At 70.6% G+C, this 42,925-nt stretch carries 45 protein-coding genes and 2 pseudogenes; 16 read left to right on the top strand and 31 right to left on the bottom strand.

The window, feature by feature from the left end; all coding sequences use genetic code 11:
- On the bottom strand, positions 1-578 hold a 578-nt coding region (locus tag IEY82_RS37395), incomplete at its 3' end, for an RNA-guided endonuclease InsQ/TnpB family protein (RefSeq protein ID WP_189129023.1).
- Positions 579-600: 22 nt separating this feature from the next.
- Between IEY82_RS37395 and tnpA the strand changes: the two genes are divergently transcribed.
- Together tnpA and IEY82_RS37385 are read left to right on the top strand one after the other, a co-directional pair.
- Positions 601-1,017, top strand: coding sequence for an IS200/IS605 family transposase (gene tnpA, locus IEY82_RS37390; protein WP_189129022.1), 417 nt, complete (start codon positions 601-603; stop codon positions 1,015-1,017).
- Between the two features lie 48 nt (positions 1,018-1,065).
- Positions 1,066-1,341 (top strand): hypothetical protein, encoded by a 276-nt coding sequence (locus IEY82_RS37385; protein ID WP_189129021.1) that lies wholly within the window; start codon positions 1,066-1,068, stop codon positions 1,339-1,341.
- Here IEY82_RS37385 and IEY82_RS37380 read toward each other — a convergent pair.
- A complete protein-coding gene (locus IEY82_RS37380) occupies positions 1,307-1,939 on the bottom strand; it encodes a TetR/AcrR family transcriptional regulator (RefSeq protein WP_225264353.1) in 633 nt (210 codons plus the stop codon). The two genes, IEY82_RS37385 and IEY82_RS37380, sit on opposite strands and share 35 nt — an antisense overlap.
- A gap of 45 nt (positions 1,940-1,984) precedes the next feature.
- On the opposite strand from IEY82_RS37380, the gene IEY82_RS37375 reads away from it, so the two are divergent.
- A complete protein-coding gene (locus IEY82_RS37375; protein ID WP_189129020.1) occupies positions 1,985-2,812 on the top strand; it encodes a class I SAM-dependent methyltransferase in 828 nt (275 codons plus the stop codon).
- A 193-nt stretch (positions 2,813-3,005) separates the two neighbouring features.
- Here the strand turns inward: IEY82_RS37375 and IEY82_RS37370 are convergent, their stop codons facing one another.
- The 3 genes from IEY82_RS37370 to IEY82_RS37360 form a co-directional block, all read right to left on the bottom strand.
- Entirely contained in the window at positions 3,006-3,401 is a 396-nt protein-coding gene (locus IEY82_RS37370; RefSeq protein ID WP_189129019.1) for a VOC family protein, read from the bottom strand.
- Positions 3,398-4,177: an arsenate reductase/protein-tyrosine-phosphatase family protein gene (locus IEY82_RS37365; RefSeq protein ID WP_189129018.1), complete on the bottom strand. Its 780-nt coding sequence runs from the start codon at positions 4,175-4,177 to the stop codon at positions 3,398-3,400. Before IEY82_RS37365 ends, IEY82_RS37370 begins: the two co-directional genes overlap by 4 nt.
- Before the next feature lie 86 nt (positions 4,178-4,263).
- Positions 4,264-4,638 (bottom strand): DoxX family protein, encoded by a 375-nt coding sequence (locus tag IEY82_RS37360; RefSeq protein ID WP_189129017.1) that lies wholly within the window; start codon positions 4,636-4,638, stop codon positions 4,264-4,266.
- A gap of 115 nt (positions 4,639-4,753) precedes the next feature.
- On the opposite strand from IEY82_RS37360, the gene IEY82_RS37355 reads away from it, so the two are divergent.
- The gene (locus IEY82_RS37355) at positions 4,754-5,245 is read left to right on the top strand and encodes a MarR family winged helix-turn-helix transcriptional regulator (RefSeq protein WP_189129016.1); all 492 of its coding nucleotides are present in this window, start codon (positions 4,754-4,756) and stop codon (positions 5,243-5,245) included.
- 124 nt (positions 5,246-5,369) lie between these two features.
- Here IEY82_RS37355 and IEY82_RS40205 read toward each other — a convergent pair whose 3' ends face one another.
- The gene (locus IEY82_RS40205; protein WP_308016026.1) at positions 5,370-5,531 is read right to left on the bottom strand and encodes a hypothetical protein; all 162 of its coding nucleotides are present in this window, start codon (positions 5,529-5,531) and stop codon (positions 5,370-5,372) included.
- Positions 5,512-6,156, bottom strand: a complete 645-nt coding sequence (locus tag IEY82_RS37350; RefSeq protein WP_308016025.1) for an epoxide hydrolase family protein — start codon at positions 6,154-6,156, stop codon at positions 5,512-5,514. The genes IEY82_RS40205 and IEY82_RS37350 overlap by 20 nt, the downstream gene beginning before the upstream one ends.
- Before the next feature lie 63 nt (positions 6,157-6,219).
- Here IEY82_RS37350 and IEY82_RS37345 point away from each other — a divergent pair.
- Positions 6,220-7,033, top strand: a pseudogene (locus tag IEY82_RS37345) (helix-turn-helix transcriptional regulator).
- A 38-nt stretch (positions 7,034-7,071) separates the two neighbouring features.
- A complete protein-coding gene (locus tag IEY82_RS37340; protein ID WP_189129015.1) occupies positions 7,072-7,884 on the top strand; it encodes an arginase family protein in 813 nt (270 codons plus the stop codon).
- Between the two features lie 69 nt (positions 7,885-7,953).
- Here the strand turns inward: IEY82_RS37340 and IEY82_RS37335 are convergent, their stop codons facing one another.
- Positions 7,954-10,347 (bottom strand): ATP-binding cassette domain-containing protein, encoded by a 2,394-nt coding sequence (locus tag IEY82_RS37335; RefSeq protein ID WP_189129014.1) that lies wholly within the window; start codon positions 10,345-10,347, stop codon positions 7,954-7,956.
- Between the two features lie 296 nt (positions 10,348-10,643).
- A complete protein-coding gene (locus IEY82_RS37330) occupies positions 10,644-10,994 on the bottom strand; it encodes a PRC-barrel domain-containing protein (RefSeq protein ID WP_189129013.1) in 351 nt (116 codons plus the stop codon).
- A gap of 208 nt (positions 10,995-11,202) precedes the next feature.
- Between IEY82_RS37330 and IEY82_RS37325 the strand changes: the two genes are divergently transcribed.
- Genes IEY82_RS37325 through IEY82_RS40490 form a run of 6 tightly spaced genes read left to right on the top strand, consistent with a single transcriptional unit; the run spans position 11,203 to position 17,097 of the window.
- A complete protein-coding gene (locus tag IEY82_RS37325; protein WP_225264350.1) occupies positions 11,203-12,066 on the top strand; it encodes an STAS domain-containing protein in 864 nt (287 codons plus the stop codon).
- Entirely contained in the window at positions 12,066-12,446 is a 381-nt protein-coding gene (locus IEY82_RS37320) for an STAS domain-containing protein (protein WP_225264348.1), read from the top strand. The genes IEY82_RS37325 and IEY82_RS37320 overlap by 1 nt, the downstream gene beginning before the upstream one ends.
- On the top strand, positions 12,443-12,844 hold the full coding sequence (locus tag IEY82_RS37315) for an anti-sigma regulatory factor (protein WP_189129012.1): 402 nt from the start codon (positions 12,443-12,445) through the stop codon (positions 12,842-12,844). The genes IEY82_RS37320 and IEY82_RS37315 overlap by 4 nt, the downstream gene beginning before the upstream one ends.
- Complete coding sequence (locus tag IEY82_RS37310; RefSeq protein WP_225264346.1) at positions 12,841-13,842, top strand: ATP-binding SpoIIE family protein phosphatase; 1,002 nt, start codon at positions 12,841-12,843, stop codon at positions 13,840-13,842. The genes IEY82_RS37315 and IEY82_RS37310 overlap by 4 nt, the downstream gene beginning before the upstream one ends.
- A complete protein-coding gene (locus IEY82_RS37305) occupies positions 13,839-15,518 on the top strand; it encodes an ATP-binding protein (protein ID WP_189129010.1) in 1,680 nt (559 codons plus the stop codon). The genes IEY82_RS37310 and IEY82_RS37305 overlap by 4 nt, the downstream gene beginning before the upstream one ends.
- Positions 15,511-17,097, top strand: a complete 1,587-nt coding sequence (locus IEY82_RS40490; RefSeq protein ID WP_189129009.1) for a fused response regulator/phosphatase — start codon at positions 15,511-15,513, stop codon at positions 17,095-17,097. Before IEY82_RS37305 ends, IEY82_RS40490 begins: the two co-directional genes overlap by 8 nt.
- A gap of 45 nt (positions 17,098-17,142) precedes the next feature.
- Here IEY82_RS40490 and IEY82_RS37295 read toward each other — a convergent pair whose 3' ends face one another.
- Positions 17,143-18,255 carry a sensor histidine kinase gene (locus IEY82_RS37295; RefSeq protein WP_189129008.1) on the bottom strand — a complete coding sequence of 371 codons (1,113 nt, stop codon included), beginning with the start codon at positions 18,253-18,255 and terminating at the stop codon, positions 17,143-17,145.
- Complete coding sequence (locus tag IEY82_RS37290; RefSeq protein WP_189129007.1) at positions 18,252-18,914, bottom strand: response regulator transcription factor; 663 nt, start codon at positions 18,912-18,914, stop codon at positions 18,252-18,254. Before IEY82_RS37290 ends, IEY82_RS37295 begins: the two co-directional genes overlap by 4 nt.
- Before the next feature lie 151 nt (positions 18,915-19,065).
- Between IEY82_RS37290 and IEY82_RS37285 the strand changes: the two genes are divergently transcribed.
- Positions 19,066-20,607 (top strand): DUF1349 domain-containing protein, encoded by a 1,542-nt coding sequence (locus IEY82_RS37285; RefSeq protein ID WP_189129006.1) that lies wholly within the window; start codon positions 19,066-19,068, stop codon positions 20,605-20,607.
- Between the two features lie 13 nt (positions 20,608-20,620).
- On the opposite strand, the gene IEY82_RS37280 is transcribed toward IEY82_RS37285, so the two are convergent.
- The 13 genes from IEY82_RS37280 to IEY82_RS37220 form a co-directional block, all read right to left on the bottom strand.
- The gene (locus tag IEY82_RS37280) at positions 20,621-21,076 is read right to left on the bottom strand and encodes a MerR family transcriptional regulator (protein ID WP_225264344.1); all 456 of its coding nucleotides are present in this window, start codon (positions 21,074-21,076) and stop codon (positions 20,621-20,623) included.
- Positions 21,073-21,429: a hypothetical protein gene (locus IEY82_RS37275; protein WP_189129005.1), complete on the bottom strand. Its 357-nt coding sequence runs from the start codon at positions 21,427-21,429 to the stop codon at positions 21,073-21,075. The genes IEY82_RS37280 and IEY82_RS37275 overlap by 4 nt, the downstream gene beginning before the upstream one ends.
- Before the next feature lie 78 nt (positions 21,430-21,507).
- Positions 21,508-22,083, bottom strand: coding sequence for an HPP family protein (locus IEY82_RS37270; protein ID WP_189129004.1), 576 nt, complete (start codon positions 22,081-22,083; stop codon positions 21,508-21,510).
- Complete coding sequence (narI, locus tag IEY82_RS37265) at positions 22,080-22,814, bottom strand: respiratory nitrate reductase subunit gamma (protein ID WP_189129029.1); 735 nt, start codon at positions 22,812-22,814, stop codon at positions 22,080-22,082. The genes IEY82_RS37270 and narI overlap by 4 nt, the downstream gene beginning before the upstream one ends.
- A 60-nt stretch (positions 22,815-22,874) precedes the next feature.
- Entirely contained in the window at positions 22,875-23,555 is a 681-nt protein-coding gene (gene narJ / locus IEY82_RS37260) for a nitrate reductase molybdenum cofactor assembly chaperone (RefSeq protein ID WP_189129003.1), read from the bottom strand.
- Entirely contained in the window at positions 23,555-25,318 is a 1,764-nt protein-coding gene (narH, locus tag IEY82_RS37255; protein WP_189129002.1) for a nitrate reductase subunit beta, read from the bottom strand. The genes narJ and narH overlap by 1 nt, the downstream gene beginning before the upstream one ends.
- On the bottom strand, positions 25,318-29,028 hold the full coding sequence (locus tag IEY82_RS37250) for a nitrate reductase subunit alpha (RefSeq protein ID WP_189129001.1): 3,711 nt from the start codon (positions 29,026-29,028) through the stop codon (positions 25,318-25,320). The genes narH and IEY82_RS37250 overlap by 1 nt, the downstream gene beginning before the upstream one ends.
- 268 nt (positions 29,029-29,296) lie before the next feature.
- Positions 29,297-29,755, bottom strand: coding sequence for an NUDIX hydrolase (locus IEY82_RS37245; protein ID WP_189129000.1), 459 nt, complete (start codon positions 29,753-29,755; stop codon positions 29,297-29,299).
- A gap of 19 nt (positions 29,756-29,774) precedes the next feature.
- Positions 29,775-30,389 carry a dTMP kinase gene (gene tmk / locus IEY82_RS37240; protein ID WP_189128999.1) on the bottom strand — a complete coding sequence of 205 codons (615 nt, stop codon included), beginning with the start codon at positions 30,387-30,389 and terminating at the stop codon, positions 29,775-29,777.
- Complete coding sequence (locus tag IEY82_RS37235) at positions 30,389-31,858, bottom strand: B12-binding domain-containing radical SAM protein (RefSeq protein ID WP_189128998.1); 1,470 nt, start codon at positions 31,856-31,858, stop codon at positions 30,389-30,391. Before IEY82_RS37235 ends, tmk begins: the two co-directional genes overlap by 1 nt.
- The gene (locus IEY82_RS37230; protein WP_225264342.1) at positions 31,818-32,612 is read right to left on the bottom strand and encodes a DNA-3-methyladenine glycosylase family protein; all 795 of its coding nucleotides are present in this window, start codon (positions 32,610-32,612) and stop codon (positions 31,818-31,820) included. The genes IEY82_RS37235 and IEY82_RS37230 overlap by 41 nt, the downstream gene beginning before the upstream one ends.
- A 133-nt stretch (positions 32,613-32,745) precedes the next feature.
- Positions 32,746-33,012 carry a hypothetical protein gene (locus tag IEY82_RS37225; protein ID WP_189128997.1) on the bottom strand — a complete coding sequence of 89 codons (267 nt, stop codon included), beginning with the start codon at positions 33,010-33,012 and terminating at the stop codon, positions 32,746-32,748.
- A gap of 50 nt (positions 33,013-33,062) precedes the next feature.
- Positions 33,063-34,265, bottom strand: a complete 1,203-nt coding sequence (locus IEY82_RS37220; RefSeq protein WP_189128996.1) for a helix-turn-helix domain-containing protein — start codon at positions 34,263-34,265, stop codon at positions 33,063-33,065.
- 165 nt (positions 34,266-34,430) lie between these two features.
- Between IEY82_RS37220 and IEY82_RS39705 the strand changes: the two are divergent.
- A pseudogene (locus IEY82_RS39705) lies at positions 34,431-34,532 on the top strand (type I methionyl aminopeptidase); the annotation flags it as partial.
- 83 nt (positions 34,533-34,615) lie between these two features.
- Here IEY82_RS39705 and IEY82_RS37215 read toward each other — a convergent pair.
- The gene (locus IEY82_RS37215) at positions 34,616-35,452 is read right to left on the bottom strand and encodes a MarR family winged helix-turn-helix transcriptional regulator (RefSeq protein ID WP_225264340.1); all 837 of its coding nucleotides are present in this window, start codon (positions 35,450-35,452) and stop codon (positions 34,616-34,618) included.
- A gap of 188 nt (positions 35,453-35,640) precedes the next feature.
- On the opposite strand from IEY82_RS37215, the gene IEY82_RS37210 reads away from it, so the two are divergent.
- Complete coding sequence (locus IEY82_RS37210) at positions 35,641-36,267, top strand: hemerythrin domain-containing protein (RefSeq protein WP_189128995.1); 627 nt, start codon at positions 35,641-35,643, stop codon at positions 36,265-36,267.
- Positions 36,268-36,302: 35 nt separating this feature from the next.
- Complete coding sequence (locus tag IEY82_RS37205) at positions 36,303-37,766, top strand: MFS transporter (RefSeq protein WP_189128994.1); 1,464 nt, start codon at positions 36,303-36,305, stop codon at positions 37,764-37,766.
- Between the two features lie 7 nt (positions 37,767-37,773).
- Here the strand turns inward: IEY82_RS37205 and IEY82_RS37200 are convergent, their stop codons facing one another.
- The 6 genes from IEY82_RS37200 to IEY82_RS37175 all read right to left on the bottom strand — a co-directional run bounded on the left by IEY82_RS37200 (position 37,774) and on the right by IEY82_RS37175 (position 42,611).
- Positions 37,774-38,463: a response regulator gene (locus tag IEY82_RS37200; protein WP_189129026.1), complete on the bottom strand. Its 690-nt coding sequence runs from the start codon at positions 38,461-38,463 to the stop codon at positions 37,774-37,776.
- A gap of 5 nt (positions 38,464-38,468) precedes the next feature.
- Positions 38,469-39,488, bottom strand: a complete 1,020-nt coding sequence (locus IEY82_RS37195) for a HAMP domain-containing sensor histidine kinase (protein ID WP_189128993.1) — start codon at positions 39,486-39,488, stop codon at positions 38,469-38,471.
- A 183-nt stretch (positions 39,489-39,671) separates the two neighbouring features.
- Positions 39,672-40,187, bottom strand: coding sequence for a DinB family protein (locus IEY82_RS37190; protein ID WP_189128992.1), 516 nt, complete (start codon positions 40,185-40,187; stop codon positions 39,672-39,674).
- A 53-nt stretch (positions 40,188-40,240) separates the two neighbouring features.
- Positions 40,241-41,515, bottom strand: a complete 1,275-nt coding sequence (locus tag IEY82_RS37185; protein WP_225264338.1) for an RNA polymerase sigma factor — start codon at positions 41,513-41,515, stop codon at positions 40,241-40,243.
- Positions 41,516-41,538: 23 nt separating this feature from the next.
- Positions 41,539-41,889, bottom strand: a complete 351-nt coding sequence (locus IEY82_RS37180; protein WP_189129024.1) for a YciI family protein — start codon at positions 41,887-41,889, stop codon at positions 41,539-41,541.
- Positions 41,889-42,611 (bottom strand): SRPBCC domain-containing protein, encoded by a 723-nt coding sequence (locus tag IEY82_RS37175; RefSeq protein ID WP_189128991.1) that lies wholly within the window; start codon positions 42,609-42,611, stop codon positions 41,889-41,891. Before IEY82_RS37175 ends, IEY82_RS37180 begins: the two co-directional genes overlap by 1 nt.
- Between the last annotated feature and the right edge of the window lie 314 nt (positions 42,612-42,925).

Below are 42,925 nucleotides of genomic sequence, written 5' to 3'. Positions count from 1 at the left end.
AGATCGATGCCGGTGGCGGCCGCTACCTTCGGCAACGCCGTCTCGGTGACCTGGACGACGAATGAGGCGAAATACCGCCCGGCGGCGTCTTTGATCACGGTGACACTGGACGGCTCGGAGGGAAGGTCCCGCGACCAGCGGACCGCGATGTCGCCGATCTTCGGCAGGGACAGTTTCCCGCCCTCGGTGATCTTGAATCGGGCGTTCTTGGTGAAGCGGATCGCCTGCCGGTTGTCCTTCTTCGACCGGTATCGGGGCGGGGCGATCTTCGGGCCTTTCCGTTTGCCGGAGACTGAGGAGAAGAAGTTGCGGAACGCCGTGGTGCAGTCGGCCAATGCCTGCTGCAACACGACGGCCGAAACCTCGCAAAGCCATGCCCGCTCCGGGCGCTTCTTCGCCTCGGTGATCACTGCGGCCGATAGATCGGCGTCGGTCACGAACGGCAGCCCGTTGTGCTGCGCGTCGTTGCGCATCCGCAATGCGTCGTTGAACACCACCCGCGCGCACCCGAATGCCCGTGCCAGCGCGAGGCGCTGACCCGGCGTCGGGTCGATCCGGTAGGAGTATCGCAACCGCACCCGCTCAGCATACGGTTGGTTTATGGCCGAGTACGGTGACATCAGAACCGGAAGACACTGCCTTTTCGTGCTACACGCACATTTGGTTTTTGTGACGAAGTTCCGGCATCGGGTGTTCACCGACGCCCACCTGTCACGGATGGAGGAGATCATGCGGGACGTGTGCACCGACTTCGAGACCGACCTGGCCGAGTTCAACGGCGAAACCAATCACGTCCACCTGCTGGTGAACTTCCCGCCCAAGGTCGCTCTGTCCAAACTGGTCAACTCCCTCAAGGGCGTGTCCTCCCGCCGGATGCGCCAGGAATTCCCCGAACTCGCCGCGCACTACTACCGGGCGACCAAGCTCTGGTCCGGTTCCTACTTCGCCGGGTCGGTGGGCGGTGCTCCGATCACAGTCCTGCGTCAGTACATCAAGCAGCAGAACCGGCCCGTCTGAGCCGGCAGACGCCGGCGGCGGCCACACCACGGGGGAGGGGTGCTCCCGGTGGCCCTTCACGATGCGGTGGAGCGTGCCGACGACGACAGCGGCGAGGTCGCGCGGCAGGTCGTCGGGCATGGTGCTGCGGGCCAGACCGACGACGACCAGGACGCCGCCAGGGACGCGCGGCACGGTCTGCTGGAGTTCGCGGGCGAGCATGCCCTCTCCGCAGCCGACATCGAGGGCGTGCCGGGCGTCATTCGGGACCGCGCGCAGGATGCGAGGGTGGTAGTGGATGTTGTGGCTCCTACAGCAGCCGTCTTTGCAGGACGTCGGCGATGACCGTGGTCACGACCTTGTCGACGGCTCCGGTCTCCGGGGGAGTGCCTTCGCGGCCGGCGAACAGCAGGTGCCCGGCGCCGATCAGTGAGAGCGCGAGCGTGTCGACGTCGGCGTCGGCTGCGATGCGGCCCATCGCGCACTCCTCGCCGAGGTAGGAGGCGAGCATGACCGCGGCCTCCGCAAGGACCGGGATGCCATGGCCTGGCCTGCCGTGACGCAGCCGGGCGCGCAGCTCGTCGCGGAAGATGACGAGACTGACGATCGCCGTCGCGACCGGGTCGAACAGATCCGTCAGCGCGCCGGTGAGGTTGCCGGCGACGGTGCCGGTGCCGGCGGATCGGCGCAGGGCGGCGGCCTGGTCGTCGATCCGGGCGATGCGGTCCCGCACGAGCTCGGCGAGGAAGGCGTCGAAGTCGGCGAAGTGCCGGTGCAGGACGCCCTTGGCGACGCCCGCCTCGGTGGCGACGGCGCGGCTGGTCAGCGCGGTCGGCCCGTCCCGGAGCAGGACGCGCTCGGCGGCGTCGAACAGTTGGCGTCGCGCGTCGCGGATGTGCACCCCGGTCGGCACCGCGTGCTCCTCCTTACGCTCACCGCTCATTGCTGGCCGGTTGTCGAGTGGGCGGTCGCCCACTATGGTGGGCGCATGCCCACTATACCACAGGAGCGATCACGCCCCTCCGAGAATGAGCCTCACCGGGCCCGGCAGATCGCGGAGTCGTTCGGGGTGGACGCCGAACGCTACGACCGGGCCCGCCCTCGCTACCCCGACGCCCTGGTGGAGCGGATCGTCGCCGCCAGTCCCGGGCCCGACGTCCTCGACGTCGGGTGCGGCACCGGCATCGAGGCCCGGCAGTTCCGGGCGGCCGGCTGCACGGTGCTGGGCGTCGACCCGGACCCGCGGATGGCCGAGTTCGCGCGGCGCGGCGGGGTCGAGGTCGAGGTGGCGGCGTTCGAGACCTGGGATCCGGCCGGCCGAGCGTTCGACGCGGTCATCGCGGGCCAGGCCTGGCACTGGGTGGACCCGGTCGCGGGCGCGGCCAAGGCGGCCCAGGTGCTGCGGCCCGGCGGGCGGCTGGCGGTGTTCGCGCATGTATTCGATCCTCCGCCCGCCGTCGCGGACGCCTTCACTGCGGTCTATCGGCGGGTGGTGCCCGACTCGCCGCTCAATGACCAGCCGCCGGGGCAGGCTTCGGCCATCTACCAGGCGATGTTCACCACGTTCGCTGACGGGATCCGACAGGTGGATGGGTTCGGTGACCCGGAGCAGTGGCGATTCGACTGGGAGCACTCCTACACCCGCGACGAGTGGCTGGATCTGCTGCCCACGACCGGCGGCCTCACCCGGCTCCCGGCGGACAGGCTGGCCGAGGTGCTGGCAGGCGTCGGGGCCGCCATCGATGAGATCGGGGGCGGCTTCACCATGCCCTACACCACGCTGGCGGCCACCGCGGCGCGAACCAACGCCATCTGATCCGGACGCACCTGAGGGGCTGACATCCGGCACGCCGCCACCCGGTCAGGAACACCGTCGACCGGGACCTTCTCGCTCGGCCGCGCGACCAGCACGTCCCCGGGCAGCACCCTTGATGCCGATCTCGCTACCGTCGCTGCGGACGCGGGCCCGCAGGTCACGACTGTCGATGCTGGTTGCGGGATCGTGGTGATCAGGGCCCGGCTGACGCGGAGGCGGGCTGGAACAGTTCGATGAGGTTGCCCGCAGGGTCGGCAAGCAGAATCTGGCGTCCGCCGGGGCCGGCGACCACGTCGCTGGAGAAGGACGACAGTCCGGCGCTGCGGAGCCGGTCGATCTCGGCGTCGAGGTCGCCGACGATGAGGTGGATGCGGTTGCGGCCGGCGGTGAGGCCGGTGGGAGTGGCGCGGGCGCCGGAACTGGCCGGTCCGGACAGCAGCAGCCTCAGCGGTCCGCGTACCACGTCGGCGAAGGCGGGCGCGGCGTTGAGATGCAGGGCGAAGCCCAGATGAGTGGTGTAGAAGTCAACGGCGGCGGCCACATCATCGACGAGGTAGCGGACGCCGGCGAGCTGTTCAGGTGCGGTCATGACGAGACCTCCTGTGGCGTGAGGACTGGCAGCAGGTAGCGGATGCGGGTGTCGATCTCTTCCATGGTGCGGGCGAACGCGGGGGAGCCGGCCCCCTCGGTGCGGCTGGGCGTGGCGGGGTCGGGGATGCTCCAGTGCAGGCGCCGGGGATGGCCGCCGATGTCGGGGCAGACCTCGCGGACCTTGTCGCACAGACTGATCACGTAGTCGAAGCGGCGACCGGCCATGGTGTCCACATGCCGGGGACGCTGGTCGATCAGATCGATGCCGTGGCGCTCGCGCAGGAGATGCACGGCATAGGGGTGCAGTCGCGGCCGTGGGTGACTGCCTGCGCTGGTCACCTCGACACGGCCGCCGGCGTGGTGGCGCAGCAGGGCCTCGGCGATCGGTGAGCGGGCGCTGTTGCCGGTGCAGGTGAACAGCACGACGGGTCGGCCCGCATGTGCCGCTGAGGACGGTGGCGACGGCGGGGCCGGATCGAGGCGGAGTGCGGGATGCAGGACAGCGCCGGTGTCGGCCAGCTCCTGGGCACAGCGTTCCAGGTCCAGGTGGTAGTAGCTGTCACGGGCGTCGAAGGTGCTGCGGCGGGCGGTGACCAGCCCACCGCCGCGCAGGAGCCGTAGATGGTAGGAGACCAGGTTCTGTGGTTGACCGACCAGTTCCACGAGCTCCCGGACCCGGTGGTCGCCGGCGGCCAGCAGGGTCAGCAGCCGCCATCGCACGGGATGCGCGGCCAGCTGGACGAAGGCCGGGGCGGCTTGAAGCGAACTCGCCATACGGCGACAATACATCAAAGTAATTTGATGTATAGCTGGTGGATCTTGTCAAGGGATATGGCGGTGCAGGGGAATCGCGGGGTGGGTCAGAAGGCGTAGGGGCCGAAACGGCCCCAGGCCACGAACGCCGCCAGGACGAGCAGCACCACGTTGACGGCGATCGCCGAGGTCTCCTTGCGGCGGGCGTGGGTGACGGCAGCGCCGATCATGACCAGGACCAGGCCGGCGGCGGCCAGCGGGGTGAGGATCGACACGACGCCGAGCGCCGCCGGCAGGACCAGCCCGAGCGCGGCCAGCAGCTCCAGGGCGCCGATCGCCTTCACGGCGCCACCGGAGAAGTCCTCGGTCCAGGTCAGGCCGGAAGTGGCGAGCTTGTCCTTGGGCTGGGTGAGCTTCATCGCACCGGCGGCCAGGAAGACGAGAGCGAGCAGGCCGGCGACGATCCACAGGGCGACGTCCATGGGGGGTCCTCACGCGAGTCACTTGAGATTTCATGCTCAACGTAGGGGGAAATGAGTTGAAGCGTCAAGTGATCGAGGCAAGCTCGCACTTGATGCTTCAAGATAAAGTGGAGCCATGTGCACCCAGGAGCCCCGATGGCTGACCGAGGAGGAAATGTCGGCCTGGCTGGGACTGGCCAGCGCGATGATCAGACTGCCGGCGGCCCTGGACGCCCAGCTGCAGCGCGATGCGGGCATCAGCCATTTCGAGTACCAGGTGCTGGCCGGCCTGTCGATGAGTCCCGAGCGCACCATGCGGATGAGTGAGCTGGCGCAACTGGCCGACGGATCGCTGTCGCGGTTGTCGCATGTGGTCTCCCGGTTGGAAAAGCGTGGCTGGATACGCCGCACACCCGACCCGGCCGACGGCCGCTACACGCTGGCCGTCCTCACCGACGACGGCCGGGACAAGGTCGTGGCCAGCGCCCCGGGCCATGTCGAGGCGGTCCGCGCCCTCGTCATCGACCCCCTGACCAAGGCCCAGCTCCGCCAGCTCACCGAGATCACCCGGCGCGTCAACCGCGCCATCGACCCCGACGGCGCCTGTCCTGCCGAACGCTCCAGCTGACCCCCCTCACGCCTGAACGCGATCCGCACCACCACCTCCCGGGCAGGCCGCCCGCTCGGCGGTCATCCGGAACCGATACCGGCAACCGCCGAACCACACGACGAGATCGAGCGCCTGCCTCGGCTCAGCGCACCTTACGGAAGAATTCGCGAAGGTCGCCGATGAGCAGATCCGGCCTCTCCATCGCGAGGAAGTGCCCGCCCTCGCCGAGTTCGGTCCAATGCACGACGTGGTGGTCACGCTCGGCCCAGCGGCGGATGGTCACGTCATGGTTGGAGACCGGCACGCCGGTCGGCACCGTCCCGCGCTGGGGCGCCGCCCACTCCTCTGCGCCTTCGCCCCAGTCCGCGCCGGAGCCGGCGCTCCAGTCGTTCGCGGAGATCTCCTCGCACGCCGTAGCGCTCGAACCCGAGCTGGGACATCAGCCGTACGAGCACCCGGGACATCCTGGCCGCGTTCATGCCCGGCCCGGCCGGCGGCGTGGAGAACCCGAACCCCGGCAACGACGGGATCACCAGCTGGAAGGCGTCGGCCGCGTCACCGCCGTGCGCGCGGGGATCGGACAGCGGGCCGATCACGTCGAGGAAGTCGGTGAACCCGCCCGGCCAGCCGTGCAGGAGCAGCAAGGGCGTGGCGTCGGGCTCAGGCGAGGGCACGTGCAGGAAGTGCAGGTTCTGCTCGTCGATGGTGGTGAGGTACTGCGGGTACGCGTTGAGCGCCGCCTCCTGCGCCCGCCAGTCGTAGCGGGTACGCCAGTGCTCCGCGAGCTCCTTCAGATAGCCCAGCGGCACTCCCCGGCTCCAGCCCACACCCGGCACTTCCTCCGGCCAGCGGGTGTTGGCCAGCCGCGCGCCCAGGTCGTCGAGCTGAGCCTGCGGGATATCGATGCGGAAAGAACGGATGTTCGTCATGCCGGAAAAGCTAGGAAGCCCTTAGGACGGCTTCGGTCCTAAGGGTCTGGCAACCTCGACGGCATGGTGGGGACCTCCGCACGGCTGCTGAGACTGTTGTCGCTCCTGCAGACCCATCGCGACTGGTCCGGGGCCGAGCTCGCCGACCGGCTGGGCGTCACCGCGCGCACGGTCCGCCGCGACGTCGAGCGGCTGCGCCAGCTCGGTTATCCGGTGAACGCCGTACGGGGGACCGCTGGTTACCGGCTGGGAGCAGGCGCGTCGCTGCCGCCGTTGCTGCTCGACGACGACGAGGCGGTGGCCGTGGTGGTCGGGCTGCGCACGTCGGCGGGTGGCTCGGTCGCCGGGATCGAGGAGACCTCGCTGCGGGCCCTGACCAAGCTCGAACAGGTCCTGCCCTCCCGGTTGCGACACCGGGTGAACACGCTGCACGCGGCGACCGTCCGGGTCGGCGGCTCCGGGCCCACGGTGAGCCCGGACACGCTGATGGCGATCGCCGACGCCTGCCGTCGCCGTGAACGGCTGCGCTTCGACTACACCAGCCCTCACCGCGTCGACACGAGCCGGTCCGTCGAGCCCCACAGCCTGGTCAGCTTCGGCCGGCACTGGTATCTCGTCGCCTGGGACACCGACCGCGATGACTGGCGTACCTTCCGGGTGGACCGGCTACGGCCGCGCCCGCCGACCGGCCCGCGATTCGCGCCCAGACGACCACACCTGCCTGCTGCACGTCGGCACCGAAACCCCGTCGGCGCTGGTCTGGATGATCACATCGGTCGACACCGACTTCACCCTCGTCAGCGGCCCACCGGCGCTCGCCGACGCCCTCCGCGCCCAGGCCACCCGCTGCCTGCGGGCCGTACCAGAAGAAGAGTGATCTAGAACGCCGATGCTCGTGCCTCATATCGTCGTCGCATGACGACTGTGCTGTGCGTACCACAATGGCAAGGCTCGGCGTCGAGCAGGGCGCGGCGGTTGACGTCCGGAGCCCGCCGCGCCGCCGAACTCGTTCCGGCCGACACGGTGGTGACCGTGCCGGTGCCGGAAACCGGCGGTGACAAGGTCGCCGGGATCCGGTCCTACGACGTGCTCGTGGAGAGCCAGCGGCTGACGCGGACGGCACTGACCGGCATCGACGACCAGGTGATCACCATCGGCGGTGACTGCGCGGTCGACATCCCGCCGATCGCCGCCGCCCACAACCGCTACGGTGCCGCGTTGACGGTGCTGTGGCTCGACGCGCACCCGGACGTCTACAGCCCGCTGACCCTGCCTTCGGGCGCCTTCCACGGGATGGTGGTGCGCGCGCTGCTCGGAGACGGGCCGGCCGGCCTGAGGCTGGAGCGGCCGCTGGCGCCACGGCAGGTCATCATCGCTGGAGAGCGGGCGGGCGACGTGTCCGAGCACGCCTACCTCGCGGAGACGGGCCTGCGCAGATACGGCGTCGATGACCTGGAGCGCGTGCTCGACGATCTGCGCGGCCCCGTCTACGTTCACGTCGACCTCGACGTGCTGGAGCCCACCGCCTTCGGCGCGACCTGCTACCCGGAGCCGGACGGCGTGCAGCCGCAACGACTGATCGATCTCGTCTCCCAGGTGGACGGCATCATCGGCGCGGCCATCACCGAACACGCGCCGTCCGGCGACGAGGTCAACCCGGGCGAGGCCGAGGTGATCCGCCGACTGGGCGCCGCGCTGACGTCCGGCATGTCCTCGGGGACTTCGTGATCGTCATCGGGAACGAGCGCCCTACGAGAACAGCGGGTGCGCCTGCTTTCTCGTAGGGCATCGGGCGGGTCAGGCGCCGACGTAGGCCGCGAGGTGCTCGCCGGTGAGGGTGGAGCGGGCGGCGACGAGGTCGGCGGGTGTGCCCTCGAAGACGATCCGGCCGCCGTCGTGGCCGGCGCCGGGACCGAGGTCGATGATCCAGTCGGCGTGCGCCATGACCGCCTGGTGGTGCTCGATGACGATGACCGACTTGCCGGAGTCGACGAGCCGGTCGAGCAGGCCGAGCAACTGCTCGACGTCGGCGAGGTGCAGGCCGGTGGTCGGCTCGTCCAGGACGTAGACGCCGCCCTTGTCGGCCATGTGGGTGGCCAGCTTGAGCCGCTGCCGCTCGCCGCCGGACAGCGTGGTGAGCGGCTGGCCGAGGCTGAGGTAGCCGAGCCCGACGTCGGCGAGCCGGTCGAGGATGGCGTGCGCGGCCGGCGTGCGCGCCTCACCGGCGCCGAAGAACTCCTCGGCCTCGGTCACCGACATCGCGAGCACCTCGCTGATGTCTCGGCCGCCGAGGTGGTGGTCCAGCACCGACGCCTGGAACCGCTTCCCCTCGCACTCCTCGCAGGTGGTGGCCACGCCCGCCATCATCGCCAGGTCGGTGTAGATGACGCCGGCGCCGTTGCAGGTGGGGCAGGCGCCCTCGGAGTTGGCGCTGAACAGCGCCGGCTTCACGCCGTTGGCCTTCGCGAATGCCTTGCGGATCGGGTCGAGCAGTCCGGTGTAGGTCGCCGGATTGCTCCGTCGCGAACCGCGGACGGGGGCCTGGTCGACCGAGACGACACCCGCGGCGGCCGGGATGGAGCCGTGGATCAGCGAGCTCTTGCCGGAGCCGGCGACGCCGGTGACGACGCACAGGACGCCGAGCGGGATGTCGACGTCGACGTCCTGAAGGTTGTGGCGGGTGGCGCCGCGGATCTCCAGCGTGCCCTTGGGGGGCCGCACCATCTCCTTGAGAGCGGCGCGGTCGTCGAGGTGGCGGCCGGTGATGGTGCCGCTGGCCCGCAGCCCCTCGACGGTGCCCTCGTAGCAGATGGTGCCGCCCCCCGTACCGGCGCCGGGACCGAGGTCGACGACGTGGTCGGCGATCGCGATCGCCTCCGGCTTGTGCTCGACGACGAGCACCGTGTTGCCTTTGTCCCGCAGCCGCAGCAGCAGGTCGTTCATCCGCTGGATGTCATGGGGGTGCAGGCCGATGGTGGGCTCGTCGAAGACGTAGGTGGTGTCGGTGAGCGAGGAGCCGAGGTGGCGGATCATCTTGACGCGCTGCGCCTCACCGCCCGACAGCGTGCCCGCCGGCCGTTCGAGCGAGAGATAGCCGAGCCCGATCTCCACGAACGAGTCGAGGGTGTGCAGCAGCTTGGCGAGCAAGGGCGCGACCGACGGCTCGTCGAGGCCGCGGACCCATGCGGCCAGGTCGCTGATCTGCATCGCGCAGGCGTCGGCGATGTTGATCCCGCCGATCCGCGAGGAGCGAGCCCCCTCGCTGAGCCGGGTGCCGTCGCACTCGGGACAGGTGGTGAAGGTGACCGCCCGGTCGACGAACGCCCGGATGTGCGGCTGCATCGCCTCCCGGTCCTTGGAGAGGAACGACTTCTGGATCTTCGGGATGAGCCCCTCGTAGGTGAGGTTGACGCCGTCGACCTTCACCTTGACCGGCTCCCGGTAGAGGAAGTCGTTCAGCTCCTTCTTGGTGTAGTCGCGGATCGGCTTGTTCGGGTCGACGAAGCCCGACTCGGCGTAGACCCGCACCGTCCAGAAGCTCTCCGACTTCCAGCCGGGGATGGTGAACGCGCCCTCGGCGAGTGACTTGGAGTCGTCATAGAGCTGGGTGAGGTCGATGTCGGAGACCTTGCCCCGGCCTTCGCAGCGCAGGCACATGCCGCCGGTGATGCTGAAGTCGCGCCTTTCCTTCACGGTCTTTCCGGCACGCTCGATCTTGACGGCGCCCGCTCCGCTGATCGAGGCGACGTTGAAGGAGAACGCCTGGGGTGAGCCGATGTGCGGCTGCCCGAGCCGGCTGAAGAGGATGCGCAGCATCGCGTTGGCATCGGTGGCGGTGCCGACGGTGGAGCGGGGGTCGGCGCCCATCCGCTGCTGGTCGACGATGATCGCGGTGGTCAGCCCTTCGAGTACGTCGACCTCGGGCCGCGCCAGCGTCGGCATGAAGCCCTGCACGAACGCGCTGTAGGTCTCGTTGATCAGCCGCTGCGACTCCGCCGCGATCGTGCCGAACACCAGCGAGCTCTTGCCCGAGCCGGAGACGCCGGTGAACACCGTGAGCCGTCGCTTCGGGATCTCGACGCTGACGTCCTTGAGGTTGTTCACGCGCGCGCCGTGCACGCGGATCAGATCGTGGCTGTCGGCAGCGTGCGGCGCGGGCGACGGCAGGTCGGTCCTCGTGGCCGTGCTCATCGTTTCTCCATCTGTTACGCGGGTCCGCCTTCGCGGCCTCCGTCGGCATGGCCTGGCTCGATCTAACGAACTTCGAGCAATTATGACTGCTTTTCATGCCGTCGATTCGTAGAGCCTCTGGGCCCCGGCCGGCCACGCGGGGCGCCGGCAGGTGGCGTCAGACAGCCAGGCTAGACGCGGCACGGTGACCGGCGCTTCTCGATTCCTGATCGGTCCGGTCACCTGCGCCGAGGGGAAACGCGTGTGGGCTCCTCCCGGAGAACCGGGAGGAGCCCACACGATCCAACCGCTGAGGGTCAGGGCAGGTCGGGGTAGCGACCGTAGTAGTCGCCGACCTGCTGGCGGTAGCCCGGGTCCTTGTGGGTGGCCTCGTCGAACTCGGGCGCTTCCTTGATCTCTTCCTTGGTACGGGCCAGGAAGACCTTCTTGTTCTGGGGGTCGACCTCGGTCACGGTGCTGGCCGGCAGGATGACCTTCTTGCCGAAGATCCAGAAACCGGTGTCGACGACCAGGTAGCTGTCGCCGACGGCGTTGCTCTCCTCGTCGACCGATCCGATCTTCCCGTCGACGGCTTCGACGTCGAATCCGATCAGGCTCACGCTGGTGTCGGAGAGGACGCCTTCGCGGTAGCTCCACGGCTGAGTCATATGGGGTTTGCTCCCTGTCGTCGATGGTGTGACAGGGTTCCGGCTACCCAGCCATCGTGGGGTAAACGTCCGGCGCGCGATGGCCTACGGCACCGGCCGATCGGAGGGATGCGGCCGCGTCCGCTGCGTTCATCACATAGAGCCAGGGCGGAAAGCCGGGTAGCCTTTCTGGCGTTCACCTGAGACAAGCACCCCATGGGAGCACATTTTGACCGTCCACGGAGACGCCGATCGGCTCCGCATCGAAACGCTCCTGAGGGAGCAGGAAGAACGCATCCTCAAGCGCTGGCTGGACATCGCCGGAGCGGCCGCCGGGGGCCGCGCTGACCACGGAGTCCTGGGCGGGCGGATGCGCGAGATCTACCAGGCCATGCTGAGGTCGCTGTCCGAGGGAGACGACTCCACCGACCTGCGCGGCCTGCTGGCCGAGCTGTCCCGCATCCAGGCGCGAGAGGGGTTCACTCCGTCCGACACCGCCGTCCTGGTGCTCAGCGTCAAGGAGGCGGTGTACGAGACCATCGAGGCCAGCGAGGAGACCGCTGCCCTGCGCGGCTACATCTGGTTCTCCAAGTTCGTCGACGACCTGGCGCTCTACACGTTCGAGACCTACGTCACCGCACGCGAGAAGATCATCACGGACCAGTCCGAGCAGTTGCTGGAGCTGTCCACGCCGGTGGTCAAGCTCTGGGAGGGCATCCTCGCGGTGCCCCTGGTGGGCACGCTCGACTCCGCCCGCACGCAGGTGGTCATGGAGAAGCTGCTCCAGGCGCTGGTCGAGACAGGCTCCGAGCACGCTGTGATCGACATCACCGGGGTGCCGGCGGTCGACACCCAGGTGGCCCAGCACCTGCTCAAGACCGTGGCGGCCGCGCGGCTGATGGGCGCGGAGTGCGTCGTCTCCGGCATCCGCCCGCAGATCGCCCACACCATCGTCACCCTGGGCATCGAGTTCGGCGACATCGTCACCAAGTCCTCGCTGTCCGACGCCCTGGCGCACGCGCTGCGGCAGAGCGGCGTGCAGCTGACGCAGGGAGCGAGCAAGCGCGTCGTCGTGGCGACGGAGCGGGCCTGATGGAGCGCGTACCCATCCTCAAACTCGGCGACGTCCTCATCGTCTCCATTCAGATCGACCTGCAGGACCAGGGCGTTCTGGCGCTTCAGGAGGACCTGGCCGACGCGGTCGTCGAAAGCGGCGCTCGCGGCGTGATCATCGACATCTCCGCCGTGGAGATCGTCGACTCCTTCATCGGCCGCATGCTGGCCACCATCGCCTCCATCTCGCGCGTGCTCGACGCCGAGACGATCGTCGTGGGCATGCGCCCCGCGGTCGCGATCACGCTCGTGGAGCTCGGTCTGTCACTCGGCGGCGTCCGCACGGCGCTCAATCTCGAGAAGGGCGTCGCGCTGCTCGAAGACCGCGACAACGCCAGGGCGGTCGCGGTGCCGAGGTGACGGACGCCATCGAGCTGCCCATCGCCGCCAACAGCGACGTGGTCCTGGTGCGCCAGCGCGTGCGCACCAGCGCCCAGCAGGTCGGCCTGTCCCTGGTCGACCAGACGAAGGTGGTGACCGCCGCCAGCGAACTGGCCCGCAACACCCTGGTGTACGCCGGGGGTGGCCGGGTGCGGATCGAGGTCGTCGGCAACGGCGCGCGCGGCGGGCTCCGGCTCACCTTCGCCGACGAGGGCCCCGGCATCCCCGATCTGGAGCTGGCGCTCACCGACGGGTGGACGACCGGGGGCGGCCTCGGGCTGGGCCTGAGCGGCTCCCGTCGCCTCGTGGACGAGTTCGACCTGGACTCCGAACCCGGCAAGGGCACCCGGGTGACGGTGGTCAAGTGGGCCAGGTGATCCGGTCCAGAGACGAGGCCTGGGTCCGGATCGAGGACGCGAGCGCCATCGGAGCCGTCCGCCGCGCCGCCGCGGCGCTCGCCGAGGCGGCCGGCTTCGGCGAGCACGACCGGGGAAGGGTGGCGCTCGCGGTCAGCGAGGCGGCCTCCAACCTGGTCAAGCACGCCACAGAGGGGATGATGCTGATCCGGGCTCTCCCGGGGCCGACGACGGCCGTCGAGGTCATCGCCCTGGACAGGGGACCGGGCATCCGCGACTTCACCCGCGCCCTGCGCGACGGCTACTCCACCACGGGCACCCTCGGGGTCGGGCTCGGCGGCATCGCCCGGATGGCCTCCTTCCACGAGGTCTACTCCGTCCCCGGACGCGGAACGGTGATCAGCATGTGCTTCACCGCCGGCGCGGACCCGGCGCCCGCCTCCCGGGTGAGCGGCCTGACCCGGCCCATCGGCGAGGAGAGCGTGTCCGGCGACGCGTTCGCCTGCGTGGACAGCCCCGGCACGGCGGTCGCGATGCTGTGCGACGGGCTCGGCCACGGGGAGCTGGCGGCGGGCGCCTCCCGGCAGGCGGTGCGGGTCTTCCAGGAGCACAGCGATCTGCCGCCGGTGGCCCTGCTGGAGCGTGTTCACCGCGCGCTCGCCGGCACCCGGGGCGGCGCCGTGGCGGTGGCCAGGCTCGACCGCGGGAGCGGCCTGGTCCGCTACGCCGGGCTGGGCAACATCTCGGGCTGGATCGTGCACGCGGAGGGCAGGCAGGGCATGATCTCCGTCCCGGGTATCGCCGGCCATCAGAGCAGGACGTTTCGTGAGTACGAATACACCATGCCGCCGCACAGCATGGTCGTGATGCACTCCGACGGGCTCACCGACCGGTGGGACGTCTCCTCCTTCCCGGGGCTCACCACGCGCTCCCCGACGGTCGTGGCCGCCACGCTGCTCAGGGACGCCGGGACACGCAGGGACGACGCCTGCGTGCTCGTCATGAAGGGCACCGCGTGAGCGCCACGCAGCTGGCCAGGATCAGCGTCAGGAACGATCAGGACGTCTTCGCCATGCGCAGGATGGGACGCGAGGTCGCCGCGGCCTCCGGCATGTCCGAGCAGGACCAGATCCGGGTGGCGACGGCGCTGAGCGAGGTGGGGCGCGAGATCGTGATCGAGGGCCACGCCGATGTCGGCGTCGCCTTCCTGCTCGACGGGGACGACCTCGTGGTCTCGCTGAGCTTCCTGACCGGGGACGGCCACTCGTCCTCCGACGGCATGGTGATGGCGGGACGACTCATGGACGCGGTCGAGGTGGACCGCCCCGGCCAGGTGATCATGCGTAAGCGGCTCACGTCGGGGCCGCCGGCGCTTCCGGTCGGTCAGATCCGCGCCCGGATCGACGCGCTGACACCCACGAGCGCGCTGGAGGAGCTACGTCAGCAGAACCGTGAGCTGGCCACGACCCTGGAAGAGGTCCAGCAGCTCAACGCCGAGCTGGAGGAGACCAACCAGGGGGTCATGGCGCTGTACAACCAGCTGTCGGCCGAGCTGGAGGAGACCAACCGCGGGGTCGTCGCGCTCTACGCCGAGCTGGACGAGAAGTCGCTGCAGCTGCGCGAGGCGGGCGAGGCCAAGAACCGGTTCTGGGCCACGGTCAGTCACGAGCTGCGCACCCCGCTCAACTCGATCATCGGCCTGGTCCGCCTGCTGACCGGCCCCGGCGGAGAGCCGCTGGGCACCGAGCAGACACACCAGATCGACCTCATCGGCTCGTCGGCGGAGACCCTCCTGGCACTGGTCAGCGAGCTGCTCGACCTGGCCAAGGCCGAAGCCGGGCGGCTCGACCCGCAGCCGACCACCGTCGACCTGGTCGCGCTGATCGAGCGGCTGCGGCTGACGCTGTGGCCGACCTCCGGCACCGAGCGGGTCAGTCTGACGGCGCACGTGCCGGAGCCGGCCCCGACGATGCTCGCCGACGAGGCGATGCTCATCAGGATCCTGCGCAATCTGCTGGCCAACAGCCTGAAGTTCACCGACGACGGCGAGGTCACCCTGCGGGTGGCCCACGACGCCGCGGCCAGCGAAATGGTGTTCACCGTGACCGACACCGGGATCGGCATCCCCGCCGAGCACGTCGCGCACGTCTTCGAGGAGTTCTACCAGGTGCCGGGTCCGGCGCAGCTGCGGGCCAAGGGCACCGGGCTCGGCCTGCCGTACGCCCGCAGACTGGCCGAGGCGATGGGCGGCTCCCTCGTGCTGACCAGCTCGCAGGGGCAGGGCACCACGGCGACGCTCCGGCTTCCGCACACCCCGGACGACATCCCCGTCGTGAACCGGATCCTCATCGCCGACGACGACGAGAACTTCCGCGCCGGGCTGCGCCGGATGCTCACCGGGTTCGCCGTCCACATCGACGAGGCGCCCGACGGCGCGGCCGCGCTGGCGGCGATGGGCGCCGCGCCCCCCGACCTCGCGCTCCTGGACCTGCTGATGCCGGGCCTGGGCGGCGCGGCCCTCCGGCAGCGGATGGCCGACGACGCGCGGCTGCGCGACATCCCCGTGATCATCGTCACGGCGGCGTCCTCCACTCACCACCCGGACCACGCCGACGCGGTTCTCTTCAAAGCCGGCCTGCGCCGGGACGTGCTGCTGGGTGCCATCCGGCAGGCGTTGGGGAGCCATCATGCCTGAAAGCGGGAAAAAACAGGCGAGGGTCCTCGTCGTGGACGACACGCCGACCAAGCTCTACATCCTGTCCAGCTGGTTGCGGCGCGCCGGCCACCAGGTCGCTGAGGCGACCGGCGGGCTGGAGGCACTGCGGAAGGTCAGGGAGATCCGCCCCGACCTGGTCGTGCTGGACGTCCGCCTGCCGGACATCTCCGGGTACGAGGTCTGCGAGCAGATCAAGAGCGATCCCGCCTCCTCCTCGATCCCGGTCATCCAGATCTCGGGAGCGGCGATCACCACCGCCGACCGGGCGCTTGGGCTGCACCGCGGCGCCGACGCCTACCTGGCCGAGCCCATCGAGCCGGACGAGTTCGCCGCGACGGTCGAGGCGACGCTGCGCTACTACCGGGCGCGGCAGCGGGCCGAACGCCTGGCCGGCAAACTCGGCGCGCTCGCCGAGCTCACGCTGGCGATGAACGCCGCCGAGACGTTCGACGACCTGCTGTCCACCGCCGTCGAGGGCACCAGCAAGATCCTGGGCAGGCGCGCCGGGGCGCTGGCGCTGCTGCCCGACGGCCGGCCCCGCAGGTTCACCGCCAACCCGCCCGGCGGCGCCACGACGGCCAGGAGCGCGCCGCCCGCCGCTTTGGAGGGGCTGACCGAGCTGGCGCTGGGCGACCGGGCCGGCACGCAGATCTTCACCATCCCGTACGACTACTGGTCCAAGGTGGCGCCCGACACCCCGGCCCGCCAGGACATCGTGGCCGTCATGTCACGCACGAAGCCCAATCGGCCCGCGGTCGTCCTCGGCGTGGAGCAGGACTCCGAGCTCGACGAGGACGAGCTGAGCATCTTGCGGCAGCTCGGTCAGGCCGTGGCGCTCGCGGTGGAGGCGCTGCGCGCCTACGCCGAGGAGCACGCGATCGCACTCACCCTCCAGCGCAGCCTGCTGCCCTCCCGCGTGCCCGAGGTGGCCGGGCTCGACATCAGCTGGCGCTACCAGCCGGCGTTCGACAACGTCGAGGTGGGCGGCGACTTCTACGAGGTGCTGGAGCTCGGTGAGCAGGTCCTGATCGGCGTCGGCGACGTCCAGGGACACTCGCTGCTGGCCGCGACCGTGATGGCCGAGCTGCGCCACGCGCTGCGGGCCTCGCTCCTCGACTCGGTCGATCTCGGCCGGTCGCTGGCGCTGCTCAACGACGTCCTGCGGCGCTACCACCCCCGCATGACCGCCACCGTGTGCCTGACCCTCGTCGATCCGGCGACGGGGGAGACCCTGGTCGCCAACGCCGGTCACATCCCGCCGCTGCTGGTCGGCGCCGACGGCACGGCCCGCTACCACGAGCTCGGCAACCTGCTGCTGGGCGTGGCCGGGGAGGTCTACCGGGTGGACCAGGTGACCGTGCCGCCGGGGGGAGCGGTGCTGATGTTCACCGACGGACTCATCGAGGACCGCGACAAGTACCTCGACGAGAGCCTCGAGATCGCCAGGAAGGTCGCCGAGACGATCGGGGACGACGTGGACGAGTTCGCCGACCGGCTCATCGAGAGCTTCGGCGCCCGGGAGGACGATGTCGCGCTGGTGCTCTTCCGGCGCCGGTGACCGGCCGGGAACACCTGCCCGCCGACGAGACCAGGGCGGCGATCCTCAGAAATGGTCATGGGATCCGGCCGCGAACCACACGGTGATGGACAGGCCTCCTTCGGGGCGTGCGCTGGTGGTGAGGGTGGCGTGGTGAGCGTGCGTGACGGCGTTGACGATGGCGAGGCCGAGTCCGTAGCCGTCGCGGCTGCCGTGGCGTTCGGGCGCCAGTCTCTGGAAGGGGTGGAAGAGCCGCTGGATCTGGTCGTCGGGGACGACCGGCCCGCTGTTGGTGACCGTGAGGGCCACCCGCGTGCCGGAGGTCCGCGTGCTGATCTTCACGTGCCCGTCCGCGTGGTTGTGGCGGATGGCGTTGTCGACGAGGTTGGCGACGAGGCTCTCGATCAGTCCCGGGTCTCCGGCCGTCACCGCGGGCGCCAGGTGTTCGGCGAGGTCAATGCCTTTCCGCGTTGCTCGGTCGCGGCGGGAGGCGAGCACTCCTTCGGCGACGTGGGCAAGGTCGAGGGCGTCCCAGCGGGTGACGCCGCGCTCGCTGGTGGCCAGAGCGAGCAGTGCTTCGACGAGCCGCTCCTGGTGTCCGCCCAGCGCGAGGGCCTCCCGGCAGGCCGAGCGCAGGGTGCCGGTGTCGGCGTCGGGGTCGGCGAGGGCGACTTCAAGCAGGGTGCGCAGGCCGGCGAGAGGGGTGCGCAGCTCGTGGGAGGCGTTGGCGACGAAGTGGCGTTGGGCGTCGAAGGACGCTTGCAGGCGGGCGAACAGGCCGTCGAGCGTGTGGCCGAGCTCGGTCAGCTCGTCCCTGGGCTCGCCGAGGTCGAGGCGCCGGTGAAGGTCTCCGGCGGAGATGATCTGGGCGGTGGCGGTGATGGCGCGCAGCGGCCGCAGGAACCGGCCGGCGACGAACCAGCCGAGAGCCAGGGCGACCGGAATCAGCAGCACCAGGGCGACGGCGGATCCCGTGAGGAGTAGGGGCAGGCTGATCCCGGGCCCCGTTTCGGTGATCGCGCTCGATGAGGACCGGCCTTGGGGGGTGGCCGCCTGGATGCTGGCGATCGGGACGGCGACGAACACCAGCACCAGAACCCCGGCGGTGTAGATGCCCGCCGCGTAGGCGAGCGCGAGCCGCGTCTGCAGGGACCTCCTGGCGGGCTTCTGGGAGGTCATGACGGTCCGATGCGGTATCCGCCTTCGCGGATGGTCTCGATCATGGGCGGGTCGCCGAGCTTGGCCCGTAACCGGTGCATGGTGTGCTTGACGGCACTGCTGAAGGGGTCGGCGGCCTCGTCCCAGACGCGTTCGAGGAGCTCCTCAGCGGAGATGACCACGCCGGGTACGGCGAGCAGGCATTCGAGCAGGGCGAACTCCCTGGGGCTCAGCTCAAGGCGCCGGCCGGCCCGGTACACGGCACGGCGGGCCGGATCGAGGGTGATGTCCCCGCATGTGAGGGTGGGCGGTAGCGGCGGGGTGGCACGGCGGGCCAGGGCGCGGACGCGGGCGACCAGTTCGGCGAACGCGAACGGCTTGGGCAGGTAGTCGTCGGCGCCGAGGCTGAGCCCGGCGACGCGGTCCTCGATCGTGCCGGAGGCGGTGAGCATCAGGACGCGGGTCTCACAGCGGCCGTGGGCCAGTCGCCGGCAGATCTCGTCCCCGTGGACGCCGGGCAGGTCACGGTCGAGGATCACCACGTCGTAGCGGGTGGCGGCCAGGCGGTCGAGGGCGGTGGTCCCGTCCAGGACGACGTCGACGGCCATGCCCTCGCGGCGCAGCCCGGTGCCGATGGAGCGGGCGAGGACCTCGAAGTCCTCGACGACGAGGACCCTCACCGTCACTCGCCGCCGGTCGTCGCGCGGGCGGGACGGCCGAACCGGCCGCCAGGTCGAGGTGACATGGCTCAACGATGCCAGATCCCCGGTCGCAGCCGGGTCGCGGCGGCTGCGACCCGGCTGGAACCGGGTGCCCCGTACAACCGTCGGCATGAGTTCATGCACGCCTTACCGATCCAGCCGGCGGGCCGGGCGGGACGGCTTCCCACAGATGCTGCGCGAGGAGTGGACCAGGTTCCGCTCCGCGCGGGGCTGGGTGCTGGCCATGGCGGCCTCCGTACTGGTCACCGTGTCGCTCGGACTGCTGATCGCCGGGGGCGCCCGCAGCGCCTGCGTGACCGGGAAAGGAGAGGGCCCCTGCCCTGCGCCATTGGTGGGTCCCGACGGTACGGCAGTGAGGGACAAGTACTACTTCGTGCACCAGCCGCTCCAGGGGAACGGCAGCATCACCGCCCGCGTGTCGGACATGACCGGGCAGATCCGGCTGCCGGACGTCGTACCCGGGGTGCGCAACGTCAAGGAGGGGGTGGTGCCGTGGGCGAAGGCCGGGCTCCTGGTCAGGCAGAGCCTCACGCAGGGCACACCGTATGCCGCTGTCATGCTCACCGGAGCCCACGGTGTGCGGATGCAGTACAACTACATCCACGACGTGCCCGGCGGTCCTCATAATGGCCCGCAGTGGCTGCGGCTGACCAGGTCGGGCGACACCGTCACCGGCTACGAATCAGACGACGGCAAGACGTGGGCCGAGATCGGCACGGTCACGCTGACCGGGCTGCCGGAGACGGTCGAGATCGGGCTGTTCGCCACCTCGCCAGGCGCGTTGTGGGAGATGGCGAAGGCCTTCTCCGCGACCACGGCCACCTTCGACCAGATCTCGCTGCGGGGCGCGAACGGTCCGTGGCGCCGCGACGACGTCGGCGTCGTCATGGAGTCCGACGGCAAGACCCCGCATCACCCGGGCGGGGTCGTCGAGTCCGGCGACCAGCTCATCGTGACCGGCGGTGGTGACATCGGGCCCGCCACGGTGGAGGGTGGTGTGCGCGCGGACCTCATGCTGATCGGCGGGGCCTTGGGGCTGATCCCGGTGCTCGTGGCGGCGGTCACGTTCTTCACGGCGGAACACCGGCGCGAGCCGGCCAGGAGCAGCCTGCCGGTCGCGCGGCATCCGGCGCGGGTGCTGGCGGCCAAGGCCGTGGTGGTCGGCGCGGTCGCGTTCGTGGCGGGGCTGGTGTCCTCGGGGGTCGTGGTTCCTGTCGGCCTGGCGCTGTTGCGTGCCCATCAGAACCCGATTCAGCCGATCACCCTGGGGACCGAGCTGCGTGTGATCGTCGGCTACGCGGCGCTGACCGCGACCGCCGCCGTGCTGGCTCTGGGCCTGGCCGCGCTGGTCAAGCGGGGCATCGTCGCCATCGGACTGGCCATCACGCTGATCGTCGTGCCCTACCTGCTGGCGACTGCGGGCCTGGTGCCGTGGCTGCTGATGATCACCCCTGCCGCCGGATTCGCGATCACGCAGAGCGTCCCCACGTTCGCGCACGTGGACGTGATCTCATCACTGCTCGGGCTCTACTACCCGCTCCCGCCATGGGCAGGTTTGGCCGTGACCTGCGGATACGCCGCCCTCGCCCTCGGGGCGGCGATAGCCGTACAGCGCGGCGCGGCCCGACGAGGTCCCGGCCCGGATCGGTGAGGCGAGCCCGCACTCAGCCGGTTACGCCGACCTCGGCCAGGTCGGCGTAGGGCAAGGGGCAGTCCGGGCAGGTGCAGTGGGTCAGGCTGTCGCAGCCGGCGCTCACCACCGCACTCAGCGCGGACCGGATGGTGGTCAGGTCGGCGATCCGCGCGTCCACCTCGGCGATCTTCTCCTGGGCGCGCTCGCGCAGGTCAGCAGTGGGGTGGCCGCGCCGGCCGGTGTCGAGCAGCTCGGCCACCTCCTCCAGCGTGAAGCCGAGCCGCTGCGCCGCTTTGATCACCGTCAGCAGGGTGACGGTCTCCGGTGGGTACGCGCGGTGCCCGCCGGGGCTGCGCCGCGGTTCGGCGATCAGCCCACGGCGCTCGTAGTAGCGCAGGGTCTGCGGGTTGACCCCGGCCTGCTCGGCCACCTGCCCGCTGCGCAGGTACGGCCCGGCCGGGTCCTGCGGGTCGAGGTGCCGTCTCACGCCGGTGGTCCCGCCTCAGGGGTGCCCGCGCGGGCCTGCAGCACGTCCAGCACGTCGGTCTGTTCCGCGGGCACCGTCACCTCCAGCGCCAGGCCGCCGCCGGCGATGGTGAGGGTGAAGGTGAAGAAGGAGCAGCAGCCGTTCTCCCGGGCCGCCAGTTCGGCCGCCCGCGCCGCGTTGTCCGGGCTGAAGGCGAGGTCCAGGCGCAGCCGGGTGTGCTCCGGCCGCGCCACGCCCCGCAGCGCGTCGGCGAACAAGGCGTCGAACTCGGCCACGCGAAGCGGTTGCTCGGCGGTGGGCAGGGTGCAGGCGGAGGGAGCCCATCCCAAGTCGAGGGCGATGTCATGGGTCATGCCTCGACGGTAAACCCGTACCTGGGTACCGGATGCAAGGGCTTGGCGCCAGAAGCGAAAACTGCCCTGGCCGGCCGGTCAGTCGTCCGGCGGCGCGTTCTTCGCCCGCTTTCGCCACGTCGGGTACGGCAGGCCGGCCGCCCGGTTGATGACGAAGCCCTGCAGGACGATGACGAACACCGCGACCATCATGATCAGCAGGTGGTCGGGGGTTCGCAGCAGGCCCAGCGAGACGATCAGCGTGGTGGCGCCGGCCGGCGGATGCGCCGCCTGGAAGACCGGCATCAGCCCACAGGTCAGGCCGAGCGCGATGGCGCAGGCCAGGATCCGCTGCCAGTCGATCTTCTCCAGGTCGGGCGGCACGGCGAGCAGGCCGGTGACCGCGAGCGAGAACCAACCGGCCAGTACGCCGATCAGGTGTCCGACCAGGGCGTTGTGCGGCGAGGACGCGGCCGCCAGCGGCGTGTAGAAGAGCAGGAAGGCCGTGGGGCCCAGGGACGGGAAGACGAACGGGGCGTCGGTGTTGTAGGCGATGATCGCCATGAGGAAGATCGAGATGAAGCTGTTGACGCCCGTGTAGAGCGAACGCACCACCCACGTGGGATACCGGTCCTCCAACGACTCCAGGTGGTAGGGCTTCGCCCCGCGGGTCAAACGTCGCTCCGTTTCCAGCCCGGCCGGAGCGCCGCGGTGCCGATGTTCTGCGGGTCGCGGGCCCGGTAGACGATGTACGGCCGGAACAGGTACTGCACGGGCGCGGCGAACGCGTGGACCAGCCGGGTGAACGGCAGGATCGCGAACAGCAGCAGCCCGGAGATCGCGTGGATGCGGTACTCGATCGGCGTGCGCGCCATGAGCGCCACCTCGGGCTGGAACACGAAGAGGCTGCGCACCCAGGGCGAGAGGTCGATGCGGTAGTTGTAGTGCAGCGTCGCGGCGTTGATCAGCGTGGCGGCCAGCCCGAACGTCAGCGCCGCGACCAGGAAGATGTACATGATCTTGTCGTTGACGGTGGTGGCCAGGAAGACCGGCCCGGTGGTGCGCCGCCGCCAGACGAGCAGGACGATGCCGGCGTAGGTCAGCACGCCGGCGGCGATGCCGAGCCAGAGCGCCAGGGAGTGGTAGATGTTCTCGCTGAGCCCGATCGCGCTCGTCCAGCTCTGCGGGACGAACAGGCCGAGAAGGTGGCCCAGCAGCACGATGAGCAGCCCCATGTGGAACATCGGGCTGCCCCACCGCAGCAGCCGCGACTCGTACAGCTCGGACGAGCGGGTCGTCCAGCCGAACTTGTCGTAGCGGTAGCGCCAGATGAGGCCGGTGACCAGGATCGCCACGGCGATGTAGGGAAAGGCTCCCCACAGGAAGATGTCAATGGGCGAGGGCATCATGGACCCTCACCATCGAAGTGGGCAGGGCCTGGCGGCTCCGGCCCGGCGCGGACGAGATCACGTGAGACCCCCGGTGGTGGCGATGGGATGCGACGAGGGGAGTCCGATGGTGCCCAGCCCGACCAGTTCCGGGCCGCCGTCGAGCGGGCGGCGGGCCATCCGGGTGGCCTCCTCAGCGGTGCGGGGAGAGGCCCCGGGCAGCGTGCCGCACACCGCTTCCAGCAGCCGCGCGTACGGAGTGGCGACCTTGATCAGGGCGAACTTCAGCAGTTCGAGCCCGGCCCGGTGTTCCTGGAGCAGCTCGGTCCCGTCCTCGCGCTCCAGGGTCGCGTAATCGAGGACGACGGGCAGGTAGTCGGGCAGCTCGTCGCTGCCCGGAGGCGTCAGGCCGTGCGCCCGGTAGCGCGCCTTGATCGCGGCGAGGGAGAACCCCCGGCGGCGGGTGTCGCCGTCGGTCCACCAGGTCAGGTGCAGCGAGCGGCGGTTGCGGATGTCGAAGACCGACACGTAGTGCTCCTCGGCCCGCAGCGGCTCCTGGCCCGCCAGGTGCTCGGCGAACTCGGCGACGGCGGCCACCGGCGGATGCGCGCCGGTCTCGGCGAGCGCGGCCCGGATCAGCGGCAGCCGGTCGAGCAGGGCCTGGTCGGGGTAGCGCAGGCACAGCCCGGCCGCCCGGCGCACCACGGCCACGCCGTCGGCGGACAGCTCGGGTCGCCGCGAGGTCCATGGTGGCCTCATCACGACTCCTCGCGCTTGCGCCGCTCGCTGATCTCGCCCGGTTCGGCGCCCAGCCCCTCGCCCTTGTCCACCTGACCGCCTCGGGGGCCGTCGCCGCCTTGCGACCGGTACGGGAACAGCCCCTCGGGAAGGCCGCGGCCGTCCCAGTTGAGCAGGTTGATCCGGCCCCTGTGGCCGGAGGTGTCGGCGGCCGACTCCGAGGTCTGGCGTTCGCGCAGGCCGTGGAAGGTCTCCACGGACAGGGGCGCCGGCCGGCCGGACGCCTCACCGAACGGCCCCGACGTCTCGGTGCCGCCCATCCCCGGACCGCCCTCGTAGTCGAGGCTGCATCCGCTCAGCGCGGTCTCCTCCAGGTTCCGTACGTCTCCGGCGGCGGCCGTCGGGATGACGTAGCGCTCCTCGTACTTCGCCAGGGCGAGCAGCCGGAACATGCTGTCCAGCTTCTCGACGCCGAAGCCGACCGAAGCGGCGATCTCCGGGTCGACCGGCTCGCCGAGGTTGATCCGCCGCCGGTGGGAGCGCATCGCGGCCAGCCGTCGCAACGCCAGCTCGACGGGGGCCGGGTCGCCCGCCGTGAAGAGCTCGGCCAGGTAGGAGACCGGGATGCGGAGCGTGTCGATGGCGCCGAACAGGTTCTGGTAGTCCTCGCCGTCGTGGCCCGAGGCGGTGATCGCCTCCACCACGGGCGACAGCGGAGGCACGTACCAGACCATCGGCAGCGTGCGGTACTCCGGATGCAGCGGCAGCGCCACGCCGTAGGTGGCGATCAGGTCGTAGACGGGCGAACGGCGGGCCGCCTGGATCCAGTCGTGCGGGATGCCCGCCCGCTCGGCGGCCCGCCGCACTTCCGGGTCGTGCGGGTCGAGGAACAGGCTGAGCTGCGCCGGGTAGAGGTCCTGCTCGCGCGGGGTGGCCGCGGCCTCCGGCGCCCGGTCGGCGTCGTACAGCAACACGCCGATGTAGCGCAACCGGCCGACGCAGGTCTCGGAGCAGACGGTGGGCTGGCCGACCTCGACGCGCGGGAAGCAGAAGGTGCACTTCTCGGCCTTGCCGGTGCGGTGGTTGAAGTACATCTTCTTGTACGGGCAGCCCGTGACGCACATCCGCCAGCCGCGACAGCGGTCCTGGTCGACCAGCACGATCCCGTCCTCCACGCGCTTGTACAGCGCGCCCGACGGGCAGGACGCCACGCACGACGGGTTGATGCAGTGCTCACAGATGCGCGGCAGGTAGAACATGAAGGTCTGCTCGAGCTCCGTGCGCACCTTGTCCTGGATCCGCTGCAGGACGACGTCGTCGCCCTGGTGCTGCGGCATGCCGCCCAGGTCGTCGTCCCAGTTGGCCGACCAGGTGATGTTGTCCATCCGCTTGCCGCTGAGGAGCGAGCGGGGCGCCGCCACCGGGAAGTCGTCACCGGCGGGGGTGTCGAACAGGTCGTTGTAGTCGTAGGTCCACGGCTCGTAGTAGTCGCGGATGTTGGGCAGCAGCGGGTTGGCGAAGATGCTCGCCAGCCGGCGCATCCGGCCGCCCGCCTTGGGGACCAGCCGGCCCCGCGAGGTCAGCTTCCAGCCTCCCCGCCAGCGTTCCTGGTCCTCGTAGCGGCGTGGATAGCCCTGCCCGGGGCGCGTCTCCACGTTGTTGAACCACACGTACTCGACGCCGGACCGGCTCGTCCACGTCTGCTTGCAGGTGACCGAGCAGGTGTGACACCCGATGCACTTGTCGAGGTTCATCACCATGCAGATCTGGGCCATGACGCGCATCAGTACTCGACCTTCTGTGCCCGCCGCCGGATCACCGTGATCTCGTCACGCTGGGTGCCGACCGGGCCCATGTAGTTGGGGAAGAAGGAGAGCTGGGCGTATCCACCGATGAAATGGGTGGGTTTGACGAGCACGCGGGTCAGCGAGTTGTGGATGCCGCCCCGCCGTCCGGTGGTCTCGCTCTTGGGGACGGCGATGACGCGGTCCTGGGCGTGGTGCATGTAGACCGTCCCGGCCGGCATCCGGTAGGACACGATGGCCCGGGCGACCACCACGCCGTTGCGGTTGACCGCCTCGATCCAGTCGTTGTCGGCGACGCCGATGGCCTCGGCGTCCTGCGGGCTGATCCAGATGACCTGACCGCCCCGCGACAGCGACAGCATGATCAGGTTGTCCTGGTATTCGGAGTGGATGGACCACTTGTTGTGCGGGGTGAGATAGCGCACGGTCACCTCGCGCGCGCCGTCCGGGCCGAGGACGGGCTCTCCGAACAGCCGGTGCATGTTCAGCGGCGGCCGGTACGTCGGCAGGTTCTCGCCGAGCTCGGCGATCCAGTCGTGGTCGAGGAAGAAGTGCATGCGCCCGGTCAGGGTGTGCCAGGGCTTGCCGTGCTCGGTGTTGATGGTGAAGGCGCTGTACTGGCGTTCGCTGGTCTCGATGCCCGCCCACTCGGGGCTGGTGATGGTGGTCTGCGGGTGCGCCTGGGTGGCGGCGTAGGTGATGCGGTGGTCGGCGTCGGCGCGGGCGAGGTCGGCCAGCCCGTTGCCGGTGCCCACCTGCCGGGCCAGGGTGCGGAACCCCTGGTCGGCGAGGCGTCCGTTGGTCGAGCCGGACAGCGCCAGGATCGCCTCGCACGCCTTCTTGCCGGTGTCGATCAGCGGCAGGCCGTCGGCGAGGCCGCCGCGCGCGACGCCGTTCGTCTGGCCCAGCAGCCTGACCTCGTGATCCACCTGGTAGTTGACGCCCTTGCAGGGCACGCCCTTGGACTCGGCGAGCGGGCCGAGGGTGCGCATCTGGGCGGCGATCGCCGTGTAGTCCCGCTCGACGACGGTCACGCTCGGCATGGTCCGGCCGGGGACCGGTGTCGAGCCGTCGGCCCGCCAGTCCTGCGCGACGCCCGTGGGGTTGCCCAGTTCGCCGGGTGTGTCGTGCTGGAAGGGCGTGGCCACCAGGTCGTACCGGGTGCCCAGATGCTCGCCGGCCAGCTCGGCCACGCCGTCGGCGATGTCGTTGAAGATCTCGAAGTCGGTGCGGGCCTGCCAGGGCGGCTCCACCGCCGGGTTGAACGAGTGCACGAACGGGTGCATGTCGGTCGCGTTCAGATCGTGTTTCTCGTACCAGGTCGCGGCCGGCAGCACGATGTCGGACAGCAGGGTCGTGGACGTCATCCGGAAGTCCAGCGAGAGCAGCAGGTCGAGTTTGCCCTCGGGCGCGGGGTCGCGCCAGCGCACGTCGCGTGGCCGGACGTCCTCGGGCGCCTCGGTGGCCCGCAGGTTGCTGAGCGTGCCCAGCAGGTGGCGCTGGAAGTACTCGGCTCCCTTGGCGGACGAGCCCAGCAGATTGGCCCGCCACGCGATGAGGATGCGTGGCCAGTTGTCCGGATGGTCCGGGTCCTCGGCGCAGAACTTCAGCCGGCCCGCCGCCAGTTCACCGGCGACGTGCTCGCCCGGGTCCCGGCCGGAGGCGCGAGCCTCGTCGGCCAGGTCCAGCGGGTTGCGGTCGAAGGTGGGGTAGGAGGGCATCCAGCCGAGCCGGGCCGACTGGGCCAGGACGTCGACCGCCGTCATCCCGGCCAGGTGTCCCTTGCCGAGCGGCGAGGTCAGGACGTCGGCGCGGAAGTGGTCGTAGCGCCACTGGTCGGTGTTGAGGAAGAAGAAGCCGGTGCCGATCATCTGCCGGCTCGGCCGCTTCCAGTCGTTCGCGGTGGCCAGCGTGGTCCAGCCGGTGAGCGGGCGGCACTTCTCCTGGCCGACGTAGTGGGCCCAGCCGCCGCCGTTGCGCCCTATGCAGCCGGTGATCAGCAGCAGCGTGATGAAGTTACGGTAGGTGGTCTCCGAATGGAACCAATGGTTCGTGCCGGCGCCCATGAGGATCATGCAGCGGCCGTTGGTGCTCTCGGCGGTCATGGCGAACTCGCGGGCGGTCCGGATGGCCGCGGCGGCCGGCACCGAGGTGATCGTCTCCTGCCAGGCCGGGGTGCCGGGGGACGCGGCGTCGTCGTAGCCGGTCGGCCAGTCGCCGGGCACGCCGTCGCGGGCGACGCCGTAGCGGGCCAGCATCAGGTCGTACACGGTGGTGACCAGCGGCCCGCCGGGCGTCAGCCGTCTGGCCGGGACGCCGCGCCGGAGCACCGCCCCCGACCCGTCGGCGGTGTCGAACCGGGGGAGCAGCACCTCGGCGCCCACGGCGTCGGGCAGGCCGTGCAGGGTGAGCCGGGGCAGGACGTCGCCGAGGTCGAGGTTCCAGCGTCCGTCCTCGTGCGACCAGCGGTCGGCGACGGTGCCGGACGGGACGACCAGGGCGCCGGTGGCCTCGTCCAGCAGCACGGTGCGCCATTCGGCGTTCTCGGCCGCGGCGTGCTCCCCGCCGAGGTCGGTGGCGCGCAGGAACCGCCCCGGCACGTACGAGCCGTCCTTCTCCTCCAGCCGGACGAGGAACGGCATGTCGGTGAAGCGGCGCACGTAGTCGAGGAAGTACGGCACCTGCCTGTCGACGAAGTACTCGCGCAGGATCACCTGGCCCATCGCGTGGGCCAGTGCGCCGTCGGTGCCGGGATGGGGGTGCAGCCAGTCGTCGGCGAACTTGCTGTTGTCGGCGTAGTCGGGGGAGACCACGACCACCTTCTGGCCGTTGTAGCGGGCCTCGACCATCCAGTGCGCGTCGGGCGTGCGGGTGACGGGAACGTTGGAGCCCCACATCATCAGGTAGGCCGCGTCCCACCAGTCGCCGGACACCGGCACGTCGGTCTGGTCGCCGAACACCTGCGGGGAGGCCACCGGCAGGTCGGCGTACCAGTCATAGAACGACAGCGCCTGGCCGCCGATCAACGACAGGAACCGGGTCCCGATCGCGTGGGACAGCATCGACTGGCCGGGGATGGGGGTGAACCCCGCGATCCGGTCGGGACCGTGCGTCTTGATGGTGTGCACATGGGCGGCGGCGATCATCTCCAGCGCCTCGTCCCAGGTGGTGCGCACCAGCCCGCCCTTGCCGCGCGCCTGCTGGTAGCGGCGCCGCCGCTCCGGGTCGCCCACGACGTCCGCCCAGGCCAGGACCGGGTCACCGAGCCGCCTGCGGGCCTCGCGGTACATCTCCACGAGCACGCCGCGCGCGTACGGGTAGCGCACCCGGGTCGGGTGGTAGGTGTACCAGGAGAACGCCGCTCCGCGCGGGCAGCCCCGGGGCTCGTACTCGGGACGATCGGGGCCGGCCGTCGGATAGTCGATCTCCTGGGTCTCCCAGGTGATGATCCCGTCCTTGACGTACACCTTCCAGGAACAGGAGCCCGTGCAGTTGACTCCGTGGGTGGAACGTACGATCTTGTCGTGCGCCCAGCGGTCACGGTAGAAGACCTCGCCCGCGCGTCCGCCCCGATAGGACACGTCCCTCAGGTCGTCGGAGTAGGTGCCCCGGCTGAAGAAGTGTCCGATCCGCAGGAGGGCCGACGTGGCCCCCTCCTTGGGTTCCTCGGCCGTTCGCTCGTTGACCATGTCGTCTATCTACCAACGGTGGCGGCAGACAACCGATCAAAATCATACACGTAAAGTAATCTCTCAATCTCGGAGAGTTATATCGACTCGTCGCCAACCGTGACAGGTCGTACTCGGAGCGTCACCGGATCCTGGGAGGCTGAGTACCGGCCGCCGAGGTGATCGACTAGACCGCGAGCGCGCCCGTAGGCGCTGACGTCAGTAAAGCTACTAATGCGCCCCGTCACCCTCGCCTACGGAGAGCGGGGCCGTTTCTGCTGTGCCCGGGTCAGGAGGTTGCCGCCAGCTCGGGCCAGCCGTGCAGCCCGATGGCCATGCCGTCGAGGTACTGTCCGATGCCCGCAGCGGTGTACGGCACCACGTTGTCCGGCAGGCCGCGTAGCGGCGTCCAGATAAGCCCGCCGCACTTGGCGGGTTCGGCGTTCACCGGCTCCCCGTACCACTGGGAGGTGGCGAAGAACACGCCGAGCCGCGGCCGGCCTTCGGGGGACAGGTGGTGGACGACAGTGGCCGGCCGCAGGTCGCGCCGGTCGATGGCCACCCCGATCTCTTCCCGTGCTTCGCGGATGGCGCAGTCGACGACGGTTTCGCCCTCCTCCAGGTGGCCGGAGGGCAGGCAGTACCAGCCGTCGCGGTATCCCGTGCCTTCACGTAGGCACAGCAGGACGTCGCCGGCGCGCTGAAGGATCACGTGGACATCGACGGTCACCTGATACCGCTGCTTCATGTCGGCCACCTCGGGGGAGCTACTGGCGTTGCTGGCGTGACAGTAACGCACTGGCGTGGCAGGTGATGGCCTGGACGGCGGCTTGCGGTGAAAAGGTCCCGGTGTCCAGGGTGTACAGCGGGAAGCCGTCCTGGGCGAGCACGGTGGCCAGCTCGTCGTAAAGGCGTACCTCCGGCGTGCTCGACCCGTCGTGCTCGAACCGGCTGTGCGCACCGCGCCCGCGTAGCCGGGCCTCCAGCAGGTGGGGTGCCGCAGTGAGGATGATGGCCAGGTCGGGCCGCCGAGCCGGCGCGTTGAGCTGGCGGACGTACTCCAGTGGCACGCCGTCGAGGCTCTGCAGCACGTAGGAGGAGGGCACGTACCGGTCGCACAACACGAGCTGGCCGCGCGACAAGGCGGGTTCGATCTCGTCGACCAGGTGGTGGAACCGGTCGGCCGCGACCAGGCATGCCAGGGACAGGCCATGGAACTCGCTGGTCAGCTCGCGCGCGGTACGGCCGAGCAGCCCTCCGGATGGCTCCCGGGTGAGACACACGCTGTGACCGGCGGCCTCCAGGGCGGCGCCGAGCAGCGGCAGCAAGGTGGACTTGCCGACGCCGCCGGGCCCGTCGACGGTGACGAACAGGCCAGGCATCAGAGCCTCCCGGCGGATTGGGTGCGGGCGTGCTGCTCGCGGGCGAGTGCGGCGAGGTGGCGGTGGATCTCGTCCTCGGGCGTCTCGCCGAACTGGATGCCGGAGGAGAAGTTGAACTCGTCTCGGCCGCGGATCGCTTCGTCGTCGCCGCCGAGGTCGACGGGCGCGTAGGCGAGTAACTGTTCGGCGGTGTACTGGCCGGTGGCCATCAGTCGCCCCCACTCAGGGGTGCCGGGGTAGGGCCGGAACTGGAAAACGGATGCCCGGAACGTTCCAGGGCGGCGCTCGGCTACCTCCCACAGCCGGCGCACCAGGGCAACCGTCTGCTGCAGCTCGGACCGGCTCTCCCCGGGGAAGCCGAGGATGAAGTACCCCTTCACGCCGATGCCGCGGCGCACGAGCCGCTCGGCGACAGACGCCACCATGCCGGGGGTGATCCGCTTGTCGATGTAGGACAGCACCCGCTCACTGCCGGACTCGATGCCGAGGGCCACCTCCCGCAGGCCGCACATGGCGAGCTGGTCGAGCTGAGCATCGCTGCGCCGATCGAGCACATTGATCCGGCCGGTCGCATCCCACACCGCCCACCGGCCGACGTCGGCCTGCTCGAAGGCGGCCATCATCCGGTCGATGATGCGGCCGGCGCCGAGGAACAGGTCGTCGACGAACCGGAACGCCCTCACCGCGTTCCGGTCCCGAAGATCCTGCATCTCGGCGAGGATGTTGCTCGGTTCGCGGACGCGGATCGTCACGTCCGGGTTGGCGGAGACGGCGGCGCCGCAGAACGAGCAGTCGTAGGGGCAGCCGCGGGCGCCCACCATGTTCGCCTCGATGCGGCCATCGCCGGCCGTGTACGGATCTTGGGCGAGGTAGGCGCGGTCAACGAACGGGAGTGCGTTGATGTCGGGTGCCAGGTGGTGGCCGGTGCCGGGGCGGCCGCCGGTGGCGGGCTGGGCGAGGAGCCGGTCAACCCACATGACGCCGGGCAGGTCGGCGCGGTTGCGGTGATCGGCGAGGAGTTCGACCACGCGAGTCTCCGCCTCGCCGAGGATGAGCGCGTTACAGCGGGCCATGCGCGGGTCGGCCAGGATCCGCTGCGGCATTGCTTTGGCGTGGTGGCCGCCGGCCATGATGTGGATGCCGGGGTCGAGGCCGGCGGCGATGGTGGCGGTGAGGTCGTAGGTGGGGGCCAGGAGGTTGAAACCGACCCAGCGGGGTCGGGCCTGGTTGATGAGGGCGATGGTGTCGTCCACCGGGAGGCCGGCGGCTTCGGCGTCCAGGACGCCGACGCGGTAGCCGTGGGTGGCGGCGTAGGTTGCGATGTACGCCATCCCGAGGACGGGCAGGGTGTAGTCGTTGACGCGGGGTCGCAGCGCGTAGTCGCGCAGCGGAGCGTTGACGAGAATCAGGTCGAGCTGCCCGCCGGGGTTACTGCACGGGCCTTCCTGGATGAGCGGACTGATGGACATGTTGGTCTCCCCAAGCGAGGGTGACGGCAGTCAGGGCGGATAGGTGTGGCCCGGCCAGGTCGCGCCAGAAGGCGGCGAAGCCGGGCTCGTCGTCGGGCCAGGCCGTCGCCGGGTCGGCGCGGCTGGCCCAGATGCGCACGGCGAGGTCGCCGTAGGGGTAGACGGAGAAGTCGCCGGTGTGATCGGCGACGGCAGCGCCTGCGGTCCACGGGCCGATACGCGGGACCACCTGCAGCGCTTTGACCAGGACGTCGGCGGGCATGGTCGCCCATTCGTCGCCGTGGTGCAGGTAGGCGTGCGCGGCGGCGCGCAGAGGGCGCCGTTTGAATGCCATGCCGAGGTCGGCGAGTTGCTGGTCGGGCATGGCGAGGATCTGCTCGGCAGTCGGTGGCAGGTACGTATGCCCGGCGGGCTGTCCGGCGGCGGCGAGCAGCTCCCGGTACATGGTGCGGGCCTGCGAGGCTCGGATGACCTGGCGGATGATGGCCGTGGCCAGGGCGTCCCACAGGTCGGTGTTGCGCACGCGGCGGACGGGGCCGAGTTCGTGGAGTGCGCGGGCCAGCCCTCGCGGGAGGCCGAGATCTGCCAGTGCGGCGGGATCGTAGGTTTCGGGGTGCGGGGCCGCTCCGTCGCCGTCGAGCAGGATCGGGCCGTTCGTCGTGGCGGTGATCAGCCATGTTCCGGTCGGGGTGCGCATGGCGCGGGTCGGCGGGCGGCGCAGGTCCCAGCCGGGGTGATCGAGCATCCAGTTCATGAGGGTGATCTCCAATGCGTGCGGCCTCGTAGTCAGGTGCATGAGTGTGGCAGGGCATAGACCTCCACCTGGTCGCTTCAGTGCAGCGGGGGGATCGCCGCCGTCCACTCGTAAAACCCGTAAGTGGCCCCGATCATGAGACGCCGCGCAGCACATGAAGGATCTTGTCAGATACACCGTGCACGTTGCCGGCCCGTCCGAGCACCGGTCCCCACGTCCACCTGTAATGATCGCCCTGGGCCGCCACCATGCCGTTCAGCTTGCGGTCATCCGGGTTGACGATCCACAGGTGGGGTCTCGCCCGGATGCTGCGGATCTCGGCGTCCCAACCGCGCTCCGCCAGTTCGCCGCGCAGCAGCTCCAGCCATGCTCTGGCGTCCATGACCGTGTCGGTCTCCATAGCCTCGAACGGTAGAGACGTGCCCGGCGCGAATCTTCACAGCTGTGAAGTCAGTGCGAGACACCCATCCGGGCAGCCATGCCGCGCAGCTCCCGGCTCCCGGCCGCGGCCCGGGACTGCTCCATCATGACCGCCACCGCCTCACGCACCCGGCTATCGTTGCGGATCTTGTGCGGGGCGACGCTCTCGGCCCGTCGCAGCCACTGCACGGCCTGTTCGCACCTGCGCGGTTCGCGGGCCAGGCCGCGGCCGACGTCGGCCAGGAACGCGGCATGACGTCCCCGGCGGCCAGCCAGTTTCCGCTCGTCGACCTGTTCCGCGAGGCCGAGCACGCCGCCGCTCTCGCCCTGCTCGACGGCCAGCCCGACGCGCCACACGCCGACGCTCGTGGTGCTGAACGCGCCCCAGTTCTCCAGCGGGTCGTCGGCCACTCGGGTGGCCAGCTCCGCGGACTCCGACAACCAGTGATCGGCCCGGCCCGGGTTGGCGGCCACCGTCGCGGACAGGGCGGCGACCAGGGTCAGCATGCCGAGCACCGGCACGGACGCTTCCTGGACGTGTGGCTGCAACGCGTCGGCGGCGGCCTCGGCGGCGGTGAGCCGGGCACGCCACGAAGTGGTCGGCATCGTGTGGATGCGCAAGCTCGCGGCCTTGCCTGCGCTGACAGGGTCGTCGAGCATGCCCGCGATCTCCGTGGCGCGCATGGCGGCCAGGGCCGCCAGGTCGCCGTAGCCGAGATCCTTGGTGATGAACGTCGCGGTCTGGAGCGCCTCGATGAGGGTTTCGAGCGCCAGACGCTGTTCGTGCTCGTCGGCGGGCGCGGCGGCGTGCACGTGAAGCTCGTCGATCAGGGCGGGCAGGACGTCGCCCGCCTGGCGGAACTTCAGTTTGCTGCGGTCGAGCCGGGTCATCTCCGCCGTCAACTCGTGCAGGGCGCGCGCGTGGTCGACGGCCGGCGCGGTGAGCGCATTGGACAATAGCGCGGCCCTGATGTGCGGGATGGCGGCGTGTGGTTCGGACTGGACTGGATCGGAGGACAGGTGCGGTCCGCCCGTGAGGTCGGTTTCGGAGACCTTGAGTGCGGCGGCCAGTGCGGCTTTATAGGAGCGCCGATCAAGGGCGCGCTGCCCGCGCTCGGCCATGGACAGGTAGGACTGGCTCATCCCGGTCAGTCCTGCGAGCTGGGCGAGCGTCATACCGCGCCAGCGGCGTAGGGTCCGCAACCGGGCCCCGATGGTGGTGTCCTCGTGCATAGGCCCTGCACCTCCTGAGGATGTCGCAATCTCAGGCTATGGCGCAGGGACTCACGTATGCGAGGGGTCACGAGGATTGACCCGGCGCCGCACGGCCGGGTGAGCTCAACCCGATGAACTCCGGCCCCTCAAGCGCCGCGGTCACGCCGGCCGACCCCGATCTCGCGCAGCGCGACAGGCTGCCGGACGGCACACAGCGAGCACACGATCGCCATCACCAGCGACGGAGCCGAAATCCTCACCTTGCCGAAGCAGAGGCAACCGTGAGGCCGAAGCCACGCCCGCCCCTGCGCTCCTGGCACCCCATCGCGAATCGCCGGTGAAAAGGAGGACCCTTCGGGCGGGAGCCTTCACTCCTCGGGCAGGAGCTTGCCGAGCAGGGTGCGCAGCTCGCGCTCGGCGTCGGCGCCGAGGACGTCGAGGATCTCGGTCTGCAGGCGGCGCAGCGCGTCGTGGACCACGACGAGACGCCGCCGGCCGAGGTCGGTGAGCTCCAGGGCGTAGCGGCGCCGGTCGTGGGGGTCGCGGCCGCGGGCGACGAGACCGAGCTGGACCAGCTCGTCGATCACCTGGGCGGCGGCTGGCTCGGAGATGTCGAGGTGTTGGGCGAACCGCTGCTGAGGGCACGGGCCCAGCTCGTCGATCGCCGTCAGGGAGCCGAAGTGCCGGGTGCGCAACCCCGAGCCGGCCAGCAGCGCGTCGCCCATGCGGCGCAGCCGGTAGTGGGCCTGGGCGACCAGGAAGGCGGTGGTCTGGAGCGGCTCGGGCTCGGGAAGCAGCAGGCTCAGCAGCTCGTTGAGGCGCCGCCGCTCGGCCGGCGTCAGGGGAGCGGTGACGCGGGCGTCGCGCTCGGCGACCTGCCGGCGCATGGCGTCCCGGGCCCGGCGGCCCTCCTCGGTGATCGACAGCGTGTAGGAGCGCCGGTTGGCCGGGTTGCGGGTGCGGGTCACGTGGCCGGCGGCCTCCAGCCGGTCGACCAGCCGGACCATGATCGTGCGGTTGATGCCGAGCCGCTCGGCCAGCTCGTGCTGGGAGTCGGCGTCCTGGTCGGCGAGCGTGTCGAGGACGACGTAGTCGCGGGCCTGCGGGTCGTCGCGCACCGCCTCGGCGGTGAACCGGGCGTAGACCCGGCGCAGCAGCTTGCCGACGGCTTCCTGGGTCTCCGTCGTGGCCGGCCTGTCGTCCACTGATGCACCTCCGCCGGGCAGCTTACCGAAGCCGGTGATGGTTAAGTGGAAAAATAGTTGGCAGATTGACAGTTAGATTATGGATAGTTAGCGTACTTGATATCGCGTCGGACGTCTGGACGCGTCAATCCCCTGCCACCTCGCCGCGCGCCAGACCTCCGGCGCGCCCATGCCCATGGAGCCAAGTCATGACCTTCGCCCTCGACATGACGATGATGTTCGCGATGCACGACGCCCTGCGGCGCGAGCTGGAGCGCATCGCCAAGGTCGCCGCCCGCACCGGCGACGACCCTCGACAGGTGCTGCGGACCGCAGCGGGCTGGGAGCTGTTCAAGACCTTCCTGGTGGTCCACCACACGTCCGAGGACATCGCGTTGTGGCCCGCCATGCGGCAGGCGCTGGCCGCCCGTCCCGACGACCTCGCCCTGCTGGACGCCATGGAGGACGAGCACGCCGCCATCGACCCCCTGCTGGCCGGCGTCGACGAGGCGCTGGCCGACCGCGACCACGGCGCCGAACGCCTCGGCGGGCTGGTCGACGCCCTGGTCACCGGCCTGGGCGGGCACCTGCGCCACGAGGAGGCCGAGGGCCTCGCACTGATCGACGCCACCCTGACCGGCGAGCAGTGGCAGCACTTCGCCGAGGTGCACCGCGACCGGATCGGCGGCGACGCGCCCCGCTACCTGCCGTGGCTGCTCGACGAGGCCGACCCGGAGACGGCCGCGCGCGTCCTCGGCCGGATGCCGTCCCCGCTGGTGGCCGCCTACCACGACGAGTGGCGCCCCGCCTACGCGTCCCTGCGCCTCTACTCCTGACCCCCTGACACCTCACCACCGAGAGAGCCCCCTTGATGTCCGTGCACGACGAAGTCCGCGCCCTGCCCGGCGCACCCACCCGCGAGCGTCCCGGCCTGGCCCTGCTGGTCATCGCCGCCGCCCAGCTCATGCTCGTCCTCGACGGCACCATCGTGAACGTCGCCCTGCCCAGCATCCAGAGCTCCCTGGGCATCGCCCAGGCCGACCTGAACTGGGTGCTCACCGCCTACGCCCTGGCCTTCGGCGGACTACTGCTCATCGGCGGGCGGGCCGGCGACCTGTTCGGCCGCCGCCGCGTCTTCCGCCTCGGCCTGGTCGTGTTCACCGCGGCGTCGCTGCTCGGCGGACTCGCCCCCACCGGCACGGTGCTCATCGCCGCCCGTGCGCTGCAGGGCGTCGGCGCCGCCATCGCCGCGCCCACGGCGCTGTCCCTGCTGGCCACCACCTTCCCCGCCGGTCCGGCGCGCACCAGGGCGCTCGGCGTCTACGGGGCGATGGGCGGCCTCGGCTCGGTCGTCGGGCTGCTGCTCGGCGGCGCCCTCACCGAATACCTCGACTGGCGCTGGGTCCTGTACGTGAACGTGCCGATCGCGATCGCGGTGCTGACCGGCACCGGCGTGCTGGTCGACGGCGGTCGTGACCGCGGCCGCGTCGACCTGCCCGGCGCGGTGACCGCCACCCTCGGCCTGGGCTCCCTCGTCTACGCCATCAACCGGGCCGGCTCCCACGGCTGGACGGAGCCGGTCACCCTCGGCCTCTTCGCCGCCGCGGCGCTGCTGCTGACCGTGTTCCTGCTGGTGCAGCGACGCAGCCCTGCCGCGATGCTCCCGCCCGCCATCCTGCGCGACCGCGGCCGGGCGGGCGCGAACGCCGTCATGTTCCTGATGGGCGCGGGCATGATGGCCACGTTCTACTTCCTCACCCTCTACATGCAGACGATCAAGGGGTACGGCCCGATGCGGACCGGGCTGGCCTACCTGCCCTTCGCGCTCGGCATCGGCGTGGCCTCGGGCGCGATCGGCCCTCGCCTGCTGAGCCGCCTGTCCGAACGCGCGGTCACCGTCATCGGCCTGACCCTGGCGACCACAGGCATGGCCTGGTTCACCCTGCTCACGCCGGAGACCGGCTACGTCGCCGTCCTGCTGCCCGCCCAGTTCGTCGCGGGAGCCGGGCTCGGCCTGGGCTTCGTCACCACGACCATCGGCGGCGTGCGGGGCGTCGCCGCCCGCGACACCGGCATCGCCTCAGGGCTGGTCAACACCAGCCAGCAGATCGGCGGCGCCCTCGGCCTCGTCGTCCTGGCCGCCGTGGCCACCGCCGACGCCTTGCTCCCCGCGTCGCTGACGACCGGCTACACCACGGCTCTGCTGGCCGGTGCCGGCCTCTACCTGGCCGCCCTTCTCGTGGCCGCCGCCACGCTGCCCCGGACGCCCCCATCCGCGCCCCCGGCCGACCCGGAGTCGGTGACCGTCAGCCGAGTCGGCGCGCACGGCGGCTGAGCCGGTGTCAGGGTTCGACCAGGCCGGCGCGGATGGCGTGCCGGGTCAGGTCGAGGCGGTCGCGCAGGCCCAGTTTGCCGAGCACGTTGGCCCGGTGACGGTCGACGGTCTTGACGCTGATCACCAGGAGGTCGGCGATCTCTTTGGAGGAGTGCCCTTCGGCGATGAGCTTGACGATCTCTTCCTCGCGCGGGGTCAGCAGGCTGTCGGGGACGGTCTCGCCCTGCTCGTGGCGCTGCAGGTAGTCGCGGATGAGGGCGGTGACCGCCCCGGGGTAGAGGAACGGCTCGCCGCGCATCGCGGCCCGGCACGCCTCCAGCAGGTCACGGTCGGCGACCGACTTCAGCACGTAGCCGGAGGCGCCCGCCTTGAGCGACTCGAAGAAGTACTGCTCGTTGTCGTACATCGACAGCATGAGCAGCCGGATGCCGGGCGCCCGCCGGGAGATCTCGCGGGCCGCCTGGATGCCGGTCAGGCGGGGCATGGCGATGTCGAGGATGGCCAGGTCGACCTCGATGCCGGAGCGGGTGGCGATCTCGATGGCCTCGGCGCCGTCGCCCGCCTCGGCCACCACCGTCAGGTCCGGCTCGGCGTCCAGGATCAGCCGCAGCCCGTGACGGACCAGGGCGTGATCGTCGGCCAGCAGGATGCGGGTCTGCCGCTGCTCCGTGCCCACGCTCATCTCGCCCACGCTCATCTCGTTCACGCTCGCTCCTTCGTGACCGGCACGGCCAGACGAACCCGGAGCCCGCCCCCCGGCGCCTCCTCGATGGTCAGGTCGGCGTTGACGAGCAGGGCACGCTCGCGCATGCCTCGGATGCCGGCGCCCTCGCGGATCGGCCCGCCGTCGCCGTCGTCGGTGATGCGCAGCACCACGTCGCCGTCGTCGGCGCACAGCGACAGCTCCACGCGTGAGGCGTGGGCGTGGCGGGCGACGTTGGTCAGGCCCTCCTGCGCGATGCGGTAGATCACCAGCTCGACGTCGCTGCTCACCTCGGGCAACCGCGGGTCGAACACGCGGGCCACCGGCACGCCGCTCATCTGGGAGAAGTCGCTGGCCAGCGCGCTCATGGCGCTGAGCAGCCCGAGGTCCTCCAGCACACCGGGCCGCAGTCTGCGGGCCACCTGACGCACCTCGTCGAGGCTGGCGCGGACCGTCTCCTGCACGGTGTGGAGCTCCTCGCGCAGGTCGTCGGGGGCGCGGTCCACCGCGCGCTTGAGGCCGAGCAGGACGACGGTGAGGCTCTGGCCGATCTCGTCGTGCAGCTCGCGGGCGATGCGCTGGCGTTCGGCCTCCTGGGCGGCCAGGGTGTGGGCGGTGCTGGCGCTGCGTTCGGCCTCCAGCCGGTCGAGCATGGAGTTGAACGTGGCGATGAGCGTGGTCAGGTCACCGTTGCCGTTGTGGGCGATGCGGTCGCTGTGGCGCAGCAGGTCCACCCGTTCCATCAGCGTGGTGAGGGCGCTGAGCGGTGCGAGGCTGTTGCGCAGCACGAACGCGTTGACCATGATCATCAGGGCCAGTCCGATGAGCAGGATCGGCACCTCGGTGAGCAGCACGGGGGAGGAGACCGTCGCCGGCGACAGCGCCAGCACGGTCAGGCCGATGGTGAAGAGCAGGCCGTTCATCACGACGATCCGCCAGAACAAGGCCGAGGCGGGCGTGCGCGCGAGCCGGCTCGCCCGGGCTCCCAGCATCGCGGGCCTGTTCGATGGTGCGGTCATGTATCCAGCCTCACCGCTGGTGAGGGTATTTGTCCATGCGGGCCATGCCGCATTGCGCACCGCCCCGACGCGACGGCTCAGACGCCGTCTACATGCCGTCCACCAGCGCATATGGGTGCCAGACCCGATGGCGGGCACAGCCTGCCCGGCACGAGCCCGCTCACGCGCCGGGGGAGCGGTCACTCAGGCTCCCGTGACGCCGTCCACGCACTGCCGGATCAGATCGGCGTGCCCGTTGTGCCGGGCGTACTCGCCGACCATGTGGACGAAGACCATGCGCAGCGAGTACGTGCCGCCGCCGGGCCGGACCAGTGTGGAGTCGAGTGACACGCCCGCCACGGCCTGGCGGGCCAGGTGCTGCTCGGTGAGCAGCGTGGCGTACTCGGTCTCGGCCCGCGCCGGGTCGAGGTCCTCGAAGTCGGCGTCGGGCCGCTCCGGGGTCGAGTACAGGTTCTCGATGGGCTCCCCGCGAAAGCGCCGGAACCAGTTGCGCTCCACCTTCGACAGGTGCCGGATCAGCCCCAGGAGCGACAGGTTGGACTGCGGGATGGGCGCCAGGGCGAGCTGCTCTCCGGTGAGCCCGGCGCACTTGTGCAGCAGCGTCGAACGATGCCAGTCGAGCAGGTCCCGCAACAGCTCGGGCTCGGGCGCGACCAGCGATCCGCCGGCGCGGGTCACCTCGGGAGCAGTCCAAGTCATCCGGACATGATGCCACGAATCGGATGTCCGTCCGCAGCCCTCCACTCGCCCGCTCATCCGGGCTTCGACCTCGCACCCGGGCCGGCCGATCTGATGCGGCCGGTCAGGAACTCCTGTTCGGCGGCGTTGTCGCTGAGTGCCAGGGCCTCCCGGTAGGCCCGGACGGCCTCCGTGTCGCGGCCGAGGCGGTGCAGCAGGTCGGCCTTGGTCGCGGGCAGGTAGCGGTAGCCGGCCAGGCGGCCCTCCGCCTCCAGCGCCTCGACCTGGGCCAGCGCGGCCGACGGCCCGTCGACCATGGCCAGGGCCACCGCCCGGTTGAGCGCGACGACGGGTGACGGCCAGATCCGCAGCAGCTCCCCGTACAGGGTGAGGATCTGCGGCCAGTCGGTCTCGGCGTAGGTGGGCGCCTGCGCGTGCAGAGCGGCGATCGCCGCCTGCAACGTGAAGCGTCCGGGCGGACCGGCGGTGAGCGCGGCCACCACGAGCCGGTCGGCCTCGGCGATCAGCTCGTGGTCCCACGCGGAGCGGTCCTGCTCCTCCAGGCGCAGCAGCGTCCCGTACGCGTCGGTGCGGGTGGCGCGGCGCGCGTGCTGGGCCAGCAGCAGTGCCAGCAGCCCGGCGGTCTCACGCTCGCCCGGCAGCAGCAGGCGCAGCATCCGGGCCAGGTCGAGCGCGCGCCCGGTGAGCTCGTCGCGGACGAGCCGCTCGCCGGAGTACGCGGTGTGGCCGGTGGCGTAGAGCAGGTGGACGACGGTCAGCACCGAGTCGAGGCGCCGGGGAAGCTCACCGGGAGCGGGCACGGCGTAAGGGATGCGGGCGACCGCGATCTTCTTCTTGGCCCGGGTCAGCCGGGCGGCCATCGCCGATTCGCCGACGAGGAAGGCCCGCGCGATGTCCTCGGTCGCCACCCCGCAGACCAGCCGCAGGGTGAGCGCGACCCGCGCCTCCTCGGCCAGCGCCGGATGGCAGCAGGTGAAGATCAGCCGTAGCCGGTCGTCGGGAATGGTGTCCCGCCCGGACGGTCCGGACGGCTCGAACGCCTCGGACGGCTCGGTGTCATCGGGCTGCACCAGCAGCGGCAGCTTGGCGTGCAGGGTCCGGTCGCGGCGCGTCATGTTGAGGGCGTTGCGCCGCGCGACCGTCGTCAGCCACGCGCCGGGCCGCTCCGGCACCCCGTCGCGGGTCCACGTGGTCAGCGCCTTGACGTAGGCGTCCTGCACCGCCTCCTCGGCGCTGTCGAGGTCGCGGGTGACGCGCACCGTCGCGGCGAGCACGTACGCCCACTCGCGACGGTGCGCGTCGGCGACCGCCTGCTCCACGGAATTCACGGAATCCACGGAATCCACGCGGCTCAGTCGCCCGCCGGAGTCTCAAACCCGATCAGCGGCCTGACCTCGACGCCCCCGCTGACGATCGGCGTCAGCCGGGCCAGCGCCAGCGCGTGGTCGAGGTCACTCGCTTCGATCACGAAGACGCCGGCCAGCGCCTCCTTGGTCTCGATGAACGGGCCGTCCGTGATCAGGTCGCCCCGGATCGCGGTGGCCGTGGCGGACGGCTCCAGCGCCAGCCCCGCGATGATGCGCCCGCCCTGCTCGGCGATCCGATCGGGCAGCCGGTCGTGGGCCTCCATGATCTCCGGCGGCAGGTCGGCCACGCCACCGGGTGTCTCGCGCTCGAAGATGAGCACCGCATATTGGGGCATCACACAACATCCTTCGCGAACACGCCGTCCAGCCAGGTGCTCCAGGTCTGGGTGAGCTCCGCCTCGTCGGCACCGGCGACAAACATATGGTGCGCGACGCCGACCGGCCAATCCCACACGTCACGGCCGTAGAAGCGGTAGAGGGCGTCGTCGCCGCGCACGCCCAGGAAGGTGGCGGTGGCGTAGTCGACGACGCCGTCGATCGGCTCCATCCCGGCCGGTGTCAGCCGAACCGTGTCGCCGGCGGCGACGTCCTCGGGCACGCCCAGGGCCTGGCGCAGCACCGCGAAGCCGCCCTTCGCCGACGAGTCAGGGGCCTCCGCGCTCACGTAGGCCGCGTCACGCCCGGAGAAGTGCCGCAGATACTCGCCGAGTGAGTGGTAGTAGAAGGCGGTGTGCCGCCGGCAGGCGTCGAGCTCCCGCTCGTGGTTCTCGGTGGTCTCGCCGCGATGCCGGTAGCTCAGGAAAGTGCCGCCCCGGCTCGGCTCCAGCACGTAGTCGAGCTCGTTGGACCCGTCTGCCGACCGCGTGGTGAAGTGACGCGGCGGATCCCAGACGGTGACCGTGCCCGCGCTCGTGAGGCCGCGTTCCGCGCCGCCGACCCACGGCTCGTATGCGATCTTCCAGTACCAGCCGGCGGTGTGGACGGTGAACGCGTCCCACACCTCGCGCGGGGCGGCGGGCAGCTCGCCCTCCCACCGCACTTCGAATCGTTCGGACATGTCGTACGCCTCCATGCTTCGTCAGTCGTAGCCCTTCACCCCTACGACACGCGGGCACGGCCGGAATCGACAACGGCGCGCGATCCTTTTCAGCGTGATCTGGCGTGGAACCCTGGGCGTTTACGACTTTGTTGGCCGATTCGGTTCACGCGGCTAGGCCGAGTTCAGCGCCGAGTCGTTCCAGGTGAGAGGCGCGAGTGCCGCGGATCTGGGTGTCGGTCCACCAGGCGTCCAGGCGGATGAGGTTGATCGCGGTGGCGGTCAGCAGATGCGCGAGTCGGGTTTTGAGCAGTCCTCGATAGCGGGTGCGGCGG

This window comes from Nonomuraea cavernae (assembly GCF_014646355.1).
GTDB lineage: Bacteria > Actinomycetota > Actinomycetes > Streptosporangiales > Streptosporangiaceae > Nonomuraea > Nonomuraea cavernae.
The sequence above is the reverse complement of the archived record's forward strand: the minus strand, read 5'-3'. Positions and strand labels throughout refer to the sequence as shown.

Coding starts and splice junctions, on each gene's coding strand:
- IEY82_RS37335 (WP_189129014.1), bottom strand. CDS start 10,347: ATGAGCACGGCCACGAGGACCGACCTGCCGTCGCCCGCGCCGCACGCT.
- narI (WP_189129029.1), bottom strand. CDS start 22,814: ATGCCCTCGCCCATTGACATCTTCCTGTGGGGAGCCTTTCCCTACATC.
- IEY82_RS37175 (WP_189128991.1), bottom strand. CDS start 42,611: ATGTCCGAACGATTCGAAGTGCGGTGGGAGGGCGAGCTGCCCGCCGCC.
- IEY82_RS37200 (WP_189129026.1), bottom strand. CDS start 38,463: ATGAGCGTGGGCGAGATGAGCGTGGGCACGGAGCAGCGGCAGACCCGC.
- IEY82_RS37190 (WP_189128992.1), bottom strand. CDS start 40,187: ATGACTTGGACTGCTCCCGAGGTGACCCGCGCCGGCGGATCGCTGGTC.
- narH (WP_189129002.1), bottom strand. CDS start 25,318: ATGCGCGTCATGGCCCAGATCTGCATGGTGATGAACCTCGACAAGTGC.
- IEY82_RS37330 (WP_189129013.1), bottom strand. CDS start 10,994: ATGACTCAGCCGTGGAGCTACCGCGAAGGCGTCCTCTCCGACACCAGC.
- IEY82_RS37245 (WP_189129000.1), bottom strand. CDS start 29,755: ATGAAGCAGCGGTATCAGGTGACCGTCGATGTCCACGTGATCCTTCAG.
- IEY82_RS37340 (WP_189129015.1), top strand. CDS start 7,072: ATGACGACTGTGCTGTGCGTACCACAATGGCAAGGCTCGGCGTCGAGC.
- IEY82_RS37180 (WP_189129024.1), bottom strand. CDS start 41,889: ATGCCCCAATATGCGGTGCTCATCTTCGAGCGCGAGACACCCGGTGGC.
- IEY82_RS37210 (WP_189128995.1), top strand. CDS start 35,641: ATGACCTTCGCCCTCGACATGACGATGATGTTCGCGATGCACGACGCC.
- IEY82_RS37375 (WP_189129020.1), top strand. CDS start 1,985: ATGCCCACTATACCACAGGAGCGATCACGCCCCTCCGAGAATGAGCCT.
- IEY82_RS37235 (WP_189128998.1), bottom strand. CDS start 31,858: ATGTCCATCAGTCCGCTCATCCAGGAAGGCCCGTGCAGTAACCCCGGC.
- IEY82_RS37360 (WP_189129017.1), bottom strand. CDS start 4,638: ATGGACGTCGCCCTGTGGATCGTCGCCGGCCTGCTCGCTCTCGTCTTC.
- IEY82_RS37295 (WP_189129008.1), bottom strand. CDS start 18,255: ATGACCTCCCAGAAGCCCGCCAGGAGGTCCCTGCAGACGCGGCTCGCG.
- IEY82_RS37350 (WP_308016025.1), bottom strand. CDS start 6,156: ATGACGAACATCCGTTCTTTCCGCATCGATATCCCGCAGGCTCAGCTC.
- IEY82_RS37380 (WP_225264353.1), bottom strand. CDS start 1,939: ATGAGCGGTGAGCGTAAGGAGGAGCACGCGGTGCCGACCGGGGTGCAC.
- tnpA (WP_189129022.1), top strand. CDS start 601: ATGGCCGAGTACGGTGACATCAGAACCGGAAGACACTGCCTTTTCGTG.
- IEY82_RS37225 (WP_189128997.1), bottom strand. CDS start 33,012: ATGGAGACCGACACGGTCATGGACGCCAGAGCATGGCTGGAGCTGCTG.
- IEY82_RS37275 (WP_189129005.1), bottom strand. CDS start 21,429: ATGACCCATGACATCGCCCTCGACTTGGGATGGGCTCCCTCCGCCTGC.
- IEY82_RS37355 (WP_189129016.1), top strand. CDS start 4,754: ATGTGCACCCAGGAGCCCCGATGGCTGACCGAGGAGGAAATGTCGGCC.
- IEY82_RS37320 (WP_225264348.1), top strand. CDS start 12,066: ATGGAGCGCGTACCCATCCTCAAACTCGGCGACGTCCTCATCGTCTCC.
- tmk (WP_189128999.1), bottom strand. CDS start 30,389: ATGCCTGGCCTGTTCGTCACCGTCGACGGGCCCGGCGGCGTCGGCAAG.
- IEY82_RS37220 (WP_189128996.1), bottom strand. CDS start 34,265: ATGCACGAGGACACCACCATCGGGGCCCGGTTGCGGACCCTACGCCGC.
- IEY82_RS37230 (WP_225264342.1), bottom strand. CDS start 32,612: ATGAACTGGATGCTCGATCACCCCGGCTGGGACCTGCGCCGCCCGCCG.
- IEY82_RS40490 (WP_189129009.1), top strand. CDS start 15,511: ATGCCTGAAAGCGGGAAAAAACAGGCGAGGGTCCTCGTCGTGGACGAC.
- IEY82_RS37250 (WP_189129001.1), bottom strand. CDS start 29,028: ATGGTCAACGAGCGAACGGCCGAGGAACCCAAGGAGGGGGCCACGTCG.
- IEY82_RS37205 (WP_189128994.1), top strand. CDS start 36,303: ATGTCCGTGCACGACGAAGTCCGCGCCCTGCCCGGCGCACCCACCCGC.
- IEY82_RS37285 (WP_189129006.1), top strand. CDS start 19,066: ATGAGTTCATGCACGCCTTACCGATCCAGCCGGCGGGCCGGGCGGGAC.
- IEY82_RS37370 (WP_189129019.1), bottom strand. CDS start 3,401: ATGACCGCACCTGAACAGCTCGCCGGCGTCCGCTACCTCGTCGATGAT.
- IEY82_RS37195 (WP_189128993.1), bottom strand. CDS start 39,488: ATGACCGCACCATCGAACAGGCCCGCGATGCTGGGAGCCCGGGCGAGC.
- IEY82_RS37365 (WP_189129018.1), bottom strand. CDS start 4,177: ATGGCGAGTTCGCTTCAAGCCGCCCCGGCCTTCGTCCAGCTGGCCGCG.
- narJ (WP_189129003.1), bottom strand. CDS start 23,555: ATGAGGCCACCATGGACCTCGCGGCGACCCGAGCTGTCCGCCGACGGC.